Origin of the sequence: Microbacterium sp. SORGH_AS_0421, from assembly GCF_030818635.1 — a bacterium.
In the GTDB taxonomy this organism is placed as follows: domain Bacteria; phylum Actinomycetota; class Actinomycetes; order Actinomycetales; family Microbacteriaceae; genus Microbacterium.
Genome location: NZ_JAUTAO010000001.1, coordinates 1200022 through 1256539, shown reverse-complemented (window position 1 = coordinate 1256539; position 56518 = coordinate 1200022). Strand labels below are relative to the sequence as shown.

Below are 56518 nucleotides of genomic sequence, written 5' to 3'. Positions count from 1 at the left end.
GCTCGGGGTGTAACTCGCCGTCGCGACCCGCCCCAGCTGCGAAGCGCCGCCGGCTCCCCACGCCAGGACGGACCCCTCGGGTGTGATGGCGACAGCGTGTCCGCGTCCCGCCGCCAGCGTCCGGACGACGACATTGACGTGGGTCGGACTGTACCTGGCCGTCGCGTCCCCCACTCCGAGCTGACCGTTGTTGTTTTGTCCCCAGGCGTAGAACGTGCCGTCCGATGCGAGGGCGTAGCTGGAGTAGGAGCCGGAGCTCGTGTCGCCCAGATGGGTGATCGTCACGCCATCGGGAAATGCCACGTGGTAGGGGCTCGTCTGCGCGTTTGTGGTTCCGTTTCCCACCTCGCCTTCCCAGTTCCCTCCCCAGGACCAGACGGAACCGTCCTCGAGGAGAGCGAGGGTCGACACGAGGCTGCTCGCGATCTGCTTCGCTTTCCCCGGCAGAGGGACGCGAACCGGCACCGCCGAGTCCTGGGTGGTGCCGTTACCCAGTTGGCCGCTGCTGTTACGGCCCCACGCCCAGACCGACCCATCGACCGCGAGGGCAGCCGTATGAAATTGCCCGGCGGCGAACGCCGCGAACTGGAGATTCCTCGCGCTCGACGACGCGTCGGTATAGGTGCGATTCGTTCCCGAGTAGATCGTCGTCGCCGATTGTCCGGGCAACGTGCGCTGGACGCGATATGTCACGCCGGAGGTGACATTGTTCGTCGTCGCCCAGCTCTGAGAGGTAGCCGCCGACCACGAGATCACGTTGCTTCCGCTGCTGTTCTTTGTCACGGCGAGGTTCGCCGGCGCCGCCAGAGCAGCGCTGCTCAACTTGTTGCCGGAGAGCTCTCGCACGGCCGTGAAGTAGGCGCCGGTGTTCGTCGAGGTCCCCAGCCCCACGCTCACGAGAGCGACCAGCGCGAGCGCGACTTTCACTCGCAGCAGAGAGGTGAGGACAGACATGGGCCGGCCAACTTTCATGATCGATCAGGACGTTCCGTCACGCCCCCGGTGTTGCCGACCCCTCTCCCAGAGGCCAGCACGAACACACGACAGCGCTCCTCGCCCGCCCCCTGTGCCGCGGGGACGGAGTCGTAACCAAACGGTACGTAAGGGAGTTCGTAGGACAAGAACGGATAGTAAATGTATACATGCGGGAACGTGGCTCCGCCAAGCCCCGCGTCACGAGATCTCTCGCTAGCGTCCTTTCATGACAGACGACGCGATCCGTTTCTTCGGCGAGGTGTTGATGGGGGTGCTGGCCGACGAGTTCCGCGCGGGTGGAGGCGCCTCCGTCGGCGAGAGCACTCCCCTCCGTCGCAGCACGGATGCAGGACGCGGTGGATGCGGCTTGTCATCGCACCCGTAGGCCCCGGTCGACCGAGGGACTCACCACTCCCGCACGGTCGTCGACCAAGCGGCGCCGGCCGATCCACCCGGTGAGGCCGCGACCATCGGGCCACACCAGCAGAAGCGCCGCGGTCGTCGACGCCAGAAGGAAGGCCAGCAGCGACCACGGTGCGGGCAGCGCCGCGAGGATCGCATACGCCCCGGCCCCGGTCGCGAAACGCAAGGGGCGCGCCACCCACGCGGGCAGCACGCCGTTCGTGAAGCGCACCCGCGTGGCGAGGTCGCCGATCGAGCGGCCGGTCGCCAGCACCACCCCGAGCCAGAGCCCCGCCGAAGCGATCGTCCCCGCGAGCGAGGCGACCTGGTCGGTCGAGAACGACGACCTCCCACCGACGAGCAGCACGAGCACGGCCTGCACCACCACGGCCACGGCGACGCCGACCAGCCAGACGCCCACGACGTCGCACACCAGTCCCAGCAGACGGCGGTGACGCGTCACGGGGCGCGGGGTCTCGGCATCCGGAGCCCTCTCCACTCCCCGGTGCTGAGCCGGGACGACGAACGCGAGGAGCGATCCGATCAGAGCGCCGCTGGTGTTCGCGATGAGATCGTCGACGTCGAAGACACGGTAGGCGCAGGGGAACAGACCCCAGACGCCCGTCAGCTGCGTCGTCTCGATGATCCCCGAGGTCGCAAAGCCGACGAGACCCGCGATCAGAATGCCGCGACCCCCGAGCACCCGCAAGAAGAAGCCGAGCGGGGCGAACAGCAGCACGTTCAGCGCCACCTGAAGGACGACGGGGTCGGTCAGGTGCCGGCCCGAGGCGGCGACGGCCGCGCGGACCTCGTCGACGAACACGAAGGGGTGCAGGTTCACGCCCGCGCAGCGGTAGACCTCGGAGTCGGGCAGGGGGATGAGCGTGTACGTCCAGATCGCCCAGAAGTACACGGCCGCCCCCGCCCACAGGAGCGAGCGCCACACCGTGAGCCGGCCGCGACGCCGATAGCTGACCGCGACGAACGGCACGAAGGCGAGGATCGCGACCACGGCACCCGCGACGACAGCGAGAACGCCCGAGCCCACGATGTTGTCCACCCCGAGAGCCTAGGCAGAATCGCTCGGGCCCGTAGCCTGGGCGCATGACCCGCGCCGCCGCCCTTCGAGACGCGCTCGTCGCTCGTATCGACGACACCGGCTTCGCCGCGCACGGCGTGCACGTGCGCGTGGGCGACGACGTCGCGATGCACCGGTGGACGCCGGATGTGCGGGAGGAGATCCACTCCGTCGCGAAGGCCGTCGCGGTGCTGGCGGCCGGAATCGCCGCCGACGAGGGAATCGTGTCGCTCGACGACCCGGTTCGCTCGATGCTGCCCGCGGCGACCGAGGTGACGCTGCGCGACCTGCTCTCGATGTCGAGCGGCATCGATCTGCCGTGGTCCGAGACGATGATGACCGACTGGCCCGATCTCGCCGCGGAGTTCTTGTCTCGCCCCTCGAGCGGCCGGGTGTTCCAATACTCGAACGCCAGCACCTATACGGCGATGGCCGCGTTGTCGCAGCGGACCGGCGACATCGAGGACTTCCTGCGCCCGCGCCTGTTCGCCCCGATGGGATGGACCGATGTGTCGTGGCGCCGTTGCCCGAACGGTCGCGTCCTCGGCGGCGAGGGCCTCGAGCTGCGCACCGCCGAGCTGGCGCGTCTCGGTCTGCTCATCCGCGACGGCGGCGTCATCGACGGCCATCGGGTGGTCTCGGAGGGGATCGTGGATGCCATGCACTCGGGGTGGATCGATACCGACAGCCCCGGCGCCGGGTACCGTCGCTACGCCCTCGCCGGGTGGGACGGACCGGGCGACGCCTGGCGCCTGCACGGCGCCCACGGGCAGCTCGTCGTCTTCGCCGGCGACGCCGTCGTCACGGTGACCGCGCACGATCATGAGGGCGCTGACGCGGTCGCGGAATTCATCGGGAATAGGGCCGCGAAGTGAGCGTTTCTCGCATTGCGAGAATGCGCCGCTAGGTCACGGTCTGGCGACCATGCATTGAACAGCGTGCGCGTCAGATTGCGCATGGCCTCCAGTACGCGTAGTGTCGCGCGCCGTGACTGACGAAAGTCGCGTTGACGGCGAAGAGACGCCGATCGCGAAACGCATCCTGATCGGCGAGCCCCTCACCTCCGAGAAACTCGACGAGCAGCTCCTCCCGAAGAAGATGGCGCTGCCGATCTTCGCGTCCGACGCGCTGTCCTCCGTGGCCTACGCGCCACAGGAGCTGCTGATGATCCTGCTCATCGGAGGAACGACCCTGCTGACCCTGAGTCCGTGGGTCGCCGTCGCCGTCGTGACGCTGCTCGTCGTGGTCGTGCTGAGCTACCGGCAGCTCATCAAGGCCTACCCCTCGGGCGGCGGCGACTACGAGGTCGCGAGCAAGAACCTCGGCGAGGTGCCCGGGGTGATCGTCGCCGCCGCGCTGCTGGTCGACTACGTGCTCACGGTCGCCGTGTCGGTGGCATCCGGTGTCGACAACATCATCTCGGCGTTGCCGGAACTGAACCCGTTCCGGGTCGAGATCGCCGTCGGCTTCGTCATCCTCATCGTGATCGTGAACCTTCGCGGCGTGCGCGAGGCATCGAGCGTCTTCGCGATTCCGACCTACCTGTTCATCGGGTCGGTCGGCGTGATGATCGTCGTGGGCCTCGCGCGCACACTGCTCGGAGACGCGCCGCACGCCTCGAGCGCCGACTACGGCGTGCAGGCGGAATCGTTGACGCAAGCGGCGCTGATCCTGTTGGTGCTGCGCGCGTTCTCGAGCGGCTGCTCCGCCTTGACCGGCGTCGAGGCCGTGTCGAACGGCGTGCCCGCCTTCCGCATGCCGAAGATCCGCAACGCCCAGACGACGCTGACCCTGATGGGCGGCATCGCCATCGTGCTGTTCGCGGGCCTGACGATGCTGGCCCTCATCTCGGGCGTGCACTACGCCGAGAACCCCTGCCACCTCATCGGCTTCGACTGTGCGAACAACCCGCAACCGAGCCTCATGGCCCAGGTCGCCGCCGCGACCTTCGGCATGAACAGCATCCCGTTCTTCATCATCCAAGCCGCCACGGCGTGCGTGCTGCTGCTCGCCGCCAACACCGCCTTCAACGGCTTCCCGCTGCTCGGCGCGGTGCTCGCGCGCGACGGCTACGCCCCCAAGGCCCTCAACACCCGCGGTGACCGCCTGGTCTACTCCAACGGCATGATCATCCTGGGCATCGTCGCCATCGGCGTGCTCATCGTCTACCAGGCCAACCTCACGACGCTGATCCAGCTCTACATCATCGGTGTCTTCGTCTCGTTCTCGCTCGGCCAGATCGGCATGGTCAAACACTGGCGTCGCGTGCTGCGGGGGTTGAAGGAGCTCACTCCCGAGGCGGCGAAGCAGCAGTCCGCCGCGATCGAGCGTCGCTCCGCCGTCTCGGGCCTGTGGATCAACTCCGTCGGTGCGGCCATGACCGTGCTGGTGCTGCTGATCGTCACGATCACGAAGTTCACGCACGGCGCATGGCTGGTGTTCATCGCGATCCCGATCCTCGCGGTGCTGATGATCGGCGTGAACCGCTACTACCGCGACGTCGAGCACGAGATCCGCATGGACGAGACCGTGCACTTCGGCTCGTCAGGAGACGTGGCGATCGTGCTGGTGAACCGGCTGCAGAAGCCCGTGATGAAGGCGATCGACTACGCCCTGGCCGCCAACCACCAGAAGACGCTCGCGGTGCACGTCGCCATCACCGACGAAGACGCGGCCAAGCTGCAGAAGGAGTGGGCCGAGCACGACATGCCCATCCCTCTGGTCATCATCGACTCCCCGTACCGCACGTACACCTCGCCGGTGTCGACCTTCATCAAGAAGTACCGCGAGAACAACGGCTCGGCCGTGGTCACGGTGTACCTGCCGCAGTTCATCGTCGGCCACTGGTGGGAGTCGATCCTGCACAACCGCCGCTCGCGCCGCCTCGCGCACCAGCTCATGCTCGTGCACGGCGTCTCGATCACGCTCGTGCCGTGGCTGCTCGACTCGTCCGAGGTCATCTACGGACGCCGCTCGCGGCCCCTCCCGGGCCAGCAGCGCGGCGGTCAGCCGGTGGCCGAGGTCACGGCTCACCGCCCGAAGAAGACCCCGCCCGGCTCGGCATCCTGAGTCTGGCCCGACGCCCCCACCTTCGTGGTGGGGGCGTCGGTGTTCTCGCCGCCGGTTTAGTGTCCAGGACACGCCGCGGGGAGGGCGGTGCCTCCGGCGTGTTCTGGACACTCACCCCGGCTCCGGCCCGGTCGCGACGAATCGGTGGACGCCGACGGAAGTCTCCGACAGGGTGGATGCCATGCCAGTACTCGCCCTACTGACCCTCGTGGTGATGGTGGTCGCCCTCGTGGATGTCATCACCCGGCGCGAAGACCAGGTGAAGCACCTGCCGAAGTTCGCGTGGATCATCTTCATCGTGCTGCTGCCGCTGATCGGGTCGATCCTGTGGTTCGCCCTCGGCCGGGAGTACGAGACGCGAGCGACGCCGATGTCCTTCGGCGACCCGCGGCGCTGGCAGAAGGACACCGACCCCGCTCCCCCGCCGGCCGCTGCTCGCGAGACCCGCACCACCGAGCAGCAGATCGCCGACCTCGAGCGCGAGATGCGCCTCGCCGACCTCGAGGAGCAGGTGCGCCGCCGCCGCGCCGAGGGCGGCGCTCAGTCATAACGCTCACGCCGCGCTGCCCCCTCCCCGCGGCCCGCTCCCCGCGGCCCACCCCTGTTGAGTGTCCAAAACACCCGGACGGTTTTCAAAAGCGTCCGGGTGTTTTGGACACTCAACGTCGGGCATGGGGGGAGGGGGCGGGAGGGCGGGAGGGCGGGGCGGGTCAGTCGGTCGGACGACGGCGCATCCTCTTCACGTCGGTGCGGCGCTGCTTGGCCTGCAGGCGGCGCTCCCTCGATCCGCGGGTGGGCTTCGTCGCGCGTCGCGGCGGGGCGGGAGGGGCTACGGCCTCGGCCACGAGAGCGGCGAGGCGGGCGCGCGCCGCGTCGCGGTTGCGCAGCTGCGCCCGATGCTCGGATGCCGCGATCGTCAGCACCCCGCCGACGAGCCGGTCACCGAGTCGCTCGATGAGTCGCTCGCGCTGCACCCGTGACAGCACGCTCGACGCCACGGCATCCCACATCAATTCGACCCGCGAGTCGGCGGTGTTCACGCCCTGACCGCCCGGCCCCGAAGAGCGCGAGAACCGCCACGACAGCTCCGCGGCCGGGATCACCAGCCCCGCGCTGACGCGCACGTCGGATCCGTCGGAGGGGAGCATGCCTCCATCATGCGCGGTCGGCGGCGACGCCGATGGTCTCGAGACGGCATCCGGCTGACAACTCGGCACCAGCCGGCAACCGGGATGTCAGCGGGTTGCCGTCTCGGCGGCGGCGATCCCCCGTAAGCACCCCGTATGTGTCCGGCAGCGACCCGTAGGGAAAGCGTTAGGACGCCGGGATGCCGCGGGCTCGAGGAGTTGTATCGACACACGTGCCGCCCCGCGGTGCCCGCGGATCTCCGCGGTGTGTTCACCCGAATCTGGAGTCGTCGTGCTCGATGCCGTCTTCCTCGCCGCGACCGTCGCGCTCTTCGCGCTGGTCGCCCTCGTCGCGAAGGGGGTCGAGAAGCTGGGCCCCGAAGCCCGCCCCTCGACGTCCCGCACCACCGGACGAGGGGGCGAGCGCCCGTGATCTTCTTCTCGATCCTCGCCGCGGTCCTCGCGGTCGCCGCCGTCGTGTACCTCGTGGTCGCCCTCGTCCGACCGGAGAAGTTCTGACCCATGGATAGCGGAACCATCTGGTCGATCGTCCTGACCAGCCTCACTCTTCTCGTCGCCCTGGGCCTGGCCTACCGCCCCCTCGGTGACTACATCGCCCGCATCTACACCGGTCAGCGCGACCTCGCCGTCGAGCGGGGCACGTACCGCCTGATCGGCGTCGACCCGCGCAGCGCCCAGACCTGGCAGGCCTACCTGCGCTCGGTGCTGCTGTTCTCGTTCGTCGGCGTCGTGTTCGTGTACGCGATCATGCGGCTTCAGGCGGCGCTGCCGCTCTCGCTGGGCTTCGACGCCCCGAGCGAGGCGTTGTCGTTCAACACGGCCGTCTCCTTCGTCACGAACACGAACTGGCAGTCCTACGGCGGCGAGACCGCCCTCGGCTACACCGTGCAGTTCGCCGCCCTCACCGTTCAGAACTTCGTCAGCGCGGCCGTCGGCATCGCCATCGCGGTCGCTCTCGTTCGCGGTTTCGCGTACCGCCGCAGCGGTGTGATCGGGAACTTCTGGGTCGACCTCGTTCGCGGCACCTACCGTCTGCTCCTGCCGTTCTCGATCGTCGCGGCGGTCGTGCTGCTCGCCGGCGGCGTCATCCAGAACCTCTCGGGCTTCACCGATGCCACGACGGTGGCGGGCGCGGCCCAGTCGATCCCCGGCGGGCCGGTCGCCTCGCAGGAGGCGATCAAGCTCCTCGGCACCAACGGCGGCGGGATCTTCAACACGAACTCCGCGCACCCGTTCGAGAACCCCACCCCCTGGACGAACCTCTTCGAGATCTTCCTCATGCTGGTGATCCCGTTCTCGCTCCCCCGTGCCTTCGGCCGGATCGTGAACGACGACCGTCAGGGCTACACGATCCTCGGCGTCATGGGCGCGATCTTCGTGGCATCCGCGGCTCTTCTCACCTGGGCCGAGATGGCCGGGAACGGGACAGCCCCGATGCTCGCCGGCGGCGCCATGGAGGGCAAAGAGGTGCGCTTCGGCATCTTCGGTTCGACGCTCTTCGGCACGACCAGCACGCTCACCTCGACGGGTGCGGTCAACTCGATGCACGACAGCTACACCGCTCTCGGCGGCATGATGCCGATGATCAACATGATGCTCGGCGAGATCGCCCCCGGCGGTGTCGGATCGGGCCTGTACGGCATGCTGATCCTCGCCGTGATCGCGGTGTTCGTCGGCGGCCTGCTGATCGGCCGCACCCCCGAGTACCTGGGCAAGAAGATCGGGCCGAAAGAGATCAAACTCGCGAGCCTGTACATCCTGGTCACGCCCACGCTCGTGCTCGCCGGAACCGCTCTGAGCTTCGGGGTTCCCGGCATCCGGGACGACGTCGAGACGACCTCGATCCTCAACCCGGGCGTCCACGGTCTGAGCGAGGTGCTCTACGCCTTCACCTCGGCGGCGAACAACAACGGCTCCGCCTTCGCCGGGCTCACCGCCAACACCCCGTGGTTCAACACGGTGCTGGGTGTGGCGATGCTGCTCGGACGGTTCCTGCCGATCGTGTTCGTGCTGGCCCTGGCGGGTTCTCTCGCGGCTCAGGATGCCGTGCCCTCCACCGCCGGAACCCTGCCGACGCACCGCCCGCAGTTCGCGGGCCTGCTCGCCGGCGTCGTCGTGATCGTCACGGCCCTCACCTACTTCCCGGTCCTCACCCTCGGACCCCTCGCTGAAGGACTTACCCGCTGATGTCCACCCTCACCCACGCGCCGGTCCCCGCTGCCGACGAGGCGCCGGCCGCCCCGCGCCGCGCGTTCAGCGCCGCTCAGGTCGTCGCCGCACTCCCGGGCGCGGCCAAGAAGCTCAACCCGGCCGCGCAATGGCGCAACCCCGTGATGTTCCTCGTCTGGGTCGGTGCGGCCCTGACGACGCTCATCGCGATCGCCGAGCCGTTCCTCGGCGGCGACGACACCGGCCTCCCCTTCGGCTTCACGTGGGGTATCGCCGTGTGGCTCTGGCTCACGGTGTTCTTCGCGAACATCGCTGAATCGGTGGCCGAGGGCCGCGGCAAGGCGCAGGCAGCGACCCTGCGAAAGACCCGCACGACGACCTCGGCCCGCCGGGTGGTCGCGTACTCCCCCGGCGACCCCGCCGCCTCGAACGCGGCGGTCGAGGACGTCCCCTCGGGCGACCTCCGCGTCGGCGACATCGTGCTCGTCGAGACCGGCGAGCTCATCCCCGGCGACGGCGACATCGTCAACGGCATCGCGACGGTCGACGAGTCGGCGATCACGGGCGAGTCGGCTCCGGTCGTCCGCGAATCGGGCGGTGACCGCAGCGCCGTCACCGGCGGCACGCGCGTGCTCAGTGATCGCATCGTGGTGAAGATCACCTCGAAGCCCGGCGAGACCTTCGTCGACCGCATGATCGCCCTGGTCGAGGGCGCGTCACGCCAGCGCACGCCCAACGAGATCGCGCTGAACATCCTGCTCGCGAGCCTGTCGATCGTGTTCGTCGTCGTGGTCCTGGTGCTGAACCCGATCGCGTCGTACGCGGCATCGCCCGTCTCGATCCCCGTACTCGTCGCGCTGCTGGTCTGCCTCATCCCGACCACCATCGGTGCGCTCCTCAGCGCGATCGGCATCGCCGGAATGGATCGTCTCGTGCAGCGCAACGTCCTGGCGATGTCGGGCCGCGCGGTCGAGGCGACGGGCGACGTGACGACCCTGCTGCTGGACAAGACCGGCACGATCACCTACGGAAACCGCCGCGCCTCGGCGTTCGTTCCGATGCAGGGCGTCGGAGGCCCCGAGCTCGCCGAGTACGCCTCGCTGTCGTCGCAGGCCGACCCCACTCCCGAGGGCGTCTCGGTGGTCGAGCTCGCGGCGGCCCAGGGGATCGTCGCCGAGAGATGCCCCGGGGCGCGGAGCCCGTGCCCTTCACCGCTCAGACCCGCATGAGCGGCCTCGACCTGGAAGGCGGCACGCAGGTGCGCAAGGGCGCCGCGTCCGCCGTGGTGGCCTGGCTCGACGGCCAGCGCGCGACGGTGTCTGACGCCACCCGTGCTGAACTCCTGAAATTCACGAACGAGATCGCTGAATCCGGCGGAACTCCCCTGGTCGTGGCGACCCTTGCCCCCGAATCTTCAGGAGTTTCGCACGGGCGCGGCCGCGTGCTCGGCGTCATCCACCTCAAGGACGTCGTCAAGGACGGCCTTCGCGAGCGCTTCCAGGAGTTGCGCGCGATGGGCATCCGCACCGTGATGATCACGGGCGACAACCCGCTCACCGCCAAGGCAATCGCCGCCGAGGCCGGGGTCGACGACTTCCTCGCCGAGGCCACGCCCGAGGACAAGCTCGCGCTCATCCAGCGCGAGCAGGAGGGCGGCAACCTCGTCGCGATGACCGGCGACGGCACGAACGACGCTCCGGCACTCGCACAGGCCGACGTGGGCGTCGCGATGAACACGGGCACCTCGGCCGCGAAAGAGGCCGGCAACATGGTCGACCTCGATTCCGATCCGACCAAGCTCATCGACATCGTGCGCATCGGCAAGCAGTTGCTCATCACGCGCGGAGCGCTGACCACGTTCTCGCTCGCCAACGACATCGCAAAGTACTTCGCCATCATCCCGGCGATGTTCATGGGCGTGTTCCCGGGCCTGGCGGCGCTGAACATCATGGGGCTGCACTCCCCCGCCTCGGCCGTGACGAGCGCGATCATCTTCAACGCGATCGTCATCATCGTGCTGATCCCGCTGGCCCTGCGCGGTGTGAAGTACCGCGCGGCGAGCGCGTCGAGCATCCTCAGCCGCAACCTGCTCGTCTACGGGCTCGGCGGCGTCATCGTCCCCTTCATCGGCATCAAGCTCATCGACCTCGTCGTGAGCCTGCTCCCCGGTTTCTGAAAGGCACCCGTCATGCGCACCACCCTGCGTACCACCGCCGTCGCCGTCCGCGCGATGGTCGTCTTCACCCTCCTGCTCGGCGTCGCCTACATGCTGCTGATCACCGCGGTCGGACAGGTCGCCCTGCCGTTCCAGGCGAACGGATCGCTCATCAAGACCGCCGACGGGACCGTCACCGGCTCGCAGCTGATCGGGCAGTCGTTCCAGGATGCCGACGGCAACGCGCTCCCGCAGTACTTCCAGTCGCGACCGTCTGCCGCGAGCTACGACTCCTCGGCCTCGACCGGCTCGAACCTGGGCCCCGAGAACCCGGACCTGATCGCCTCGATCGAAGAGGGCCGTGCGGCGTTCGGCGAGCTGAACGGCGCGGGCTCGATCCCCGCCGACGCGGTGACCGCCTCAGGCTCGGGCCTCGACCCCGACATCTCGGTGGAGAACGCCAAACGCCAGGTCGCACGGGTCGCCGAAGCCCGCGGCATCCCCTCGTCCGAGGTCGCCGCCCTCGTGTCGGAGCACACGCTTCCTCGCGATCTCGGATACCTCGGCGACCCGCGCGTGAACGTCGTGGAGCTCAATCGTGCGCTCGACGCCCGCTGAGAGACGAGAATCGCTGTCATGACCCTGTCGCCCGTCGCCGCCGTCGCACCCTCCGTGCGGCGGCGGCGTCGTTCGCCGGAACCCCGGTCGAGCACGGGGGGCGTCGCGTGAAGCGCGGGCGCTTGCGCGTGCTGCTGGGCATGGCGCCCGGAGTCGGCAAGACGTACGAGATGCTCGAGGAAGGGCGCCGGCTGCGCTCGGAGGGCCACGACGTCGTCATCGCGATCGTCGAGACGCACGGCCGCGTCGCGACCGCGGCGCAAGCCGAAGGCCTCGAGGTGGTTCCGCGCCGTGCCGTGGCGCACCGCGGCGTCGCGCTCGATGAGATGGACCTGGATGCCGTGCTCGAACGGCTCCCGAGAATCGCGCTCGTCGACGAACTCGCGCACACCAACGTCCCCGGCTCTCGCAACGACAAGCGCTGGGTCGACGTCGAGGAGCTCCTCGACGCGGGCATCGACGTGATCACGACCGTGAACGTGCAGCACATCGAATCGCTCAACGACGTCGTCGAGAAGATCACCGGCGTGGTGCAGCGCGAGACGGTCCCGGATGCCGTGGTGCGCGCGGCCGATCAGATCGAGGTCGTCGACCTGGCACCGCAGTCCCTGCGCGATCGCCTCGCCGCGGGCTCGGTCTACCCCGCCGAGCGGATCGACGCCGCTCTGTCGAACTACTTCCGTCTCGGCAACCTCACGGCGCTGCGCGAACTCGCCCTGCTGTGGCTCGCCGACGAGGTCGACTCCGCCCTGCAGCGGTACCGCACCGAGCACGGCATCGAGGGCTCGTGGCAAGCGCGCGAACGCGTCGTGGTGGCCCTCACCGGGGGCCCCGAGGGCGAGACGCTGCTGCGCCGCGGCGCCCGGATCGCGGCACGCTCCGCCGGCGGCGAGCTGCTCGCCGTGCACGTGTCGACGCAGGACGGCCTGCGCGCGAGCGCCCCCGGCGCCCTCGCCGCGCAGCGCGCCCTAGTCGAGACCCTCGGCGGCACCTACCACCAGGTCGTCGGCGACGACGTGGCCACCGCCCTGGTCGATTTCGCGCGATCGGTCAACGCCTCTCAGCTGGTCATCGGGGTGAGCCGTCGCGGGCGTCTCGGCGCGGCCCTTACCGGACCGGGCATCGGGGCGACCGTGATCCGCGCCTCGGGCGACATCGACGTGCACATCGTGAACCACGCCCGCGCGGGCGGCCGGTTCGCCCTCCCCCGGCTCGCGGGCCCCGCGCTGAGCGCGAAGCGGCGCATCCTGGGTTTCGTCACCGCCCTCGTCGGCGGGCCCCTTCTGTCGCTGCTGATGATCGCGACCGGTTCCGACGAGTCGATCACCGCCGACGTGCTGGCCTATCAGCTGCTGGTCGTGGTCGTCGCGCTCGTCGGCGGCATCTGGCCGGCGGTGTTCGCGGCCGTGCTGTCGGGCGTCACGCTCGACTTCCTGTTCATCGCCCCCATCTACACGATCACCATCAGCGACCCCGCGCACGCGCTGTCGCTGACCCTGTACGTCGTCATCGCCGTGCTCGTCAGCGTCGTCGTCGACCAGGCCGCCCGCCGCGCGCGGGCCGCCCGACGCGCCGCGGCGGAGTCCGAGATGCTCGCCACGATCGCCGGCAGCGTGCTGCGGGGCGAAAGCGCCGTGCCCGCGCTGATCAGCCGCGCGCGCGAGGCGTTCGGCCTCGCCGGAGTCCGCCTGGTCGCCGCCGACGGCACGGTGCTCGCCACGGACGGCGAGCCCGTGCGCGACCGCGCGGTCGCGGTGCCCGTCGGCGACGGGCGCGCGACCCTCGAGCTGCACGGCGGCGACCTCGACGCCTCGGAACGACGCCTGCTCGACGTCGTCGTGGCGCAGCTCGCCGCCGCACTCGAGCGCACCGATCTCGCCGAGACCGCGGCCGAGGCCGGTGCCCTCGCCGAGACCGACCAAGTGCGCACCGCCCTGCTGTCGGCCGTCAGCCATGACCTCCGCCGTCCGCTCGCCGCCGCCGTCGCCTCACTCGGCGGCCTGCGCGCCGCCGGCGACCAGCTCTCCGACGACGACCGCCAGGTGCTGCTCGAGACCGCAGACGAAAGCCTGGCGACGCTGTCCGTGCTCGTCACCGACCTGCTCGACGTCAGCCGCGTGCAGGCCGGCGTGCTCGCCGTGTCTCTGACGGCGACCGACGCCGCGGGTGTCGTGCTCTCCGCCCTCGACGAGCTCGACCTCGGCCCCGACGACGTCGAGCTCGCGCTCGACCCCGACCTGCCGATGCTCCGCGCCGACCCCGTGCTGCTGCAGCGCGTGCTGGTCAACGTGCTCACCAACGCCCAGCGCTACTCGCCCGACGGCGAGCGCGTCCGCATCGCGACGAGCCGCCTCGGCGGCACCGCCGAGATCCGCGTGATCGACCACGGCCCCGGTATCGCCGCCGACCGCCGAGAGGACATGTTCTCGCCCTTCCAGCGCCTGGGCGACACCGACAACACCGCGGGCCTGGGCCTGGGTCTGGCCCTCTCGCGCGGCTTCGCCGAGGGCATGGGCGGCACGCTCACCCCGGAGGACACCCCCGGCGGCGGCCTCACCATGGTCGTGGCGCTGCCCGTGGCCGATGCGGAGGCCACGGCATCCGGAATCTCGAGGAGGATGCCGTGAAGGTACTCATCGCCGATGACGACCCGCAGCTCGTGCGAGCCCTGCGCATCACGCTGGCCGCGCACGGCTACGACGTGGTGGCGGCGGCCGATGGTGCCGCGGCCATCACCCTCGCCGCGGGGGCGCACCCCGACATCGTCCTTCTCGACCTCGGGATGCCGCACCTCGACGGCGTGCAGGTGATCCACGCCCTGCGCGGGTGGACGACGGCGCCCATCATCGTCGTCTCGGGTCGCACGGGCTCGGCCGACAAGGTCGAGGCGCTCGACGCCGGGGCAGACGACTTCGTCACCAAGCCGTTCCAGATCGACGAACTGCTGGCGCGTCTGCGCGTGCACGCGCGGCGCTCGGTGCCGTCGTCGGGCGATGCCGTCGTGCGCTTCGGCGACGTCGAGGTCGACCTGTCGGCCAAGGCCGTGCTGCGCGGAGGCGCACGCGTGCACCTGACGCCGACCGAGTGGCGCATGCTCGAGTTCCTCGCCCGCAACCCCGGTTCTCTCGTGACGAGACAGACGCTGCTGAAGGAGATCTGGGCGAGCGAGCAGGTCGCCGACTCGGGCTATCTGCGGCTGTACATGTCGCAACTGCGAAAGAAGCTCGAGGTCGATCCCTCGGCGCCCGTGCACCTGCTCACCGAGCAGGGGATGGGGTACCGGCTCGTCGTGTGAGCGGGACCGGGCGGGACGACCGCCGCGAGCGTGCGAAACTCCTGAGATTCGCGCCGCGGCGGCTTGTCCCCCGGTCGGAAAGACGCGCCGACACCGGAGCCCGGGCCGGCTGCCACAGGAGCCGGCCCCGAAACTCAAGAGTTACGCACGTCGGCCGCCTCGTCCTCGGCCTCCGCGGCGAGGAATTCCGCCTGCACTCGGGCGCAGCGGGAGGCGAAGACGATCGAGTGCAGCAGCATCAGCGGACCTCTCCGACGGTGTGGCACCCGGGGCAGGGGAAGGCGATGCGATCGCCCGCGCGGACGTCCCCGGGCAGCACGACCGTGCCGCACGGTTGCTCCCCGTGCGCGTCGACGACGGCGAACGGTTCGTCGTACGCGTGGGACACGCGGCCGATGAGCCGCGCCTCGCGCCAGACGGCCTCGAGCCCGGCGACGCAGGCATCGAGGCGCAGCGTATCGGGGCCGGCATCCGTCACGGTCGCGATCACCACGGTCGTCGACAGCGTCGCGGATGCCACCCCGCCCGACGCCGGGATCACCGCGGGGCCCGTGCAGACGCAGGGCGTGCCGCAGATGTCGGCGAAACGACCGACCGACACGGCTCGCACGGTGACGTCGTCGAGCGTGGGGGTCGAGCCGGCGGGCCAGGCGGCCGCGTCGAAGGGGGCCGGGATGCTGGAGCGGAGGGTGGGAAGCAGAGCCGTGAGGGTCATGGCATCCGGTCTACGCTCCCGGCGAGGGCGATCCCGGGGTGCTCACGGTTTCCGAACGGGCCGGTCCGGCTTCCTCACTCTTCGCGCACGACACCGCGTCTCATCGACTCGTCCATGAGGAGTCGGTGAGACGCCGTGTCGAACGATCGAACGGCTCAGACCGACGTCCCCGCGATCTCGCGGAGCGTGTCGAGGTGGCTCCTCCACGCCGCTCGCCCCTCCTTCGTCAGGGTGAGCGAGGTGCGGGGCATCTTGCCCGCGAACGACTTCCCCACAGCGATGTAGCCGGCGCCCTCGAGCGTCGAGACCTGCTTGCTCAGCGCGGAGTCGGTGACCTCGACGGCATCCCGAACCTCCTTGAAGCTCAGCGTGGTCGCCCGGTCGAGGGCCGCGAGGATCGAGAACCGCACGGAGTTCTGGAGCAGCTCGTCGAGCCGGTGCCGGGGATGCGGAGTCGACGTGGTCACGACCGAGCCTCGCGCGCCGCGCAGACCAGGGAGACGACGAGCACGAGGCCCGAGGCCAGCGCCGCGAGCAGCACGTCGCCGTGCGCCCAGATGACGACTGCCAGGGCGAGCGCGTACGACGCGAACCAGCTCGCGATGTAGGCGGTCCAGCGGCGGCCGCGGGCGAAGGCGGCGCGGCCCTGGATGCTGACGACGAAGAAGATGATGAGGGCGAATACGACGGCCAGCAAGCTCACGTAGGCGAGGCCGAACGTATCTCCGGTCGTGACGGCCATCGCGAAGGTGCCCATCGAGGTCGCCACCCCGAGCGCGAGGATGAAGCTGATGTACGGCCACCGCGTTGCGTTGTGTGCGGCGTGGCTGAGGCGGTCGGCGCGATCGAGCAGCAGTTGGGCTTCCGACGCGGTCATCGCGGGCGTGTGGTCCATGGCGATCCTTTCGTTGACTCGATCATGGCAACTACTTTCCGATTAGGCAAGTACTTTCTTCTTTTCTTTTTTGCGCGATCCGCCACCACCCCATGCGACGTAGCCTGGAGGGGTGACCCTCCCCTTCGACGTCGCCGCCGTGCGCGCCGACTTCCTGATCCTGCAGGCCGAGATCGACGGCCGATCCCTCGTGTACCTCGACTCCGGCGCGACGAGCCAGAAGCCGCGCGCCGTCCTCGACGCCGAGCGCGACTTCCTCGAAACCGCCAACTCGGCCGTGCATCGCGGCGCGCACACCCTCGCCGCCGAGGCCACCGAGCTGTTCGAGGACGCGCGCGTCACGGTCGCCGAGTTCGTGGGCGCCGAGCCCGAGCAGCTGGTCTGGACGAGCGGCGCCACCGCCGGCCTCAACCTCGTCGCGGGATCGCTGGGGTACGCCGGGCGCCTGCGCGAGGGCGACGAGATCGTCGTGACCGAGGCCGAGCATCACGCCAACCTCATCCCCTGGCAGGAACTCGCCGCCCGAACGGGTGCGCGTCTGCGGCACATCCCGGTGCTCGACGACGGCATGCTCGACCTGCACGCCGCGGCCGAACTCATCGGCGAGCGCACGAAGGTCGTCGCCTTCCCGCACGTGTCGAACGTGCTCGGCATCGTGAACCCCGTCGCGAAGCTCGTGACCCTGGCTCGCGGCGTCGGCGCACTGACGGTGCTCGACGCGTGCCAGTCGGCTCCCCACCTGCGCCTCGACCTGCCGGCATCCGGGGTCGATCTCGCCGTGTTCTCGGGGCACAAGATCTATGGGCCGTACGGCATCGGGGCGCTCTGGGGCCGTGACGAGGTGCTCGACAGCCTGCCGCCCTTCACCACCGGCGGGTCGATGATCACGACCGTCACCCTCGACAAGGCCGAGTACCTGCCCGCGCCGCAGCGCTTCGAGGCCGGCACGCAGCCGGTGTCGCAGGCCGTCGCCCTCGCCGCCGCCGTCCGCTGGCTCGGCCAGCACGACCTCGAGGCCGCACACGCCCACGAAGCGACGCTCGAGAAGCGCCTGCGCGAGGGTCTCCGCTCCATCGACGGCATCCGTCTTCTCGGAGACACGGATGCCGCGGAGCGCATCGCCCTGCAGGCCTTCGAGGTCGAGGGGGTCCACGCCCACGACGTGGGCCAGTTCCTCGACTCGCGCGGGGTCGCCGTCCGCGTGGGACATCACTGCGCTCAGCCGCTGCACCGCCGCTTCGGTATGACGGCGTCGGTCCGCGCGAGCGCGGCCATCCACACGACCGAGGACGAGATCGACACCTTGCTCGACGCCGTCTCGGGCGTGCGCGGCTTCTTCGGGGTGGGCGCATGAGCGGCCTCGAATCCCTGTACCAGGAGCTGATCCTCGACCACGCGAAGAACCGACGCGGGTTCGGTCTCGCCGAGCCCGGCGCTCACAGCGCCACCGTGCATCAGCGCAACCCCATCTGCGGCGACGAGATCACGCTGCGCGTCTCGGTCGAGGGTGATCGCATCGCCTCGGTGACCTGGGAGGGCGCGGGCTGCTCGATTTCGCAGGCCTCGGCGTCGATGCTCGTCGCCCTGCTGCAAGAAGACGGCGGAGACGAAGGGATGCCGCGAGCCGACGCCGAAGCGCTGATCGCGTCGTTCCGTGAGTCCCTGCGCTCGCGAGGCAAGATCCCCCTCGACGAGGAGACCTTCGCCGACGCCGCCGCCCTCTCGGGTGTCTCGAAGTTCACGGCCCGCGTGAAGTGCGCGATGCTCGCCTGGGTCGCGCTCGAAGAGGGGCTGCGGCAGGCCTGAGCGCGGCGCCGCGAGCGGCATCACCTCAGCGATCCACGCAAAGTCAGTCGGCATCCACTGATCCGAGCTGAGGTTGCGCGAATCCCGGAGGATACGCGGGCCTGACGCGCGCTACTCTTTCGGTCAGACCTCAACGAAGGCGGATGCCATGGCCACCGGATTCAGCGAAGAAGAACGCGCGGCGATGAAGCAGCGCGCCGAGGAGCTGAGGGCGATGAAGGGCCTGAAGGGCCTGGCGAAGCTGCAGAAGGAGAACGAAGCCTGCCTCGAGGCGATCGAGAAGCTGGAGGGCGTCGACCGCGCGGTCGCGGAGCGCCTGCACGTGATCGTGCTCGAAGAGGCGGGGCACCTGAACCCCAAGACCTTCTACGGCTTCCCCGCCTATGCCAAGGACGGGAAGGTCGTGGTGTTCTACCAGCCGGCCGCGAAGTTCAAGACGCGATACGGAACGGTCAGCTTCGACGACAGCGCTCAGCTCGACGACGGTCCGATGTGGCCGGTCTCGTTCGCCGTGGTCGAGGTGACGGACGAGGTCGAGGAGCGCATCCGCGAGGCCGTCCGGCGGGCGGCATCCTCGTCCTGACCGAACGACCATCGGCCGCATGATGCACCGGGCGGCTTCTCGCGCCATCCCTTGACGCGTCCGGCGTCCACGTCTTGGCTGAGGGCATCCTTCGCGTCTCTCACCGCCGAACCCGGTAGTGCCGCGTCGGACGGGGCCGCGGCCCCCGCACCGCGGGACACGATCAGGCCGGGACGACCCGGCCGGAGAGGACGAAGATGTCCGGCAACAAGGCAGTGGCATACAAAGAGCCCGGTGTCGTGGAAGTCATCGACACTCCCTACCCCGAGTTCGAACTGAAGGACGGACCGGGCGTCAACCCGGCGAATGTGGGCCGCAAGGTCCCCCACGGTGCAATCCTGCGCACCGTCTCCACCAACATCTGCGGCTCCGACCAGCACATGGTGCGCGGGCGCACCACGGCTCCGGCCGGCCTCGTGCTCGGTCACGAGATCACCGGTGAGGTGATCGAGGTCGGACCCGACGTCGAGTTCGTCAAGGTCGGCGACATCGTCTCGGTCCCCTTCAACATCGCGTGCGGCCGCTGCCGCAACTGCAAGGAGGGCAAGACCGGCATCTGCCTGAACGTGAACCCCGACCGCCCCGGCAGCGCCTACGGCTACGTCGACATGGGCGGCTGGGTCGGCGGTCAGGCCGAGTACGTGCTCGTGCCCTACGCCGACTGGAACCTGCTGGTGTTTCCCGACCGCGAGCAGGCGCTGGAGAAGATCCTCGACCTCACGATGCTGTCCGACATCTTCCCCACGGGCTTCCACGGCGCGTACACCGCGGGCGTCCGCCCCGGATCGACGGTGTACATCGCCGGCGCGGGACCGGTGGGCATCGCCGCCGCCGTCGGCGCGCAGCTGCTGGGCGCGGCCGCGGTGCTCGTCGGCGACCTCAACCCGGAGCGCCTGGCGCAGGTGCGCTCGCTCGGGTTCGAGAGCGTCGACGTGTCGAAGGGCGACCCCGGAGAACAGATCGAGCAGATCCTCGGAGTCCCCGAAGTGGATGCCGCGGTCGACGCGGTCGGCTTCGAGGCACGCGGCCACGGGTCCGACGCGGGCCACGAGGCCCCGGCGACGGTGCTCAACTCGCTGTTCACCGTGACCGCGGCGGGCGGCGGGGTCGGCATCCCGGGTCTGTACGTGACCGGCGACCCGGGCGGGGTCGACGAGGCCGCGAAGGTCGGTTCGCTGTCGCTGCGACTCGGCCTCGGCTGGGCGAAGTCGCTGTCGTTCACGACCGGTCAGTGCCCGGTGATGAAGTACAACCGGCAGCTGATGATGGCGATCCTGCACGACAAGGTAGAGATCGCTAAAGCCGTCAACGCCACGCCCATCAGCCTCGACGACGCCCCACAGGGCTACGCCGACTTCGACAAGGGCGCCCCGCGCAAGTACGTGCTGAACCCGAACGGGTACATCACGAGCTGATCACCCGCACCGGAGCGCGCAGAGCCGGCCCTTCCTCGCAGCCTTCCTCCTGGATCCTGCGAGATCCGCGCGGTTCTGCGAGCTTCGGTGCGCGGGAGACTCACCCCCGCACCACTAGGGCCTCTCTCGGGGCCACCCGCCGATCTGCAGGAGTCGCGCGCCGATCACCCGAGGACGACCCGCTCCATCCGCTGAAAGCTCTGCTCCATCCCGTCCACCATGCCCGTGGCCAGCACGGCGTCGCGGGTCTCGGCATCCGGATACTCGATCAGCAGGGTCACCAGGGTCGCGCCGTCCTCTTCGTACAGCGACAAGTCATTGATCGTCGCGGGGTAATCGGTGCCGGTCATGTGCTCCGTCTGCACCATGCGGCGGGGCTCGTCGAGGAGCAGGATCTCGCCGTCGAAGCCGAAGGGCTCTCCCTCGGCGCCGGGCTCGGGCTCCCACGCGATCCGGTACGTGCCGCCCTCACGCCGGTCGACCTCGCGGTGCGTCATGCGCCAGCCGTCGGGGCCGAGCATCCACTGTCGCATCAGGTCGGGGTCGACGTGCGCGCGCCAGACGAGCTCACGCGGCCCGTCGATCAGACGCGTGATGCGCACGTGCCGGTCGTCGAGGATCTCGAGCTGTGTGCCCTTGCCCTGAGCGAATGCGCGCAGATCCTGCACCACGGCGTCGAGCTGGTTCATCGCGAGCGTCGAGCCCTCGACCGCGCCCATCGCAGTGAGCTGCTCGAGCGCCTCTTCGGAGTCGAAGTACGTGACGTTCGTCAGCCGCGACCCGGTCGCGGTCTCGTCGAACGAGAAGGTCATGCGCATGGCGGGCATGCCGTCGATGGGGTCGCCGTTCTCGTCGACGAAGGAGTCGATCACCTCGAAGCCCCGCGGCGCATCGATGGCGAGGAACTCCCAGCTCCCTCGCGCGACCTCGCCGGTGGCGCTGGCCATGGCGTAGCGCGCCCGGCCACCCACCGCGCAGTCGAACGATGCGAAGGTCGCGGGCCACCCGGGAGGACCCCAGAACCGCTCGAGCTGACGCGGATCGGTGAACACCGCCCAGAGCCTCTCGACGCCGACCGCGAAGTCGGCGATCAGGGTCATGGTGAGCGCTGCAGCGTCGCTCTCGACAGATGTGACGGGCATGACGACTCCTTCGTCGGTTCAGATCTCGGTGGGTTCGGAGGGCGGAACGGATGCCGGCACCCCGGCGTCTTCGAGCAGGATCGCTTCGAGTCGGTCGACGCGGCCGCGCCAGAGGTCTTCGTACGAGCGCAGCAGTTCCTGCACCCGGGCGAGCGCGGTGGGGTCGGCGGACACGAGTCGCACCCTCCCCTCCGCACGCTTGGTGATGAGTCGCGCCTCGGCGAGCACGGCGACGTGCTTCGACACGGCGGCGAACGACATCGCGTACGCTGCGGCGAGCTGCGTCACTGATTGTTCGGAGACGAGGGTGCGCCGCACGATGTCGCGGCGCGTCGCATCGGCCAGGGCGTGGAAGACCCGGTCAATGTCGGCGGCGCTCTTATCTTCAACCATTTGGTTGCAAAATAGCGTGCCATTCCCGTGCTTGCAAGGGGGTCGTTCACACCACCACCTGCGCGGGATGAAACAGGCCAGCCGGCGAATGCGCGCGTGATCGCCGCCTCGTCGAGCTCCTGCCGGGCGCGCGCCGGTGGGCGCGCGAGGATCACCGCGATGGCGACCGCGCCCGGAATACCCGCGGCTCCCGTTGAGGCCAGCACCTCAGCCGGCGATGTGGAGGCCGACGCTCCTGCGACCGTCGGCGCCGGGTCGCTCGTTGCGACGAAGATGCACGAGTACGCGCAGCCGACCGTCGCGGCCGGCGGGGCGGCAGCGACGAACGCCGGGGCAGCCTGCACGGTGAAGTCGATCGGGTCGATCGGGCGCGGAGGCACCCTCGAACTCAGCCCCGCAGCGCCTGCAGCAAAGCCCCGACCGGGTGATCGCTCTCGATCGGGTGGCGCAGCGGGAGGTCTTCGACGCACTCGTACCGATTGCGTCGGCCCTCTTTCTCGCGCTTCAGATACCCGGCGTCGACGAGGTCGGCCAGGATGCCGTGCGCGGTGCGCTCCGTGATGCCGACGGCATCCGCGATCTCACGCACGCGGGCACCGGGGTCGCGGGCGACGTAGATGAACACATGGGCGTGGTTGGTCAGAAACGTCCATGTCGTCATCGCCACAGCATACTGACCTGCTGTACCGGAATCAAAGCACCGGTTATTTGTTACCTGTTTTTTGACACCAGCAATTTTTTGCAGGTAATGTGCTGCGCATGTCGCTTCTCGCCCCGCTCACGATCGCCGCGCTGCTCGCCGCGGTCGTCGCCGCCCTCCTCCCGGATGTCGCGCGTCGCCACACCCCGGGCTCCCTCGCCGCCTGGCCTGCAGCCGTCGCCGCGGCGTTCGCCGCGGCGGGCCTCGCGTCGGCCTTCGCCACCGACGTCGACATCGCCGGTGCCGCTCTGGCGCTGCTGGTCGTCGGCCTCACCGTGGTCGTGCAGGCCTACGCCAGCCGCAACCTGCGCGGCGACCCCCGATCGCGCACCTTCTTCGCGCTGTCGTCGCTCGCGGCCGTCGGGTCGACCACCGCCATCGCCGCGAACGACGTCGTGCTCCTCGCAGCCGGGTGGACCCTCGGCACGGTCAGCATGATCGCCCTCATCTCGACGGGCGGCGCCGGCCCGCAGACGCGCGTGGCGGTGGTGCGCAGCGCCGTGACGCTGCTGCTCGCAGACGCGGCCCTGTGGGCAGCCGTCGTCGTGGCGGTGGCGTCGACCGGCTCCGTCTCGCTCGCAGCCCTCGGTAGCCTCGACGACTCCTCGTCGGCGGTCGTGAGCGCACTGGTGGCGGTCGCGGCCGTGGCCCGCGCGGGCTCCTTCCCCCTGCACGGATGGCTCCCCGCGACCGCCGCGACGACCACCCCGGTCTCGGCGCTCCTGCACGCGGGCTTCGTGAACGCGGGCGCGCTGCTCCTGCTGCGCTATGCCGCTGTGCCCTCCGCCGTGGGGCCCTGGGTGGTGGCCGTCGCCGGCGCGATCACGATGATCGTGGCGACCCTCGCCATGCTCACGCGCCCCGACGTGAAGGGCCGCCTCGTGCAGTCCACCGCCGCGCAGATGGGGTTCCTGCTCTTGGCCTGCGGGCTCGGGGCCTTCGGAGTGGCCCTGGTCCACGCGATCGGTCACGCGCTCTACAAGGCGAGCCTGTTCCTCGGCGCCGGCTCCGCGGTCGAGCACGCGCTGAAGGGCCGGGCGATCGCGCTCCCGGTGGCATCCCGCGGCGGCGCTATCGTCGGCGGTGCAGTCGTGCTCCTGACCGGGGCGGCGGCGCTGGCGGCATCCGGTGCGATCACTCACAGCGCGGCGGTGCTCCTCCTCTTCGCCTGGGCCACCGCGGTGATCGCCGGGGCTCGGATCGGCGGGGGTTCATCGCCGGCCGCGACCCGCACGGCCCTCGTCGCCGGTCTGGCCGCCGCCACCGCCGCCTATCTCGCGGTGGTCTTCCCCGCCGCCGAAGCGCTCACCCCCGTCATCGCCGCCGCACCCGCACCCGCACCCGCAGTACTCGCCATCGCGGTCTTCGCGATCGCCGCCGCCTCGGGTCTCGTCGCGCGAAGCTCCGGTCCGCTCGCTGACCGCCTCTTCGCCTTCGCCTTCGCGTGGGGCCGACCACCCCTGCCCCCGGCCGCACCCCGCATCGACACGCCCTGGACCCCGGCGCCCGCCGACGGCCCCCTCGAGTACCGGAGATTCTGATGACCGCCCTCGCCTCCCCTCCCTCGCCCGCCGTCATCCGGGGCTGGATCGCCGCCGCCGGTCGCAGCATCTCGCCGCATTTCCCACTCGAGACCTTCATCGCCCGCAACCCCGTGGCCGGCTACGAGAGCCTCGACTGGGAGGAGGCGATGGGACGGATCGCCGGAGATCACGGCATCCTGTTGTCCCTTCCCGAGCAGCGCTTTCGCGACCTGCACGCGCAGGGACGGATCTCGCCCGCCGACCTCCATGCGGCCCTGCGGTTCACCGTGTCCGAGGCGGGATCGCCCCGCGTCCTGCGCATCGGCGGCCTGGCCACCACCGTCGGCGAAGTGCTCGGACATGATCTGCTCGTCACTCCTCCCATGAAGGCACCCTCCCCGCAGCCGACGCCGGCGGCGCGTCTGTCGCCACGCATCCACGCGCGAATCGACGACCTCACCGCGCGCTGGCTCGCCACCTCGCTCGGAACCGCGCCCTGGTCGCGGTCGATGAAGGGCGAGAGCATGTGGACGGCCTGGCGGCGCCTGGCCGCGCTCGACCCGACCCTGTCGCGGCGGGTGCGCAGCGGCATCCGGAACTGCTCCGACGACCCGGCCGGGGCCATCGGCGAAGCGCTCGCCCGGTGGAAGCTCGACGGGCCCGCGGCGGAGTCCTTCCTGCGGGCGCACGTGCTCGCGCTGCCGGGGTGGGCCGCCCTCGTCCGACACAGCGCCACGACCGGTATCGACCTGACCGCGCTCGTCGCCATCCGCACGACGCTTGAACGGTTGCTGCTGCCCTCCGACGCCTCCCTCCCGACCGGAGCTGTGAGCGAGGAGTCCGCGGTCGACGACACCGCCCGCATCGGCGCCGTCGCTCTCGCCCTCGGCGTCGACTCGAACGAACGCGAGGTGCGCACCGCCCTGCGACCCGTCCTCTCTCTCATCGAGCCCGTGACGCGGCTCGCCGTCTGGCAGGAGGCATTCGAGAGGGGCATCGCGCGCGAGCTCGCCCCCGCGACCGCGCCGGTGCTTCGCCCGAGCGCTCGGACCCAGCGGCCGCTCGCGCAGGCGGTCTTCTGCATCGACACGCGGTCCGAGAGTTTTCGGCGGCACCTCGAAGCCGCCGGCGAGGTCGAGACGCTCGGCTTCGCGGGCTTCTTCGCCGCCCCCATCTCGTTCCGTCCCGCCGACGGCTCCGCCGAGGTGGCCTCGTGCCCGGTGCTCCTCACGCCCCGCGTCGCGATCACCGAGTCGTCCGTGGAGCGCGACGCGATCGCGCGCTGGAGGCGGCAGCACTCGGCGAGCGTGGAACGGGATGCCACGATCGACGCGCTCAAAGAGTCCGCCGTCGCACCGTACGCCTTCGCCGAGACCGCCGGATGGGTGCTCGGCGCGGCGAGCGCGGCGCGGACGCTCGCTCCCGAGGCATGGCGGGCACTGGTGTCGCGGATGCGCCCTGCGAAGCCGTCGACGCACGTCGACGCGAACGTCGTCTTCACCCTCGAAGAGCGCGTGCTCTACGCCGAGACGGCGCTGCGGATGATGGGCCTCGTCGACGGCTTCGCGCCCATCGTTCTGCTGACGGGGCACGGCGCCTCGGTGACGAACAACCCCTTCGCCTCATCGCTGCAGTGCGGCGCGTGCGGCGGACACGAGGGCGAGCCCAACGCCCGGGCGGCGGCCATGATCTTCAACGACCCCGAGACGCGCGCCGCCCTCGCCGATCGCGGCGTCTCGATACCGGCCGACACGCTCTTCGTCGCGGCGCAGATGGACACCGTGACCGACGAGGTCACCGTGCTCGAGCCCTGGGCCATCCCGGCCACGCACGAGACCATCGTGCTGGAGCTGACCCGGCGGCTCGAGGCCGCACGCGCCGTCAACACGGCCGACCGCAGCGCCGGCCTGCCTGGCGCGGGCGGGCGGCACGGCGCGATTCGCGACACCGAGCGCCGGTCCGCGGACTGGGCCGAGGCGTACCCCGAGTGGGGCCTGGTCGGCAACGCCGCCTTCATCGTGGGGCCCCGCTCGATCACCGCGGGCGCCGACCTCGGTCGCCGCGCCTTCCTGCACAGCTATGACGCGGCCGCCGACCCCGACGGCGCGGGACTCGAGACGATCCTGACGGCGCCGATGATCGTGGCGCAGTGGATCAACGCCCAGTACTCGGCCTCGACGGTGGCTCCCGATCGCTTCGGCGCCGGGCCCAAGCCCTTGCACAACGTCGTCGGCACCGTCGGCGTGCTCTCCGGATACGGCGGCGACCTGCGCCTCGGGCTGCCCTGGCAGTCGGTGGGCGTCGGCCGCGCGTCCCGGCACGAACCGATCCGACTTCAGGTGTTCGTCGAGGCCCCGCTCGCTCGGGTGAACGACATCATCGACGCCTCCGAGGCCGTCCGCACCCTGGTCACCAACCGCTGGATCACCCTCCGCGTCCGCGAGCACGACAGCGCCCGCTGGATGCGGTGGGGTCGCTACGGCTGGCAGGCGGACGACCTCGACACCCACGACCACTCCGGCCTCCCCGCCGTCCACGAAGAAACCACCACGAAGGAGATCCGCTGATGAGCCTGTCCGAGCTGACCCCGATGACCAAGATCGAGGTGGTCGTCGCGAGCGACGACGTCGCCGAGGTGTCCGCCCTCATGCAGTCGTTGGGTGCCCGCGGCTACACCGCGATCACCGGTGTCGCCGGCGTGGGCCACCACGGCCCCCGCGGCGGCCGCCTGCTCTTCAACGACCACGACACCCTGACGCTGCTCGTCACCGTCGTGGCACCCGAGAAGGCAGACGCGATCGTCGCCGGCATCCGCCCCGTCCTCGACCACGCCTCTGGCGTGATGTTCGTCTCGCCGACCTCGGTCAGCCGCGCGGACTACTTCGCCTGATGTGCGCCGCGACGAGTCGAGCGGGGTCGCCGTACGTCGGCCACACGACCGCCATGGGTACCCTGCACGGGAAAGAGACCGCGTTCGCCCCCGCCTTCGCCCGGTGGCTCGGCGCGGGTGTCAGCCCGACGGTGCAGCTCGACACAGACTCCCTCGGCACGTTCACCCGAGACGTGCCGAGGGCGGGCACCCCCGAACAGGCGGCCACGTCTAAGGCGCGGGCCGCCGCTCTCGAGCTCGGTACCTCCACGGGGCTCGCGACCGAGGCGTCGTACGCCCCGGCACTCGGGGGCTTCGGCCCCATGGTGCACGAGGAGCTCGCCGTCTTCGTCGATATCGAACGCGGTATCCGCGTGCGCCACGGCCTCCGCCAGCACACGCACGTCGCCCCGGCACGTGTCGTGCGTACCGAGAGCGAGGTGCGGCGCTACCTCGCTCGCGCGGGCTTTCCCCATCAAGCCGTCGTCGCGCGCACCGACACCGGGATGCATAAAGGGATTCAGGATGCCGCGGTCATCGACGCTCTGCTGCGCCGCGGCCCCGTCGAGCTCGAGCCCGACCTGCGCGCGCACATGAACCCGACCCGGCGACGGGTTCTGCGTCGCCTGTCGTGGCTGCTCGCGGCCCGGCTGAACCGCCTGTGTCCGGGGTGCGGATGCCCGGGCTTCGGCACGGTGGGCGTCGTTCGCGGACTGCGGTGCGGCGCGTGCGGCAACGCCACCTCGCAGGTGCGCATCGACGTCGACGGCTGCCCGGCCTGCGATGAGCAGCGCGAGCGCCGACGGCCTCAGCGCGAGGCCGACCCGGCCACGTGCGATAGGTGCAATCCGTGAGGGGGGCTTTGGAGCCGGTGCGGGAGGTGCGGCGCGCGGTTGACTCACCATTTCACCCGACGGTGAGTTGTCGATTTTCGGTCTGCACGGGCCGGACGCACCGAAGGGCGCCTGGCACGCGATCACCGCCGGCCATTACGCGGCGACGCGCACGAATGGGCAGAGCGTTTTGAGCCGCCATCCTCGCCGAGCAATCAGGGGCTATCGAGCCGCCGCACCGTTCTCCGGGGAGAGCAAGACTCCGCGAGATCTGACCAGCCCACTACACCAAGCACTTGTTCGAGGTCGCCGGCCGCCGGCCGGACCCTCTCCCCGAAACGCAGAAATGTTCGTTTTGCGAAAAGAACTCGTCGAACGCTACGTTCGCAGTGCCGGGGGGACCGGTGAGGCTCGAACGTTCCGGGGGGAACTTTGATCAGCAAACACTGGACCTGCCGTGCGGCAACTGCGACCATCACGATGATGCTTGCCTTGCTACCGACCGCCGCGAACGCCGATGACGGAGACCCGCCCCCGACGTTGGACACGCTTCAGTCGGTCACAAGCACCGCGGCCGAAACCGGCACTGCCGCGCAAGAGATTTTGAACGATGTTGCGGACGCCAGCACGGTCGAGACCGCCATCGACGGCAGCTTGTCGATGGACAGCGGTGACACAACGACCGTCGTACCCGCCACGTCAGACGAACCGATCAAGATCGGCGACGTCGAGATCGAAATGCCGAGCCCTGGTGGCCCGATAGAGGGGGAGCGCGTAGCCGACGCTGTCGTCAGCTTCGAGAGCGACAACGGCTTCACCACCGTGCCGGTTCTGAAGGACGACGGTTCCGTTCAGATCACAACCATCATTAGCGACAAATCGGCACCGTCCAGCTACGCCTATCACCTGACTCTGCCCGCCACCGCGAGGCTCACTCTCGACGCATCGGGCTTTGTCAGCGCGACGATTGGCGACGAGCTTGCGCTCGGCGTCGCGCCGGCGTGGGCGGTCGACGCGGAAGGACGAGCGGTACCCACGCACTACGAGATTGACGGGTCGACGCTGCGTCAGGTGGTCGATCACAGCTCCAGCTCGTTCGCTTACCCGATCGTGGCCGACCCATGGGCTGGGCAACGGCTGTTCGACAGTGTCTGGATTTCCGGATACACGCGGGGCATCGCAAACGTCTCCTTGGTCACATCTCCCTGGGGCCGCATGATCCAGGCTGGGGTCCAGGGTTGGGGCCAGGGGCAGCTGATCCTCAACGGTGCTGGATGGGCCGAAGCCGTCAGTAAGGCGAAAGTCTTGGGCGGCAGGTCGACCTACTATCAGCAGTACCAGTGTCACGTTCTCGGCGCGTACACGCCCGCTAGTGGCGGACCTTCATGGGATCTCGAGGGCTATAGGGCGAACAGACTGAACTGGCGTATCGACGGCGGCGCCTTCCCCTACAAGTGCAACTGGCCGTGAATCGAGTCAGGTCACAGCGCGCCGCGCTGATTGCTACGGGTGTGACTGCTGGCGTAGCGATCACCGCGATGCTGGCCGTTCTCCTCGTCATGATGGCAACCCGGGACACCCGACAAGACATTAACCTCGGCGACTTCGCTCACTCCAGCTCGCAATTTCGCGCGCTGAACGGCTACGAGGAGGCGACCGAGAAGCTCTGCCGTGACGTTGCTGGGTGCGTTCAGGGCTACAGCGCGACGTATGCGTCGTACCGGAAGTTCAGCAGCATTGACGATGCGGTAGCGTTCGCCGCCACGTCGTCTGGCTCCTACCGGTCGAACTGGATCGTGATCGAGTACGTCGGGCATTCCCTCAGCGAAGGCGACAGAGCCGATGTGCAGGAATACTTCGACAGCACCGCTACGTCCGAGTAAGGCGCTTCCAACTTTCGTTGTGGGCAGCATGCCCGGAACTAGCCGACGGGCCGGGCGGAACGGCATCACGGCTCGCCTATACCGCTCCGCGACTCGCCGCACAATGTCCCCCATTCGGGGGACCTGGCCCCGGTTATGCTGGCCCCGTATCGAGCCGCGTTCGACGAAGGCGCCGCGTCGATGTGTGACACCTCCTCATCTGCGAGCGACCCGAAGGCGAGGCACCGTGCGAACCGATCTGAATCAGAGGCCGTTCGGGCAGCCGGTCTGGACGAGTGCCGTGGCGGTGTTCCTTCTGTGGACTTCCGTGTTCGTCCTTGGCCTGTCGGGTCTTGCGATGCTCACCGTTCACGGCGATACCGGCGCCCTGCTCCTCATCGCCGCGCTCATCGCGGCGGCTCCGGCTGCCGCGTTGAGTCAGCAGCGCAGTTCGATCTGAGCAACGCAACGGCCCCTGCGAGACGACCGCAAGATGCCGGCCGCACCATCACGCGGCCGGTCGCCTCACAGGTGCCGCAGGTTCCCCTCTTCGTCCGCGGTGACGAGCACCAGGAAGTCGACGACGAGCTGTGCGACCGCGCCCGTCTCGTCGATCCCCCAGTACACCGGGTACTGACCGTCGCCGTACCCGGACTCCGCGACGATGCCCACGTCGGACGGCCCGAGACCGACCTCCTGGACGCTCGGCGAGGGCGCGTACATGTACTCGGTGAAGGCCGCGGCCTTGGCCCGCCGGCTCATGGTCGCGTACGCGGGAAGATCGACGATGCACGCGCAGCCCGCGTCGACGCCGAAGAAGTGCCCCGGGCCGGACGGCAGATCGGCGGGATGCCAGGTCACCGGCATCCGATCGCTGAAACGCACCCGCAGGGCGGCGTTGCGGCCGAAACCGGTCACTCTTTCGACCGGGTACGCCCCCGGGGCCACGCTGCGGGCCAGGGGTCGCGCGTCGTCGTTGTCGTATCCGAAGTCGAGCACGGCGAGCACACCCGACGTCGTCACCAGGGTTCCCGCGGGCGAGACGCGTACCTCCGACTCCTCTCCGCTGCGCCGGTGCACGACCGAGCGCTCGGTGAAGTTGCGCACCTCGTCGAGGGTTCGCTGTTCGTCGGGCACCTCGTCGAGAGAGGTGTCCGGTGCCGCCTCGGCGGCGAGCGCCCGGGCCTGTGCCGCATCGGCGAAGGGAGTGCGGGGGTCGTCGAAGTGCTGTTCGATGGCGCTGATCTTCCACCCGCGCCCTTCGCGCTCGAGAACGTACTCGTGCTTCTGCCGCGTCGGCGAGTCGATCATCTCGGTCAGGACGAACGCGCGATCGCCCTCGACCTCGGAACGCACGATCCGTTCCACCGCGACCCCGTAGCCCGGCGGCGTACCGAACGAGGAGTCCAAGCGAACGTGCTCCCCCACCACGTGATCACGCGTCAGCGGGACGACGAGTTCTCGCCACTCGGAGAATGCGTTGCGCCGTGTGGACCGATCCTCGAAGGCTGGCGCTGCACGCCGCCACTGCGCGTCGTAATCCTCGAGGAAGCGCTGCACGCGCTTGTCTGCCGCTTTCGCCCCGCGATCGCCCCACATGCCGCCAGCCTAGGTCGCCGCCAGCTCCTCGAGAGGCCCGTCCGGCAGCACGACCCACCCCTCGCGCTGAGCGACGGGGAGCATTGCGGATGCCGGGCGCTCGAACGACCCGAGGGCTCCGGCGCGCGTGGCCAGAGCCGCGATGAGGGCGTCGAACGCGTCGGCCTTCGCGATCGCCAGGGAAGAGAATCCGCCGACGTCGAGCCACGGTGCCCGCTCGGTCAGGGCGTCGAGTAGGGTCGCCCGGCGGGTGGCATCCACTCGATATCCACTCGTGTCGAAGCCCCAGAGGCGCAGCGAACCGCCGGGATAGACCTCGAACAGCCGCCCCTCGGCCGCGCGATCGACCGGGAATCCGGCCTCGGCCAACCGCCGCAGCAGGCCCGCGCCGCGCAGCGCTGTCACGCCCAGGCGGTCGGTCGAGACGCTCAGCGGCCAGCGCCCGATGCGCTCGCGCACCACGTGGTCGGTGTGGCGGTAGACGAGCGTGCGCCGCCAGTCCGCACCTCCGTCGACCGGGCCGAGCGTCGGGGCCTCGTCGGTGTGGTGCGCCTGCACGAAGTCGACGAAGGCGTCGGGCCAGCCGAGCGGGCAGTCCACCCCGAGCCACACGTCGCCGGAGCGGACGGATGCCACGATGTCGGCATCCTGGATCCCGATCTCGAGCCGCGTGAGCCGGGCCGCGCCATCGGCCCAGTGCATCTCGGCGAGGGCCGTGCCGGGGGCTCCGGCGGCGAGGTCGACTCCGACGGTTCTCATCCCCTCGAGCCTAGGCGCGGTCGCCCGCGGCGAGGCCCGTCAAGACCTCGCCGAAAGGCCTCGCGACCTGGGAGGATCGAGACATGGCAGACGACGACCTCCCCGATTCGCTGGAACCGGCCGTCGACATCCCGCCGCGCGACGAGCCGCCCGCCCCTCCTGCGCCGAAAGGTGACCTGCGGGTCGTCTCCGTCGTCGCGATCGTCACCGGCGTCGTCGTCATCGCCTGGTACCTCTTCGTCGCCACGGCGAGCGCGATCGCCGACGTCGACAACCTGATGTGGATCCAGATCGGCATGTGGGTGCTGGCCCTGATCTCGTTCGTGTGCGGCATCTTCAGCCTGAATGCGCGCATGGCGCGCGAGCTCGCCGCGGCGGGGTTCATCGCGGGAGTGGCGGCAGGTCTTCTCTCTGTGACGATCGGGCTGTTCAGCGGGCTCGAACTGTTGGGCTGACGACGCTCGGAATAGCGCCGAGACGAGCGGGGTTGCCGCTCTCATGACCTCGCGTGCCGCGCTCGAGAGCGCTCTGTCGAACATCGACGTGCACCCCGGTCGTGCGTGGCGGCGGTCGTTGTCGATGGGCGAGAGCACGACGCTGGCGCAGGGCGAATCCGCGATCGTCTACGTGCGCTCCGGCGAGCTCACCGGCCTCAGCGCCGCGCGAGCGGGATGCTCGGTCAACGCGCCCTCCGGGGCGGCGACCGCGGTGGAGGGCGGACGTACGCTGCTCACGGGAGACGCCTTCATCTCGCTCGGATGCCACTCGCTCGAGCTGGCTTCGCAGTCCGGCGCCGAGGTGACCGTCGTTCCGCTCGAGGTGGTTCCGACGGTGCACACCCGCGCCCTACCGCCGGTCGTCTTCGTCAGCGGCTTCGCGCGCGCAGAACCCGCGGCTGCCGGCCTCGCCGCCCACCTGGGCATTCCCGCCCCCGGTGCCGCGCTCGACCGCCAGGGCGACGAGACCATCTGCAAGCTCATGGTGACCACGGTGCTGTTGTCGGCGCTGCGTGCGTGGGCCCGCGTCAGAGCACGAGACCTCGTGGCCGCCGCGCACCGCCGACCCGTTCCTCGCCCGTGTCGCGGCCGCCATCGACGACGACCCCGGAAAGGAGTGGACGATCGATCAGCTCGCGGCCCTCGGCGCGATGTCGCGGTCGGTGTTCGCCGCCCGTTTCCGGGAGGTGTTCGGCACCTCACCCGCCTCGTATGTCACGGCGGTGCGGATGCGCCGAGCTGAAGACCTCCTCGACGCGGGGACGCCCGTCTCGGAAACCTCGCGGGCTTTGGGCTACGCCTCAGACGAGGGGTTCCGCCGCGCCTTCCGCCGCCACACCGGCGTGGCCCCGTCGGCCTGGCGCAGCGGTCGGCGCTCGCTGACGCCCTGAGGCCCCGCCGCATCTTCGGCGGGGCCGTCGCCGTCATCGCGCGCGAGGGCGCCGCCGCAGCGAGAGGCCGAACAGCACGGCACCGATCACGAGCAGCAGGATGCCGATGGCATCCACCGTCACGATCCCCGCGGCGTCCACGAGCAGGCCGCCGAGGCCGGCCGCGATCGTGATCGCAAGCTGGAAGCCGGTGACGACGAGGCTCCCGCCCGCCTCGAGACGGTCGGGCATGCGGTGACCGACCCAGGTGTTCACGATGATGAGCCACGACGAGAAGAAGAAGCCCCAGACGAGCACGGCGGCCGCGACCACCGCCATCGCCGAGGGGAGCAGGACGACAGCCGCGACAGCGAGCGCGATCACCAGGGGGCCGACGACGGCCAGACGCGCGAAGGCGCGATCGACGACGATGCCGACGAGGATGTTGCCCACGAAACCGCCGACCCCGAACAGGGCGAGAAGCAGCACGACGGTGCCCGCGTCGACGTTCGGAATGCGCTCGAGCGACAGACGCACGTACGTGTAGGCGAGGAAGTGGCCGAGCACGACGAGCACGTGACCGACCATGCCGCCCGCCACACCCCGGCGACGAAGGGTGCCGACCAGGATGCCGAGGCTCGACGCCGCGGCCGGCGGAACGGGCGGCAGCACGGCGCGCACCGCGATGCCGACCGCCGCGGTCGCCACGGCGACGAGGAGGAACGCCAGCCGCCAGTCGAGCGCCTCACTCAGCGCGACGCCGAGGGGAACGCCCGCCACCGTCGCCAGCGACAGACCGGCAGAGCCGAACATGACGGCGCGACCGATGCGTTCGGGGCTCGACAGGCGTGCCGCGACCGTGATCGACATCGACCAGAACGCGCTGATCGCGGCCCCCAGCAGGAACCGGGCGATGAGGATGGCCACCAGGCTCGGCACGATCGCGACGACGAGGCTCGACAGCGCGGCCGCAGCCGCCGCCAGCACGAGCAGCGTGCGGCGGTCGAGCCGGGGAAGCAGCAGCCCGACGGTCGGGGCGACGAGAAGCCCCGCGAGGGCGGTGACCGTGACGGTCTGACCGGCTTGGCCCGGGGTGATGCCGAGCGAGGCGGCCATCTCGGTGAGCACGCCGTTGGGGAGGAACTCCGCGGTGACGAGCAGGAAGCTCAGCAGCATCACGACGATGAGGCCGCCGTACCGCATCGAGGGCGGGGCGGAGAGCGAGGTCGGAACGGGAGCGGTCGAGGTCATGCTTCGATGCTGGTTCGGGGCCACCGTCTGCGCCCGACCAATCGTCCGCGGCATCCGACCATTCGTCCGGGAGTCGCGTCTCGTGCCGAGGGCGGTCCTGCGAAGTCGAGTCGCGACAGGCCGGGTGCCCGCAGCGGAGTGCGGCGCATCGATCGTGCGACCCGTGGACCGGGGTTCAGCCCGCGAGCACCGGCCCCACGTACCGCGCCGTGGGCCGGATGATCTTCGGGTCCCGCGCCTGCTCGAGCACGTGCGCGGTCCAGCCGATCGTGCGGGCGAGAGCGAAGGTGGGCGTGAACATCGCCCGCGGGATGCCGCACTGCTCCATCACCACGGCCGCGTAGAACTCGACGTTGGCGTGCAGCGGGCGCTCGGGCCGACGCTGCGCGAGCTGACGCTCGGCCTCTTCTTGGAACGCCAGCGCCTGGGTCATGCGGTCGCCGCCGAGGCCGCGCGCGACCTCGCGCAACAGCTCGGAGCGCGGGTCGGCCGTGCGGTACACCGCGTGCCCGAAGCCCATCAGCCGGCGTCCCGCGTCGAGCTCCCCCGCGATCCAGGCGGCGGGGTCGTCGTCCGCGCGGTCGAGACTGTCGAGGGCGCGGGCCGGGGCTCCGCCGTGCAGCGGCCCCGAGAGCGCGCCGAGCGCGCCGGAGAGACAGGATGCCATGTCGGCCCCCGTCGACGCGATGACCCGGGCCGTGAACGTCGAGGCGTTGAAGCCGTGGTCCATCGCCGCGACCAGGTAGGCCGACAGCGCCCGGACGTGGGCGTCGTCGGGAGCCGCCCCGGTCACGCGCTCGAGGTAGTCGGCCACGACGCCCCGACCGCTCGAGGACCCGGGCGCGAGGACGAGCGGGGCCATCGCGGCGAAGGCGATCGCCTCGTCGAGTCGCGCGTCGGGATCGAGGTCGTACAGGGCGGCGGAGGAGCGGGCGGATGCCGCGAGCGTCCACACCGCCCGGAGCGCCGCGAGCGGCTGATCGGTGCGGGCCGTGACCGCGGCGATCAGCCCGGGCAGGGCGGGGTCGGCCTGCGCGGCCGAGACGCGCGCGGCGAAGGTGGCTCGGGTCGTGGCATCCGGCAGCTCTCCCGCCACCAGCAGCTGCCAGACGTCTTCGAAGGAACGAGTGCGGGCCAGCTCCACCGCCGAGAAGCCGCGGTAATGGTAGACGCCGGCCTCACCGTCGACGTCGCTGATGGTCGTCTCGGCCGCGACGACGCCGTTCAGTCCGCGGGGCACATCGATCAGGTCGCTCATGCGCTCAGTGTGCGAACATGACGATCTCAGCGTCAACGTTGATCGGATCAAGATGACCGCACCCCTCCCCCGTCTTTCCGCGGCCCAGGTCGCCGCGCGCCTCGGCGTGAAAGCCGAGACCGTGTACGCGTATGTCTCGCGCGGACTCTTCTCCGCCGCGAGCGCGAGGCCCGCGGCTCGACGTTCGACGCGCTCGAGGTGGAGGCCTTCGCCTCGGGCCGCCGACGCACGGCGACGCGGACGCCGACGCACCCCACGACCGGCATGCCCCTCGGCATCGTGCAGACCGACATCGCCGACATCGAGGACGACGAACTGCTCTACCGCGGACGCCGCGCCCGCGACCTGATGAACCAGCCCTTCGCCGAGGTCGTGGCCTGGCTGTGGGACGCGGAGCGCGTGGACGCGCCCGACCCCGCGATCGGCAGCGCCCGCGCGATGGTCGAGGCCCTCCCCCTGCACGCCGGGTCGATGGACCGGCTGCGCGCCGCGGTGACCGGCTTCGCCGCCGACGACCCGCTGCGCTACGACGCCTCGGCGGACACCGCCCACCGCATCGGCTGGTCGCTCATCACCGGGCTGCCCGTCGCCCTCGGCGGCCACCCGCACGCCGATGTCGCGCGCTCGCTGGTGAGCGCGTGGGGCCCGCCGACCGATGCGGCGACCATCGCCGCCGTCAACGCCGCACTCGTCCTGCTGATCGACCACGACCTGGCGGTGTCGACCTTCGCCGCGCGGGTCGCGGCTTCGGCCCGTGCCGACGGCTACGCCGCTGTCAGTGCCGCCCTCGGCGCTGCCGATTCTCCGCTGCACATCTCGGCCGCGACCCGCACCGCCCGCTTGCTCACCCGCGTGCGGCGTGGCCAGGAACCCGAGAGGACGCTGACCGACTCACTGCAAGAGGGCAACGGCATCCCGGGCTTCGGTCATCCGCTCTACGCCGGGGGCGACGATCGGGCCACGGCCCTGTTCCCGCTCCTGGCCGCACTGCCCGACGGGGAAGGGACGATGGATGCCGTGCGGCGACTGTCCGACGTCGTCGCCGACCGCGCGGGGTTGCGGCCCAACGTGGATCTGGCGCTGGCGGCGCTGGCATCCGGAGCCCGGCTCCCCGAGGACGCGGCGAGCACGATCTTCGTGCTGGGGCGGGTGGCCGGGTGGATCGCGCACATCGCCGCGGAGTACGCCGAGCCGGCCATGCGGCTGCGGCCCCGCGGGGAGTACGTGGGGCCGTGATCGCTCGCCTCAGCCCGTTTCACCCACCGAACGAAAGTCGATAGATGATGCGTCAGCGGTTGTCCCACCCGTGCGCCATATGCGCCACCGCCGCCACGGCGGCCTCGGTGTCGGCGGGTGAGCCGCCCGCTCGACCGGCGACGAGACCGGCGACGAATGCGCTGAGCGGCGCCGCCGGCCGGGCGACGCCGTTGGCGACGTCGCGCGCGAGATCGAGGATCAGAGAGATGGGGATGTCGCCCTCGGCTAGGCCGAAGCGCTCCGCGAGAGCGGCGCTCCAGTCGTTCAGCGCTTCGGGGGGCAGCGTGCGGGACTCGGTCATGGTTCCTCCTCGGGCCGTGGGGAGATCGTCCCACGAGTACAGCCGATGAAGGTGGCATCCGGGTGCCAGGCGATCCGATCGCGCCGAGCGCCCCGTCGCTATCCGACGACGCGGGCTCCCGTGCGGGGCGCCTCGATGCCGCGGCTCGTCACCTGGCGATGCGCGCGCAACACGAGGAGGAGCCCGATCGCCCAGAAGGGCACCTGCACGAGCTCCGCCAGACGGAACGCGGCGAGCGAGAACTCTCCCCCACCGGCCTGCAGGGTGAGGACGGCGCCGATCGCCAGGATCACGAGGATGCTCGAGAGGAAACCCGCGCCGTTCACCACCCCTGTCGCCGTGCTCAGCCGCTCGGGCGGGTTGTGGTCGCGCACGATGTCGAACGCGATCATCGACGCGGGCCCCCCGACGCACATGGCGATAGCGAGCACGACGAGAAGGGGCAGCGGCGCCCGGGCGGGAAACACCAGAACCGCCGCCCACGACGCCGCTTGCGCGGCGACGAGAGCGATCACGAGGGCGGTCCGAGCACGGGGGAACCTCCCGGAGACGGCACCCACGAGCGGCCCGAAGACGATACCGCCGACGACGTAGACCGTGAACAGTCCGCCCGCGGACGCGGCATCCAGGCCCTGACCGGCCACGAGGAAGGGGAAGCCCCAGAGGATCGCGAAGGCGTTGCCCGAGAACGAGGTGACGAAGTGCACCCAGAACGCCAGACGGGTGCCCGCCGCACGCCAGGCCGCGCGCACGGACCGGCCGACCGGCTCCCGTGCGACGGCGATCGACCCGCGCTCGTGGACGACGACCACGACCAGCACGCCCACCAGAGCCGTGACCCCGGCCACCGCGAGGAAGGCCGACGTCCACCCGGACAGACCGACGAGGGCCGCGAGCGGAACGACGCTGATGATCTGACCGAACTGCCCCAGAAGTCCGGTCACTTGCACGGCCGTCGGCGCGAGGCGTCGGGGGAAGCGCATTCCGATGACCCTCAGCAGGCCGGGGAAGATCGCGGCCTCGCCGGCGCCCATGAGCAGACGCGCGGCGATCGCCAGGCCCACGCCCGGGGCGATCGCGAGAAGCACCTGCGCCGCGGCCATCACGAACATGCCGACCGTGAGCACGGTGCGCGCGCCGAACCGGTCGAGGAGCAGCCCGACCGGCAGCTGCAGCGCGCCGTAGACGGCGAGCTGCACGACGGCCAGAAGCGACAGCGTCGCCGCGGTGATCGCGAACCGATCCGCCGCCTCGAGCCCGAGGGCCGACAGGGAGGTGCGATTCACGATGGAGACCACGTACGCGACGACCCCGACGAGCCACACGGCGAGCACGCCGATGCGCTGTCGCCAGGGGGCCGCCGGGGTCGCGCTCCGGGTCATCCGCGGGTCAGCCGCAGCGTCACGACCTGGAACGGCCGCAGCTCGAGCTGGATCTCGTCGCCCTCGTGCGCGAGCTGACGCGAACGCGCCATGTCGGCACCGAGCGGGCGCTCGAGCAGGTCGACCTCGGAGACGGATGTCACGGCGAACCCGGGCACCAGCGTCGTGGCCGCGCGACGACCCAGCGCCTCGTACGCACGCACGATCACATCGCCCGATCGGTCGTCGGCGAGCTTGACGGCTTCGATCCGGATGCCCTCGTTGGTCGAGCGCACGACGCTCCACGGCTGGACGGTGCCCTCCACGACGGGGCGGCGCAGCGGCAGGTTCTGCTCGTAACCGGATGCCACGACCGCGGCGATGTCGGCCCCGGGGTGCACCGCGTAGGCGAACGTGTGGTGGCCGGCATCCTGGATCGGGTCGGGCGAATTCGCCGCACGCACGAGGCTCAGGCGCACCTCGGTCTCGACCTCGCCCGAAGCCCCCACGGTGCGGGTGATGTCGTGGCCATAGGTCGCATCGTTGGTCACCCCGATGCCGTATCCGGGCTCTTCGACGTGCACCCAGCGGTGCGCCATGACCTCGAACTTCGCGTCTTCCCACGAGGTGTTCGTGTGCGTCGCGCGGCGCACGTGCCCGTACTGGATCTCGGCGCTGTGGTGATGCGCGTGCACAACGAACGGCAGCGACGCCTTCAGCAGCTTCTCGCGCTCGTTCCAGTCGAGGTCGACGGCGAAGTGCACGCGCACGTCGTCGGCCTGCACGGCGATCGTCTGCGTCAGTCGCGACGTGCCGAACGAGCGGGTCACGACGACCCGGGCCCGCAGGTCGCCGTCGACGAGCAGCTCGACCGCGTCAGCGGCATCCAGATCGTCGAAGGTGTAGCGGTAGTGCGCGTCGATGTCCCACGCGTCCCACGCGTTCGGCAGGTCCTGGTGCAGCTGCAGCAGGTTGGCGACGCGGCCGGCGGGCACGAGCTCGCGGTTCTCGGCGAGGTCGACGATCGAGGTGACGAGGCCGCGGGCGTCGACGGTCACCCGGACGAGACCGTTGTCGAGCACGATGTCCTCGCCGTCGCGGTGCGCGGTCACCGGGTGCGCCGGAACGACGGGAACGAGGGATGCCACGCCCAGCGCCGGCGCCTCCACCAGTGCGAGCGGGGTGCCCTCGGCATCCAGGGTCAGAGACCGACGCGCGTGGTCCGCCGAGTTGACGACCGCGGCCGACAGGCCCGCGGCCGCGAGCGCCTCGGCGATCGAGCGCTCCAGCTCGGCGAGCGCGGCGGCGTAGTCCTCTTCGTTCTGCTCGTGCACCCACTGGATCGACGAGCCGGGCAGGATGTCGTGGAACTGCTGCAGCAGCACGCCCTGCCACAGGCGGTCGAGCGCCTCGTAGGGGTACTCGGCGCCCGTGAGCGCCGCAGCGGTCCACCAGAGCTCCGCCTCGCGCAGGCGGTTCTCGGCCTCGCGGTTGCCGCGCTTCTCGCGGGCGTGCGAGGTGAAGGTGCCGCGGTGCAGCTCCAGGTACAGCTCGCCCACCCACACGGGGGCGTCGGGGTACTCGGCCTGGGCTGCGGCGAAGAAGTCGTCGGGGTGCTCGATCTCGACGCGGGGCGAGCCCTCGAGCGAGGCGACGCGGCGCTGGCGCTCCATCATCTCGCGGATGGGTCCGCCGCCGCCGTCGCCGTAGCCGAACGGCACGAGCGAGGTCGTCGCCCTCCCCTTGTCGCGGAACTGGCGCACGGCGTGGTGCAGCTCCTCGCCCTCGAGCGTGGAGTTGTAGGTGTCGATCGGCGGGAAGTGCGTGAAGATGCGCGAGCCGTCGATGCCCTCCCACCAGAAGGTGTGGTGGGGGAACTTGTTCGTCTGGCTCCACGAGATCTTCTGCGTGAGGAACCAGTCGAGCCCCGCAAGCTTCGCGATCTGCGGGAACGCGGCGGTGTAGCCGAACGAGTCGGGCAGCCAGATGCCGTGCGTCTCGACGCCCAGCTCGTCGCGGAAGAAGCGCATGCCCTGCGTGATCTGGCGCACCATCGCCTCGCCGCTCGGCAGGTTGCCGTCGGGCTCGACCCACTGCGAGCCCACGACGATCCACTGGCCCGCGGCGATCGCGGCCTTGATGCCCTCCCACACGTGCGGGTAGCGCTCCTTCACCCAGGCGTACTGCTGTGCCGACGACGCGGCGAAACGGAAGTCGGGGTACTGCTCGGCGAGGGCGAGCACGTTCGAGAACGTGCGGGCGGTCTTGCGCTTGGTCTCGCGGATGGGCCAGAGCCACGCGGTGTCGATGTGCGCGTGACCGATGCCCGAGAGGCGGTGGGCCGAGGCGGATGCCGGGCGCGAGAGCACGTCGACCAGCTCGGCGCGGGCGGCCGCGGCGGTGCCGACGATGTCGTCGAGGCGCAGCACGTTCAGCGCCCGCTCGAGCGCGCGCATGACCTCGTGGCGGCGGGGCTCGGTCTCGGGCAGCTCCTTCATGAGCTGGTAGAGCACCTCGACGTCGAACTGCAGCCCCCACACCTCGGGCTCGAACACGGCCAGCTCGGCGGTACGGAACGTGTAGATGGGCGCCTCGGGCGCGGTCTTCTTCGAGCCGTACGGCGTCGGGACGAAGTCGTTCTTCAAGATGTCGGGGTTGGCCGCGGCCTCGACGAAGAAGTGCACCGGCTCACCGCCCGCGGCCTCGTCGGCCAAACGGACGTAGTGGTTGCGGGGGTGGATGCCCTTCACCTGCACGCCGTCGGGGGTGTGCACGAGCGCCTCGGCCTGGTTGCCTGGCCAGTCGCCCTGGAAGCCCGGGTCGAGCAGCAGCTCGACCGTGCGACCGGCCCAGTCGGTGGGGATCTCGCCGGTGACCTCGAACCACCACGTCGACCACGCGCGGCCCCAGCTGTCGCCGACGGCGAAGGGCGAGTAGTCGGCGGCGAGCGCCTCGGATGCCGGGACCGGCTCGTCGGGGACCATCCAGGCCTGCAACGCGACGGGCACGCGGGCCGAGTAGACGGCGGGCACGATGCGCTCGGTGAGAACGCGGTGGATGCGCTCTTCGACGAGCGTGAGGTTCTGGTGCACGGTGGTCTCCGATTCGAAGGCTGCGCGAGGTTCGGGGCTGCGCGGTTCGGGTTTCGTTCTGCGGGGCTGTGACGTGGTGCGGGGGTGCGGCGCCGTGGGGGGCGGAACCGCACCCCCGGGTCAGCGGAGGTACGACAGGTCGGCGAAGCTGGAGCCGGCGTCGTCCAGGAGGGCACGGGCCACCCGCACCGAGTCGATGAGCGGGTGGTGGGCGAGAGCGCGCAGCGCGGCGGCGCGCGAACCCGTGAGCGCGGCCTCGATGGTCTGCCGCTCGACGTACTTCACCGTGGTGACGAGACCGAGGCCGAAAGCAGGCACGGCCGCGCTCTCGATGGGCCGCGGGCCGTCGGCGCCGACGATGCACGGGACTTCCACCACGGCCTGGTCGTCGAGACCGGCGAGCACACCGCCGCCCGGCACGTTGAGGATCAGACGGGCCGACTGGTCGTAGGCGATCGCGCGCATCAGCGCGATCGCGACGTTCTCGTAGCCGCCCGAGACGAGGTCTTCCTCGTCACGGTCGCCCATGCCGGCGGAGTCGCGGTTGGTCGCCATGTAGGTGACCTCGCGCTCGTGGCGGCAGGCCTCCCACGCCGCGTGCGGGTGCGGGGCAGTCGCCGCGGCATCCCAGAACCCGGCCTGCTGGTCGAGCAGGTACCGCCCGCGGGTGGTCGCCGCGTACTGGTCGGCCTGCAGCACGTCGCGGCGGTACGAGTAGTAGTGCAGGTACTCGTTGGGCAGCGCGCCGAGCGTGCGGATCCAGTCGGCGCCGAACAGCGCACCCTCTTCGAACGACTCGATGCGCTCGGGAGAGGCCAGCAGCTCGGGCAGCAGGTCGACGCCGTCGCGGCGCAGGGCGGTGAGCCAGCCGAGGTGATTGAGACCCGCGTACTCGATCTCGACGTCAGCGGAGTCCCGGATGCCGAGAGCCCCGAGCGCGCGACGGGCCAGGCCGATCGGTGAGTCGCAGATACCGATCACGCGCTTGCCGAGCACACGACCCATGGCCTCGGTGACGACGCCGGCGGGGTTGGTGAAGTTGATGACCCACGCATCGGGGGCGACCCGCTGGATGAGCTCGGCGAGCCGCATGGCCACCGGCAGCGTGCGCAGCGCGTAAGAGATGCCGCCGAAGCCGACGGTCTCCTGACCGATGACCCCGTGCGAGAGGCCGATGCGCTCATCGGCCGCCCGACCTTCCATGCCGCCGACGCGGATGGCCGAGAACACGAAGTCGGCGCCGCGCAGGCCCTCCTCGGCATCCGTGTGCACGCTCACGCGCGGTGCGTCGGAGAAGTCGCGGGCCTGATCTTCGAGGATGCGGGCCATCGTGCGCAGCCGGGTGCCGTCGGTGTCGATGAGGGCGACCTCGTCGACGCGTCCGGGGTCGCGGTCCAGGAGGAGGGCGCGGTAGACCAGAGGGGTGCGGAATCCTCCGCCACCGATCATGGCAAGCTTCATGCGGTCACAATCTCGACATTCCGTCGGCCCAGGGACTCGACGATCGGGCCCTCGAGCGGCGCATCGGTGATGAGCCGCCGCAGGGCGAGGGGCAGGGCGATACGCCCGGCGCCGCTGCCGGGGAACTTGCTGTGGTCGGCGAGGACGGTCGCCGCGTCGCACGCGGCGAGCATGGCCTGCTTGATCGGGACCTGGGCGAGCGTGGTGTCGCGCAGGTCGCCCTCGGGAGACATACCGCTGACGCCGAGGAACGCGTGGTCGGCACGGATCAGACGCAGCGACTCGGTCGTGAGGTGGCCGGCGACGCTGCGGTAGACCGGATCGTAATCGCCCGGGAGCATCACGAGGTGCGTTTCGCGTTCGTCGCGCAGCACGTCGTAGATCGCCAGGTTGTTCGTGATGACGGTGACCGCGCGGCCGCGCAAGAGACGGGCGAGCTGCAGCGTCGTCGTTCCGACGTCGAGGATGACGGCCTGACCGTCACGGATGGTCGCGGCCGCAGCCCGCGCGATGCGCTCTTTGCCCTCGCGGTTGACGGGCTCGACGGTCGCGAACGGGGCGTCGCCCTCGCTCATCACCGCACCGCCGTGGGTGCGCCGGAGGAGCCCCGCGTCGTCGAGGCGCTGCAGATCGCGGCGGATCGTGGCGATGCTCGAGCCGGTGGCCTCGGCGAGCTCCGCGACCGTGGCCGCTCGGGCGGAACGAAGGTGCTGGAGGATCTCGCGATCTCTGACGTCTTTCATGGTTCGATCACCATAGCGCTCAAAATCGCTCAGTAACAAAATGTTTACACGCAAAAATTTGCGCGTTCATGATTGCTCGGTGCTATAAACGGTGCAACGCCCCCGGTCGTCACCGAAGAGAGGAGGGGCCGATGACAGTTGCATCCGGTCCCACCCCTCGCCTTCTGACGGCGGGGCAGCTCTTTCTCGATCTGGTCTTCGCCGACCTCGCCTCAGCCCCGCGCCTCGGTGAGGAGCACTGGACACCGGCTTTCGGCTGGGGTCCCGGTGGCATCGCGAACTACGCGATCGCCGCCGCCCGTCTCGGCGTCGACACCATGCTCTGCGCCGACGCCGGCGCCGACCCGATGTCTCGACTCGTGCGCGACCGTCTGGCCGACGAGGGCATCATCGACGGCGTCCGCGCGCGCACCGATTGGAACCTGCCCGTCACCGCCGCGATGAACTACGACGGCGACCGCGCTCTGGTCACGGGCGGTCGTCCCGCCGCCCCCCTGGCATCCCTCCTGCAGGATGCCCCCGTCACTCCCGTGGCAGCCCTGCACATCGACGACTCGGTATCGGAGTGGGTACGTGAGCGCGCTACGGCCGGCACCAAAGTGTTCGCCGACATCGGCTGGGATGCCGACGAGCGGTGGGATGCCACGGCCCTCGACGTGCTCGACGGCTGCCACGCGTTCCTCCCGAACGAGGCCGAGGCCCGCGCCTACACCCGCGCCCACGACGCCCGCACGGCCGCCCGCGCCCTCGCCGAGCGCGTCCCCCTCGCCGTCGTCACCCGCGGCGGCCACGGTGCCATCGCCGTCGACGCGGCGGCGGGCGACGAGGTCGAGATCGACGCCGTCGCCATCGACTTCGTCGATGCCACGGGCGCCGGCGACGTCTTCGGTGGGGCCCTCGCCGCCGCCGAGCTCACGGCCTGGTCACTGCGCGAGCGCGTGGAGTTCGCCACGCTCGTCGCCGCCATCACCGTGTCGCGCCCGGGCGGCGCGGCCGCTGCTCCCCGACTCGACGAGCTGCTCCCCTGGCTCGACGCTCACCCGGCGGCCGCCGACCCGGCGCGCTTCGCCTTCCTTCGCGCCGCGCTGCACGACGGCGCATCGCCCTTCGACGCCCCGCCCTCACACCGCACCCGAATCAAGGAGTGACCCACCCATGATGACCCTCACCCCGCGCCACCGACGCGCGCTCGGCACCGTCGCCGTCGCCGCCGTCGCCGCCGTGTCCCTCTCGGCCTGCTCTGGCGGCGCCGGCGGCTCGTCCGACGGCCCGATGACCCTCTGGACCTGGCCCGGCGGCCTCGGCGAGAGCGTCGTCGACTCGGCCAAGGCCCAGTTCCCCGACGCCAAGCTCGAGGTCACGACTATCGGCGACGACGTGAAGCAGAAGCTCGTGACCGTGTTCACCGGCCGCAGCGGCATCCCCTCGATCACCGGGATCAAGGGCGAGGACATGCCCTACTTCCTGCAGCAGGCCGACCTCTTCACCGATCTCAAGACGCTCGGTATCGACGACAAGCTCGCCGACTTCCCCGCTTGGAAGCTCGCCGAGGCCACGACTCCCGACGGCAAGCTCATCGGCCTGCCCACCGACATCGGTCCCACCGCGTTGTACTACCGCACCGACGTGCTTGCCGCGGCGGGCCTTCCCACCGACCCGGCCGCCGTCGCCGCCGCCACCAAGACCTGGGACGACTACTTCGCCTTCGGTAAGAAGCTCAAGGCCGCCACCGGCGCGTACCTCGAGGTCTCGATGGAAGACGTGTTCACGAAGGTCATGGGTCAGGGCGAGACGAAGATGGTCTCGCAGGACGGCGAGTTCCTCGGCGACAGTGCCCAGGTCAAGAAGGCCTGGGACACCGCGATCGAGGCGAACGAGCTCGGCCTGGTCGCCGGCATCCAGGACGGCAGCCCCGACTGGGCCGCCGCGGTCAACAACGGCTCGCTCCCGACCCTGCTCGGCGCCGCCTGGTACCAGGGCGACATGAAGAGCAACGCCCCCGACACCTCGGGCAAGTGGAATGTCACCGCGATGCCGGGCGGCCCGGCCAACATCGGCGGCTCGTTCCTGACCATTCCCGCCGCCACCGGCAACAAGGACGAAGCGATCAAGATCATCGACTACCTCCTCGACGCCGAGAACCAGGCCACCACGTACACCGAAGTGGGCAACTTCCCGTCCTCGACCGCGGCACTGAGCCAGCCTGCCCTGCAGCAGCCCGACCCGTTCTTCGGCGACCAGGTGACCACCGACGTCTTCAAGACGGCCTCCGAGAACATGCCGATCAGCTACACCAGCCCGATCGACAACGAGCTGCAGGCCCCCTTCATCACCGAGCTGACGAATGTGCAGTCGCAGGGCAAGGACCCGAAGCAGGCCTGGAACGACGCTCTGACCGCCGCCCAGCAGGTTTGGGAGCGCTCTAAGTGACATCCGCCACGCGCGTCATGACGGCCTCGGGGGTGCGCCCCAGCGCGCGCCCCCGAGGCCGGGGCCTGATCCGGCACTGGCCGATGTACGTGGCCATCGCCCCCTTCTTCCTGCTCTTCCTGGGCTTCGGCCTCTTCCCCACCGCCTACTCGCTCGTCCTGTCGTTCCAGGACTGGAACGGGCTGGGGGCTGCGAAGTGGACGGGCATCGACAACTACACCCGCCTTTTCACCGACCCCACGTTCTGGCTGTCGGTGCGCAACACCTTCGTCATCTTCGTCCTGTCGACGTTCCCGATGCTCATCATCGCGGTCGCCGTCGCCGCCATGCTGAACAATGCCGTGCGCTTCAGCACGGCCTTCCGCATCGCCTACTTCGTGCCGAACATCACCTCGGTCGTGGCGATGGCGGTGCTGTTCGGCTCGATCTTCGGCGAGAACTTCGGCCTCGCCAACTCCTTCCTGCACGCCCTCGGGCTTCCCGGGGTGCAATGGCTGTCGACGCCCTTCGGCATCCAGTTGACGATCTCGATCCTCATCACGTATCAGTGGACCGGGTACAACGCGATCATCTTCCTCGCCGGCATGCAGTCCATCGGGGGAGAGGTCTACGAGGCCGCCAAGCTCGACGGCGCCGGCCCCATCCGCAGCTTCTTCTCGATAACGCTGCCGCTTCTGCGCCCGACGATCATCTTCGTGCTCGTCGTCTCGACCGTGACCGGCATGCAGAGCTTCACCGAGGCCCAGGTGCTGACGGCCAGCTCGAGCACCACCAACCCGAACAGCGGCGGTGCGGGCCAGGGCGGTCTGACGATGGTCCTGTACTTCTACCAGCAGGCCTTCAGCTACAACCGCTTCGGGTATGGCGCCGCGATCGCGTGGGGCGTGTTCCTCATCGTCGTGATCTTCACCATCATCAGCTGGCGCTTCACCGCCGGCAAGAAGGAAGACAAGGCCCGCGCATGACCGTCACCACGCCTCCGCCCGCGACGATCACCGAGCACATCACGACCGCTGGCGTGCCGCTTCGCCGTCGTCGCAAGGTGACCCCGAGCCGTGTGCTCCTCTACGGCGTGCTCAGCGCCGGCGCGTTCATCTCGCTCTTCCCGCTGTACTGGCTCGTGGTCATGGCCAGCAACTCCACGAGCGACATCTACACCACGCCGCCGACGTTCGTCCCCGGGCCCCGCCTGTTCGACAACATCGGGGCGGTGTTCACCCGGATCGACTTCGCGGGCTCGCTCCTGAACACGGTGATCGTGGCGTGCAGCGTGACGTTCCTCGTGCTGGTGTTCGACTCGCTCGCCGCCTTCGCGTTCGCCAAGTTCGAGTTTCCGCTGCGCCGCACGCTGTTCACGATCACGCTCGTGACGTTCATGCTGCCGATGCAGCTCGCCGTCATCCCGCAGTTCATCACCATGACCAACCTCGGCTGGGTCGGTCAGCTGCAGGCGCTGATCGTGCCCGCGGCCGCCAACGCGTTCGGCATCTTCTGGCTGCGCCAGTACATGGTGTCGTCGATCCCCGACGAGCTGATGGATGCCTCGGTGCTCGACGGCGCGGGCTTCTTCCGTCAGTGGTTCACCGTGTGCCTGCCGCTGATCCGCCCGGGCCTGGGCTTCCTCGGCATCTTCACGTTCATCGCCGCGTGGAACGATTACCTGTGGCCGCTCGTCGTGCTGACCGACCCCAACCAGGTGACGCTGCAGGTCGCGATGGCCCAGCTGAACACCGCGTTCGGCCAGGACTACGGCATGGTCATGGCGGGAGCCCTGCTCGCGGTGCTGCCACTGCTCATCGTGTTCCTCATCGGTGCCCGCCAGTTCATCGGCGACATCGCCAAGGGCGCGATCAAGTGAGCGTGACCCTTCGTCCCGACCTGGTCCCCGTCTCCCCGGCCACGCGCGTGGTCACGTGCGCGGCCGACGAGATCGGCGAGGTCGCGGCGGACATCGTGGCGACCATCGCCTCCGACGGTGTGCTCGGCGTGGCCACCGGGTCGTCGCCGCTCGCGCTCTACGCCGCGCTCGTCCGTCGCCGCGCCGAGGGGCTCCGCACCGAGGGGTTGCGCCTGTTCGCCCTCGACGAGTACGTGGGGCTGAGCACCGACGACCCCCGCTCGTACGCCGCGTACGTGCGGTCCGTGATCGCCGAGCCGCTCGGCATCCCGGCCGAGAACGTGCGGGTGCCCCGCGGCTCGACCGACGCCGACGGCGCTGCCTATGAGCGCGCGATCGCCGAGGCCGGCGGCGTCGACGTGCAGGTCGTGGGCATCGGCCGCAACGGCCACATCGGCTTCAACGAGCCGGGTTCCAATGCCGAGACCCGTACGCGCGTGGTCGAGCTCGACGAGAGCACGCGTCGCGCCAACGCCGAGCACTTCGACGGCGACCTCACCCAGGTGCCGACGCACGCTCTCACCCAGGGCGTCGCGACGATCCTCTCGGCGCGGCGTATCGTGCTCGTGGCCGCGGGCTCTGCGAAGGCCGCCGCCCTGCGATCCGCCCTCGCCGGCCCCGTCACCGCCGACAACCCCGCCTCGTTCCTGCAACGGCATCCCGACGTCACCGTCGTGGCCGACCCCGACGCCCTCCGAGAAAACCGATGACCCACCTCGGCGACACCGCCCCCGGATCCGACAGCCGCCTGCCCCCGCGCGCCTGGCTGCGATCCGACGCCCCGGTCCAGAGCCTCGACGGCGACTGGGCCTTCCTGCTGCACGACGCCGACCCGGGCGACGACCTCGACGGTACGCCCCCGTTCGCGGCCGTCGACGCCGACGTCGCGGCGTGGGATCGCCTTCCCGTGCCCTCGCACTGGGGTCTGCACGGTCACGGCCACCCGACGTACACGAACATCCGGTACCCATTCCCGCTCGATCCCCCGCACGTGCCCGACGCGAACCCCACGGGCGATCACCGCCGCACTTTCGAGTGGCATCCCTCGTTCTGCCCCGGCGGCCGCACCTTGCTGCGCTTCGAGGGCGTCGAGTCACTCGCGACCGTATGGGTGAACGGCACCGAGATCGGCTGGTTCACCGGCAGCCGGCTCATGACCGAGTTCGACGTGACCGACCATCTCGTCGACGGCGATAACGTGCTCGCCGTCCGCGTGCACCAGTGGTCGGCCGCCAGCTACCTCGAAGACCAGGACCAGTGGTGGCTCCCCGGTATCTTCCGCAGCGTCTCGCTGCAGGGCCGACCCGCGAACGGCCTCGACGATGTCTTCGTGCGCGGCGACCGCGACCCCGCGACCGGCGCCGGAACCCTCGATGTGCGCCCCCGCGGCGGCTGGCCCGTGAGCGTGCGGGTGCCCGAGCTCGGCATCGATGAGACGTGGGCCTCGGAGGACGCGGTGGCCCCCCTCCCGATCCCCGCGGTCGACGCGTGGACGGCCGAGACTCCCCGCCTGTACGACGTCGAGGTGTCGACGGATACCGAGACGGTGCGCCTGCGCGTCGGCTTTCGCCGCGTCGAGATCGTCGGCGACCGGCTGCTCGCCGACGGTCGCCCGCTGATCTTCCGCGGCGTGAACCGTCATGAGACCGATCCCGATCGCGGCCGCGTGTTCGATGAGGACTACGTGCGCGGCGAGCTCGCGCTCATGCGCCGGCACAACATCACCGCGATCCGCACCGCGCATCAGCCCCCGCATCCGCGGGTGCTGGAGCTGGCCGACGAGCTGGGCTTCTGGGTCGTGCTGGAGTGCGACCTCGAGACCCATGGCTTCTGGGACGTCGAGTGGACGGGCAACCCCGCCGACGACCCCGCCTGGCGCGCGGCGTGCCTCGACCGCGTGCGCCGCACCGTCGAGCGCGACAAGAACCACGCGAGCGTCGTGATGTGGTCGCTCGGCAACGAATCGGGCACCGGGCGCAACCTCGCCGAGATGGCCGGGTGGATCCGCGAGCGCGACGACTCGCGCCCCATCCACTACGAGGGCGACTACGGCGGGGCGTACACCGACGTGTACTCGCGCATGTATCCGACTCTGGAGGAGATCGCCTCGGTCTGCGGAGAGCAGACCATGCCCGTGCACGAGATCGGCCCCGCCGAGGGCGCCCGCCAGCGGGCGAAGCCCTTCGTGCTGTGTGAGTTCGCGCACGCCATGGGCAACGGCCCCGGTTCGCTCGCCGACTACGAGTCGCTCGTGGAGCTGTACCCGCGCCTGCACGGCGGGTTCGTGTGGGAGTGGCGCGACCACGGCATCCGCACCCGCACCGCCGACGGCGTCGAGTTCTTCGCCTACGGCGGGGACTTCGGCGAGCCCGTGCACGACGGCGTCTATCTGATGGACGGCCTCGTGCTCTCGGACGGCACGCCCTCTCCCGGCCTCGGCGAGCTCGCCGCGGTGTGGGCCCCGGTCACGCTCGAGCACCTCGGCGAGCGCTCCTGGCGCGTACGGAACCGGCAGCACACGCTCGACACCGGGCACCTCGAGTTGCGGTGGCGCGTCGAGGACGACGGCATCCGGGTCGCCTCGGGCTCCCTCGACCTGCCGACGCTGGCCCCCGGCGCCGAGAGCATCATCGAAGTGCCCGAGATTCCGGATGCCACGACAGAGCGCTGGATGACCCTCGAGGTCGCGCTGCGCGAGGAATGCGCATGGGCCCCGGCGGGGCACGTCGTCTCGCGCGCGCAGGCGCAGATGCTTGCCGCTCCCCTGCGCCTGGCACAGGCGTCGACCGGCGGCTGGCGCGGCGACGCGCTCGGCGACGCGGTCTTCGACCGCCGCGGCGGCCTCGTGCGCTGGCGCGACCTGGAGGTGTCGGGGCCACTCCCCGAACTGTGGCGCGCCCCCACCGAGAACGACCAGCTCGACGGTCAGGGCTCGTACGAGACCGCCGACCCGGCGCTCACCGACGGTCGCGGCGATGAGAGCACCCCGGCATCGTCGGTGCGGTGGCTCGAACGCGGCCTCGACCGTCTGCAGCATCGCGTGTTGTCGGTCGAGCGCACTGATCAGGGTCTCGTGCAGCGCGTGCGGTCGATGGCCGCGCATAGCGCGCAAGGCATCGAGACGACGTTCGCGTGGCGCCTCGACGGCGACGGGCTGCGGCTGCACACCGACATCCGCCCGTTCGGCCCGTGGGACTGCACCTGGCCGCGCGTCGGCGCACGCATCGGCCTGCCGGGCGCCCTCGCCGACGAGCGGGTGCGCTGGTTCGGCACGGGACCGACGGAGTCGTACAGCGATAGCGCCGAGGCCGCGTACGTCGGCCGCTTCGAGGCCGCCGTCGACGAGCTCGGCGTCGCGTACGGCCGCCCGCAGGAGACCGGGCACCGCCCCGGCCTGCGCGCGCTCGATCTCGGTCCCCTGCGCCTGCGCGCGGTCGCGTCGGGTTCGACCGGCCTGCCCGGGTTCCAGCTCGACCGCCACACCGCCCAGGAGCGCACCGGCGTCGCGCACGCGCACGAACTGCCGCCGTCGAGGGGGCTCTGGTTGTACCTCGACGCCGCCCAGCACGGTCTCGGCTCGCGGGCGTGCGGCCCCGATGTGCTGCCGCGCCACGCGCTGTGGCCGCGGGCGGTGTCGTGGACGGTGGTACTCGAGTAGCCCGACAGGGGCGCCGTGGTGCGCGTTTCTCGTCCCCGGCAGTGCACCAGCGGGTGGCCGACGGCATGCCGTCGGGGGTGACGACGACCGGTCGGGGCCCGGGCCACGCTCGACAGCGCAGCCCGGGCCGGTCGGCGTTACGCCGCGAGCGCCTTCGACAGGAAGGCGACGGCCTGAGCGATCGCCGCCTGCGCCGCATACGTGTCGTGCAGCGCGTTGACCATCACGAAGTCGTGCACGATGCCCTGGTAACGGACGGCGGTGGTGGGCACGCCCGCCTGACGGAGCTTGGCGGCATAAGCCTCGCCCTCGTCGCGGAGCACATCGGCCTCGGCCGTGATGACGAGCGCCTGCGGAAGTCCCGCGAGCTGATCGAGCGTGGCGCGCAGCGGCGACGCCGTGATCTGGGCGCGGTCGTTGTCGCTGGTCGTGTACTGATCCCAGAACCACTTCATGCCGTCACGCGAGAGGAAGTAGCCCTCCGCGAAGCGCTGGTACGACTCGGTGTCGAAGGCCGCGTCAGTCACCGGGTAGAACAGCACCTGCGCGGCGAGGTCGACGCCGCCGCGCTCCTTCGCGAGCAGGGTGAGCGCCGCGGACATGTTGCCGCCCACCGAGTCGCCCGCGACGGCGATGCGCGCCGCGTCGAGGCCCTTCGACTCCCCCTCGGCGACGATCCACTGGGCGGTCGCCCACACCTGCTCGATCGCGTGGGGGTACCGCACCTCGGGCGAGCGGTCGTATTCGGGGAAGACGACTGCGGCTCCGGTTCCCACCGCGAGGTCGCGCACGAGACGGTCGTGCGTGTGCGCGTCGCCGAAGACCCAGCCCGCGCCGTGGATGTAGATCACGACGGGCAGCACTCCGATCGCGCCCTTCGGGCGGACGATGCGGACTTTCACCGAGCCGCTCGGGCCACCCGGCACCTCGATCCACTCCTCGTCGATCTCGGGCTTGAAGATGGGGTCGTCCTGAACGCCGTCGACGGCGGCGCGTCCCTCGGCCGGCGGCAGCTGGTACAGGAAGGGCGGTTCGCTGGTGGCATCCACGAACTGCTGTGCGGCGGGTTCGAGGGCGATCTCGTGCGGGTTTCCGGACATGGTCGGGGCTCCTTCTTGACGACGGTTCTGCGAAGCGGGTTTGCGAGAACGATCGTTCTCACTCTCTGCTCCGACCGTAGAGAACGACCGTTCTCATGTCAAGTAGACTGCACGCATGACCGAGACCCGCGACCGCATCGTCGATGCCGCCGACGCCCTGTACTACACACGCGGCATCGGCCAGGTGGGGATGGATAGCGTTCGAGACACCGCCGGGGTTTCCCTCCGAGCCCTTTACAAGGAGTTCCCCGCCAAAGACGACCTGATCGTCGCGGTCCTCGACAAACGCCACGGCATGTGGACCGACGGGGTGACCGACGCCGTCGAGCGCATCGACGACCCCCGCGAACGGCTGCTGGCCGTCTACGACTACCTCGCGCATTGGTTCGACGAGGCGGACTTCCGAGGCTGCGGCTTCATCAACGCCTTCGGCGAACTGGGAGCCGCCAACCCGGGCGTCGCCCGCGCGGTGCGCGCGCACAAGGCCGATTTTCAGCGCTATGTCGGGCAATTGGTCGAGGCGGCGGGCGCTCCGGCCTTCCTCGCACCCCAGCTCGCCATCCTCGCCGAGGGCGCCCAGACCACCGCGGCGATCGCTGGAACATCCGAGGCCGCCGGTGCCGCGCGCGCGGCCGCGTCGACGCTCATCGACGCCGCCTTCGCACACGGCGGCCGCTGACGACGGCGGCTGTCAGGTCGACGAGAACCCGTCCGGTGCGACCTTCCGCAGGTCTTCCCAGGTGTCGATGTCGCGCGTCAGCGCGGGGTCGGCCCGCACCGACTCCACCCTCAGCCCGCCCAGGAGCGCCCGCATGGACGCGTCGCGCCCGCCCTCCGAGACACCGGATGCCGCCGCCCGCAGCGCGGCCGTCCGGTACCGGCCGATGAGCCACTGGTGCCGACCGTCGTCGAGACACGCGCCGTCCGCATTGTCGGGGACCGGACCGGAGAGAAGCGCCACCGCCGGACCGGCCGTCGGAAGATCGCAGGCGAGGACGAAGACCTCCTCGGCATCCACGTCACCGAGAGCGGCGACGATCGCGGCGACGGGGCCGCCGAACGGCGGATCTTCTCGCGTCCAGGTCACCTCGAGCACATCGTCGAGAACCGGGGCGACGACGACGACGCGTCGAGCACCGGCCGCTCGGACCGCGTCCACCGCCGTATGCAGCAACGTCCGCCCGCCCACGCGCAGCATCGGCTTCGTCGCCCCGTCCAGTCGTGAAGCCCGTCCCCCGGCCAAGAGGATGGCGTCGACGCTCACCATCGCGTGACCGTGACCAGCTCGCCCGCGACGAGGTCGCGCTCGCTCGGCGGGATGACCGCGAGCCCGTCGGCATCACCGAGGCCGCGCGTTCCGTGCGCGGTCGGCATGGCCGTCCATCGCGCGGCGTCGGAGCGGTCGAGGCGCACCGGCACGTACTGCACACGGCCCGGCCGCGCCCGGCGCCCCTCGGCGAGCGCGACACGCAGCGTCTCACGACCGAGATCGGCGTCGCCCTCGAGGGCGCGCAGTGCCGGGCGCACGAACAGCTCGAACGACACCGCGGCGCTCACGGGATTACCGGGCAGACCGAACAGCAGCGTGCCCGAGGGGGTGCGTCCGAAGCCCTGGGGCTTTCCCGGCTGCATGCGCACGCGGTCGAAGCGCATGAGGTCGCCGAGGGTGTTCTTCACGACCTCGTACGCGCCGGCGCTCACTCCCCCCGAGAACACCACGATGTCGGCTCCGGCCGCTTCGGCTGCGGCGATGGCCTGACGCGGCCCGTCGCCCTCGTCACCGACGCTCGTGCGCAGGACGATCTCGGCACCCGATTCCTCGGCGAGGCCTGCCAGCAGCACGCTGTTCGACTCGGGGATCTGACCGCGGCGGAGCGGGTCGCCCGCGGGTCGCAACTCCGAGCCCGTCGACACGATCGCGATCTTCGGCGCACGCGAGACCGAGACCGTCCCCACTCCCGCGGCAGCGATCGCGCCGAGTCGGGCGGCGTTCAGGCGCACCCCCTCGGAGACGACCAGTTCCCCCGCCCGCACGTCCGAGCCGCGGCGACGGATGTGCGCCCCGGGTCCGCGCGGAGCGGCGAGCACCGTGACCGCGTCCAGCCCCCCGGCGAGCCCGCGCGCGGTGTCCTCGAACGGAACGACCGCCGTGGCGTCGGTCGGTACGGCCGCTCCCGTCATGATGCGCGCGGCCTCGCCGGCATCCAATCGCGGATCCAGCTCGGTGCCCGCGGGCAGATCGGCGACCACGCGCAGAGTGGCGGACTCGGTGAGGTCGCGCACCGCGAATCCGTCCATCGCCGAGCTGTCGAAGCCCGGCACGTCGACGTTCGCGAACACGGGATGCCGCAGCACTCTGCCGCGGGCAGCGGCCACCGCCCGCGCTTCGGGCGCGAGCGGAACGACCTGCTCGAGAACCGCGACGAGGTGCTCGGCGACGTCGATCACGCGGCCGACCCGCAGAGGGAGAAAAGCATGCCCTCAGCGTAGGCGCGGGTCAGAGGTCGAAGCGGTGGGGGATCGCTTCGTCGCCGTCGCGGTAGGGCACGAATCCCATCGCGGCGTAGTACGCCAGCGCGGGTGCGTTGTCGGCACCGATGGTCGCGTCGATGTGGCGAAGACCCGCGGCTTCGGCGGCGGCGCGCGAACGGGCGAAGAGACTTCGGCCGATTCCGCTGCGCCCCACCTCGGGGTCGATGTGGGTGCCGATGATGCCCCATCCCTGCTCGACCCCGTAGGGGTTGCCGGGCCAGGCGCGCTTCAGGGACTGGAAGCCGACCACCGCCCCGTCGCGGTCGGCCACGGTGCAGGCGATCGAGTGCTCGGCGTCGAAGTACCGCTCCTCGACCAACGCCGCGTCGGACTCCCCCGACCGCAAGCCAGCGCGGTAGATCGCGTTCTGCACCTCGACCATCGCGTCGATGTCGGACGGGCGCGCCTCGCGGAACTCGATCATGCGGCCATCCTCTCAGCCCCCTCCGACACCGGCGGGCTCTGCAACCCCAGCCGGCGAGGGATCCCACCCGGATACCGTGGCCCCATGGACGAGGTGACCTACGACGAGGTCGGCGCGACCGCGGGCGACATGCCGCCGGGCTACCACCACGTTCGCGCGCGGCGCGTGATCGGCAGGGGCCCGGACGACTTCGCAGCGGCCGCCGACGCCCTGCTCGCCGGCGAAGCGCAGCGACGGGCGGGGGCCCGGGTCGAGGTGTCCGAGACGCCGATGCGGCTGGGCTCGCACGTGACGATGCGCCTGGGGCTCGGCATCCTGAGCGTGCGCATTCCGTGCCTGGTGGTCTGGGCCGAGCGGACCGAAACCACGGCGGGCTTCGCCTAC

The 56518-nt window shown here is 70.4% G+C and carries 55 protein-coding genes and 1 pseudogene (2 of these 56 running past the window's edge); 34 read left to right on the top strand and 22 right to left on the bottom strand.

The features are described 5' to 3' along the window. On the bottom strand, nt 1-954 hold the 5' portion of the coding sequence (locus QE416_RS05960; RefSeq protein WP_307314368.1) for a hypothetical protein. Its footprint begins 615 nt before the window's first position; only the first 954 of its 1569 coding nucleotides appear in the window; its start codon is at nt 952-954; its stop codon lies beyond the left edge, outside the window. Between the two features lie 247 nt (nt 955-1201). Here QE416_RS05960 and QE416_RS05955 point away from each other — a divergent pair, with 247 nt between their 5' ends. Continuing rightward, nucleotides 1202-1360: a hypothetical protein gene (locus tag QE416_RS05955; protein ID WP_307314367.1), complete on the top strand. Its 159-nt coding sequence runs from the start codon at nt 1202-1204 to the stop codon at nt 1358-1360. Here the strand turns inward: QE416_RS05955 and QE416_RS05950 are convergent. After that, nucleotides 1346-2437 carry a VanZ family protein gene (locus QE416_RS05950; RefSeq protein WP_307314366.1) on the bottom strand — a complete coding sequence of 364 codons (1092 nt, stop codon included), beginning with the start codon at nt 2435-2437 and terminating at the stop codon, nt 1346-1348. The genes QE416_RS05955 and QE416_RS05950 overlap by 15 nt on opposite strands. A 44-nt stretch (nt 2438-2481) precedes the next feature. On the opposite strand from QE416_RS05950, the gene QE416_RS05945 reads away from it, so the two are divergent. From QE416_RS05945 to QE416_RS05935, 3 genes are all read left to right on the top strand, one after another. Continuing rightward, on the top strand, nt 2482-3330 hold the full coding sequence (locus tag QE416_RS05945) for a serine hydrolase (protein WP_307314364.1): 849 nt from the start codon (nt 2482-2484) through the stop codon (nt 3328-3330). A gap of 100 nt (nt 3331-3430) precedes the next feature. Further along, nucleotides 3431-5524, top strand: coding sequence for an APC family permease (locus tag QE416_RS05940; RefSeq protein ID WP_267789016.1), 2094 nt, complete (start codon nt 3431-3433; stop codon nt 5522-5524). A gap of 181 nt (nt 5525-5705) precedes the next feature. Further along, on the top strand, nt 5706-6074 hold the full coding sequence (locus tag QE416_RS05935) for a PLD nuclease N-terminal domain-containing protein (RefSeq protein ID WP_267789015.1): 369 nt from the start codon (nt 5706-5708) through the stop codon (nt 6072-6074). A 160-nt stretch (nt 6075-6234) separates the two neighbouring features. On the opposite strand, the gene arfB is transcribed toward QE416_RS05935, so the two are convergent. Continuing rightward, nucleotides 6235-6672, bottom strand: coding sequence for an alternative ribosome rescue aminoacyl-tRNA hydrolase ArfB (arfB, locus tag QE416_RS05930; protein ID WP_307314362.1), 438 nt, complete (start codon nt 6670-6672; stop codon nt 6235-6237). 271 nt (nt 6673-6943) lie between these two features. On the opposite strand from arfB, the gene QE416_RS05925 reads away from it, so the two are divergent. The 7 genes and pseudogenes from QE416_RS05925 (at nt 6944) to QE416_RS05895 (ending at nt 14909) form a co-directional block, all read left to right on the top strand. Next, on the top strand, nt 6944-7084 hold the full coding sequence (locus QE416_RS05925) for a hypothetical protein (RefSeq protein ID WP_267789013.1): 141 nt from the start codon (nt 6944-6946) through the stop codon (nt 7082-7084). Beyond that, entirely contained in the window at nt 7081-7170 is a 90-nt protein-coding gene (kdpF, locus tag QE416_RS05920) for a K(+)-transporting ATPase subunit F (protein WP_074696280.1), read from the top strand. Before QE416_RS05925 ends, kdpF begins: the two co-directional genes overlap by 4 nt. 3 nt (nt 7171-7173) lie before the next feature. Then, nucleotides 7174-8859, top strand: a complete 1686-nt coding sequence (gene kdpA, locus QE416_RS05915) for a potassium-transporting ATPase subunit KdpA (protein ID WP_307314360.1) — start codon at nt 7174-7176, stop codon at nt 8857-8859. Beyond that, nucleotides 8859-11017 (top strand): annotated as a pseudogene (gene kdpB / locus QE416_RS05910) (potassium-transporting ATPase subunit KdpB). Before kdpA ends, kdpB begins: the two are co-directional and overlap by 1 nt. Nucleotides 11018-11029: 12 nt before the next feature. Next, complete coding sequence (gene kdpC / locus QE416_RS05905) at nt 11030-11614, top strand: potassium-transporting ATPase subunit KdpC (protein WP_307314358.1); 585 nt, start codon at nt 11030-11032, stop codon at nt 11612-11614. A 107-nt stretch (nt 11615-11721) separates the two neighbouring features. Continuing rightward, the gene (locus tag QE416_RS05900) at nt 11722-14241 is read left to right on the top strand and encodes an ATP-binding protein (RefSeq protein WP_307314357.1); all 2520 of its coding nucleotides are present in this window, start codon (nt 11722-11724) and stop codon (nt 14239-14241) included. Then, on the top strand, nt 14238-14909 hold the full coding sequence (locus QE416_RS05895) for a response regulator (RefSeq protein ID WP_210076970.1): 672 nt from the start codon (nt 14238-14240) through the stop codon (nt 14907-14909). Before QE416_RS05900 ends, QE416_RS05895 begins: the two co-directional genes overlap by 4 nt. Nucleotides 14910-15147: 238 nt before the next feature. Here QE416_RS05895 and QE416_RS05890 read toward each other — a convergent pair whose 3' ends face one another. The 3 genes from QE416_RS05890 to QE416_RS05880 all read right to left on the bottom strand — a co-directional run bounded on the left by QE416_RS05890 (nt 15148) and on the right by QE416_RS05880 (nt 16519). Next, nucleotides 15148-15624, bottom strand: coding sequence for a hypothetical protein (locus QE416_RS05890; protein WP_307314355.1), 477 nt, complete (start codon nt 15622-15624; stop codon nt 15148-15150). Nucleotides 15625-15779: 155 nt separating this feature from the next. Beyond that, entirely contained in the window at nt 15780-16091 is a 312-nt protein-coding gene (locus QE416_RS05885) for a transcriptional regulator (protein WP_103211037.1), read from the bottom strand. Next, nucleotides 16088-16519, bottom strand: coding sequence for a chemotaxis protein CheY (locus tag QE416_RS05880; protein ID WP_103211035.1), 432 nt, complete (start codon nt 16517-16519; stop codon nt 16088-16090). Before QE416_RS05880 ends, QE416_RS05885 begins: the two co-directional genes overlap by 4 nt. 112 nt (nt 16520-16631) lie before the next feature. Here QE416_RS05880 and QE416_RS05875 point away from each other — a divergent pair, with 112 nt between their 5' ends. The 4 genes from QE416_RS05875 (at nt 16632) to fdhA (ending at nt 20323) form a co-directional block, all read left to right on the top strand. Continuing rightward, the gene (locus QE416_RS05875) at nt 16632-17873 is read left to right on the top strand and encodes an aminotransferase class V-fold PLP-dependent enzyme (protein ID WP_307314353.1); all 1242 of its coding nucleotides are present in this window, start codon (nt 16632-16634) and stop codon (nt 17871-17873) included. Further along, on the top strand, nt 17870-18325 hold the full coding sequence (gene sufU / locus QE416_RS05870; protein ID WP_267788996.1) for a Fe-S cluster assembly sulfur transfer protein SufU: 456 nt from the start codon (nt 17870-17872) through the stop codon (nt 18323-18325). Before QE416_RS05875 ends, sufU begins: the two co-directional genes overlap by 4 nt. A gap of 148 nt (nt 18326-18473) precedes the next feature. Continuing rightward, entirely contained in the window at nt 18474-18908 is a 435-nt protein-coding gene (locus QE416_RS05865; protein WP_307314349.1) for a hypothetical protein, read from the top strand. Nucleotides 18909-19105: 197 nt separating this feature from the next. Then, nucleotides 19106-20323 (top strand): formaldehyde dehydrogenase, glutathione-independent, encoded by a 1218-nt coding sequence (gene fdhA, locus QE416_RS05860; protein ID WP_307314348.1) that lies wholly within the window; start codon nt 19106-19108, stop codon nt 20321-20323. A gap of 164 nt (nt 20324-20487) precedes the next feature. On the opposite strand, the gene QE416_RS05855 is transcribed toward fdhA, so the two are convergent. The 3 genes from QE416_RS05855 to QE416_RS05845 all read right to left on the bottom strand — a co-directional run bounded on the left by QE416_RS05855 (nt 20488) and on the right by QE416_RS05845 (nt 22519). Beyond that, a complete protein-coding gene (locus QE416_RS05855; protein WP_141376918.1) occupies nt 20488-21465 on the bottom strand; it encodes an SRPBCC family protein in 978 nt (325 codons plus the stop codon). An 18-nt stretch (nt 21466-21483) separates the two neighbouring features. Then, nucleotides 21484-21858 carry a helix-turn-helix transcriptional regulator gene (locus tag QE416_RS05850; protein WP_267788992.1) on the bottom strand — a complete coding sequence of 125 codons (375 nt, stop codon included), beginning with the start codon at nt 21856-21858 and terminating at the stop codon, nt 21484-21486. A 388-nt stretch (nt 21859-22246) separates the two neighbouring features. Continuing rightward, nucleotides 22247-22519: a winged helix-turn-helix domain-containing protein gene (locus QE416_RS05845; RefSeq protein WP_115916228.1), complete on the bottom strand. Its 273-nt coding sequence runs from the start codon at nt 22517-22519 to the stop codon at nt 22247-22249. A 98-nt stretch (nt 22520-22617) separates the two neighbouring features. Here QE416_RS05845 and QE416_RS05840 point away from each other — a divergent pair, with 98 nt between their 5' ends. The 7 genes from QE416_RS05840 to QE416_RS05810 all read left to right on the top strand — a co-directional run bounded on the left by QE416_RS05840 (nt 22618) and on the right by QE416_RS05810 (nt 30105). Beyond that, nucleotides 22618-24099 (top strand): proton-conducting transporter membrane subunit, encoded by a 1482-nt coding sequence (locus QE416_RS05840; protein ID WP_307314342.1) that lies wholly within the window; start codon nt 22618-22620, stop codon nt 24097-24099. Further along, nucleotides 24099-26648 carry a DUF2309 domain-containing protein gene (locus tag QE416_RS05835; RefSeq protein WP_307314340.1) on the top strand — a complete coding sequence of 850 codons (2550 nt, stop codon included), beginning with the start codon at nt 24099-24101 and terminating at the stop codon, nt 26646-26648. Before QE416_RS05840 ends, QE416_RS05835 begins: the two co-directional genes overlap by 1 nt. Beyond that, nucleotides 26648-26971, top strand: a complete 324-nt coding sequence (locus tag QE416_RS05830) for a P-II family nitrogen regulator (RefSeq protein WP_210075779.1) — start codon at nt 26648-26650, stop codon at nt 26969-26971. Before QE416_RS05835 ends, QE416_RS05830 begins: the two co-directional genes overlap by 1 nt. A gap of 53 nt (nt 26972-27024) precedes the next feature. Beyond that, complete coding sequence (locus QE416_RS05825; RefSeq protein ID WP_307314337.1) at nt 27025-27804, top strand: DUF6671 family protein; 780 nt, start codon at nt 27025-27027, stop codon at nt 27802-27804. A gap of 411 nt (nt 27805-28215) precedes the next feature. Continuing rightward, a complete protein-coding gene (locus tag QE416_RS05820; RefSeq protein WP_307314335.1) occupies nt 28216-29253 on the top strand; it encodes a hypothetical protein in 1038 nt (345 codons plus the stop codon). Further along, complete coding sequence (locus QE416_RS05815) at nt 29238-29666, top strand: hypothetical protein (RefSeq protein WP_267788984.1); 429 nt, start codon at nt 29238-29240, stop codon at nt 29664-29666. The genes QE416_RS05820 and QE416_RS05815 overlap by 16 nt, the downstream gene beginning before the upstream one ends. Before the next feature lie 226 nt (nt 29667-29892). Continuing rightward, entirely contained in the window at nt 29893-30105 is a 213-nt protein-coding gene (locus QE416_RS05810) for a hypothetical protein (protein WP_307314333.1), read from the top strand. A gap of 65 nt (nt 30106-30170) precedes the next feature. Here the strand turns inward: QE416_RS05810 and QE416_RS05805 are convergent, their stop codons facing one another. Then, a complete protein-coding gene (locus QE416_RS05805) occupies nt 30171-31244 on the bottom strand; it encodes a DUF4241 domain-containing protein (protein ID WP_267788980.1) in 1074 nt (357 codons plus the stop codon). Between the two features lie 9 nt (nt 31245-31253). After that, nucleotides 31254-32003, bottom strand: a complete 750-nt coding sequence (locus QE416_RS05800) for a DUF429 domain-containing protein (RefSeq protein ID WP_307314330.1) — start codon at nt 32001-32003, stop codon at nt 31254-31256. Between the two features lie 83 nt (nt 32004-32086). Here QE416_RS05800 and QE416_RS05795 point away from each other — a divergent pair, with 83 nt between their 5' ends. From QE416_RS05795 to QE416_RS16470, 3 genes are read left to right on the top strand one after another with little or no spacing between them, the layout of a single operon-like run. Further along, complete coding sequence (locus QE416_RS05795) at nt 32087-32458, top strand: hypothetical protein (protein ID WP_267788977.1); 372 nt, start codon at nt 32087-32089, stop codon at nt 32456-32458. Between the two features lie 43 nt (nt 32459-32501). After that, a complete protein-coding gene (locus tag QE416_RS05790; protein ID WP_307314323.1) occupies nt 32502-33242 on the top strand; it encodes a hypothetical protein in 741 nt (246 codons plus the stop codon). Further along, the gene (locus QE416_RS16470) at nt 33151-33390 is read left to right on the top strand and encodes a helix-turn-helix transcriptional regulator (RefSeq protein WP_373458876.1); all 240 of its coding nucleotides are present in this window, start codon (nt 33151-33153) and stop codon (nt 33388-33390) included. The genes QE416_RS05790 and QE416_RS16470 overlap by 92 nt, the downstream gene beginning before the upstream one ends. A 33-nt stretch (nt 33391-33423) precedes the next feature. Here QE416_RS16470 and QE416_RS05785 read toward each other — a convergent pair whose 3' ends face one another. Further along, nucleotides 33424-34620 carry an MFS transporter gene (locus QE416_RS05785; RefSeq protein ID WP_307314321.1) on the bottom strand — a complete coding sequence of 399 codons (1197 nt, stop codon included), beginning with the start codon at nt 34618-34620 and terminating at the stop codon, nt 33424-33426. 175 nt (nt 34621-34795) lie between these two features. Then, nucleotides 34796-35878, bottom strand: a complete 1083-nt coding sequence (locus tag QE416_RS05780) for a citrate synthase (protein ID WP_307314317.1) — start codon at nt 35876-35878, stop codon at nt 34796-34798. Nucleotides 35879-36076: 198 nt separating this feature from the next. Between QE416_RS05780 and QE416_RS05775 the strand changes: the two genes are divergently transcribed. Continuing rightward, a complete protein-coding gene (locus QE416_RS05775; RefSeq protein WP_307314315.1) occupies nt 36077-37114 on the top strand; it encodes a citrate/2-methylcitrate synthase in 1038 nt (345 codons plus the stop codon). A gap of 52 nt (nt 37115-37166) precedes the next feature. Here the strand turns inward: QE416_RS05775 and QE416_RS05770 are convergent, their stop codons facing one another. The 5 genes from QE416_RS05770 to QE416_RS05750 form a co-directional block, all read right to left on the bottom strand. After that, on the bottom strand, nt 37167-37436 hold the full coding sequence (locus QE416_RS05770) for a DUF6457 domain-containing protein (protein WP_307314313.1): 270 nt from the start codon (nt 37434-37436) through the stop codon (nt 37167-37169). 98 nt (nt 37437-37534) lie between these two features. Next, a complete protein-coding gene (locus QE416_RS05765; RefSeq protein WP_307314312.1) occupies nt 37535-38818 on the bottom strand; it encodes a nitrate/nitrite transporter in 1284 nt (427 codons plus the stop codon). Next, entirely contained in the window at nt 38815-41889 is a 3075-nt protein-coding gene (locus tag QE416_RS05760) for a glycoside hydrolase family 38 C-terminal domain-containing protein (RefSeq protein ID WP_307314311.1), read from the bottom strand. Before QE416_RS05760 ends, QE416_RS05765 begins: the two co-directional genes overlap by 4 nt. Nucleotides 41890-42009: 120 nt before the next feature. Further along, nucleotides 42010-43350, bottom strand: coding sequence for a 6-phospho-beta-glucosidase (locus QE416_RS05755; protein ID WP_307314309.1), 1341 nt, complete (start codon nt 43348-43350; stop codon nt 42010-42012). Next, on the bottom strand, nt 43347-44093 hold the full coding sequence (locus QE416_RS05750; protein ID WP_210075753.1) for a DeoR/GlpR family DNA-binding transcription regulator: 747 nt from the start codon (nt 44091-44093) through the stop codon (nt 43347-43349). Before QE416_RS05750 ends, QE416_RS05755 begins: the two co-directional genes overlap by 4 nt. Nucleotides 44094-44224: 131 nt before the next feature. Between QE416_RS05750 and QE416_RS05745 the strand changes: the two genes are divergently transcribed. From QE416_RS05745 to QE416_RS05720, 6 genes are read left to right on the top strand one after another with little or no spacing between them, the layout of a single operon-like run. Then, a complete protein-coding gene (locus tag QE416_RS05745; RefSeq protein ID WP_267788963.1) occupies nt 44225-45241 on the top strand; it encodes a carbohydrate kinase family protein in 1017 nt (338 codons plus the stop codon). A 7-nt stretch (nt 45242-45248) separates the two neighbouring features. Next, complete coding sequence (locus tag QE416_RS05740; protein ID WP_307314304.1) at nt 45249-46523, top strand: extracellular solute-binding protein; 1275 nt, start codon at nt 45249-45251, stop codon at nt 46521-46523. Continuing rightward, on the top strand, nt 46520-47488 hold the full coding sequence (locus QE416_RS05735; protein ID WP_267788961.1) for a carbohydrate ABC transporter permease: 969 nt from the start codon (nt 46520-46522) through the stop codon (nt 47486-47488). Before QE416_RS05740 ends, QE416_RS05735 begins: the two co-directional genes overlap by 4 nt. Then, nucleotides 47485-48381, top strand: coding sequence for a carbohydrate ABC transporter permease (locus QE416_RS05730; RefSeq protein WP_307314302.1), 897 nt, complete (start codon nt 47485-47487; stop codon nt 48379-48381). The genes QE416_RS05735 and QE416_RS05730 overlap by 4 nt, the downstream gene beginning before the upstream one ends. 2 nt (nt 48382-48383) lie before the next feature. Next, complete coding sequence (locus tag QE416_RS05725) at nt 48384-49130, top strand: glucosamine-6-phosphate deaminase (RefSeq protein ID WP_307314299.1); 747 nt, start codon at nt 48384-48386, stop codon at nt 49128-49130. After that, complete coding sequence (locus QE416_RS05720; protein ID WP_307314297.1) at nt 49127-52078, top strand: glycoside hydrolase family 2 TIM barrel-domain containing protein; 2952 nt, start codon at nt 49127-49129, stop codon at nt 52076-52078. The genes QE416_RS05725 and QE416_RS05720 overlap by 4 nt, the downstream gene beginning before the upstream one ends. A 137-nt stretch (nt 52079-52215) precedes the next feature. Here the strand turns inward: QE416_RS05720 and QE416_RS05715 are convergent, their stop codons facing one another. Next, nucleotides 52216-53178 (bottom strand): alpha/beta hydrolase, encoded by a 963-nt coding sequence (locus tag QE416_RS05715; RefSeq protein ID WP_307314295.1) that lies wholly within the window; start codon nt 53176-53178, stop codon nt 52216-52218. 115 nt (nt 53179-53293) lie between these two features. On the opposite strand from QE416_RS05715, the gene QE416_RS05710 reads away from it, so the two are divergent. Next, a complete protein-coding gene (locus QE416_RS05710; RefSeq protein WP_267788956.1) occupies nt 53294-53857 on the top strand; it encodes a TetR/AcrR family transcriptional regulator in 564 nt (187 codons plus the stop codon). A 12-nt stretch (nt 53858-53869) separates the two neighbouring features. Here the strand turns inward: QE416_RS05710 and QE416_RS05705 are convergent, their stop codons facing one another. The 3 genes from QE416_RS05705 to QE416_RS05695 are packed head-to-tail and all read right to left on the bottom strand — an operon-like array spanning nt 53870 to nt 56134. Further along, nucleotides 53870-54445: a molybdenum cofactor guanylyltransferase gene (locus QE416_RS05705; protein WP_307314292.1), complete on the bottom strand. Its 576-nt coding sequence runs from the start codon at nt 54443-54445 to the stop codon at nt 53870-53872. Then, nucleotides 54439-55626, bottom strand: coding sequence for a gephyrin-like molybdotransferase Glp (gene glp / locus QE416_RS05700; RefSeq protein ID WP_307314291.1), 1188 nt, complete (start codon nt 55624-55626; stop codon nt 54439-54441). The genes QE416_RS05705 and glp overlap by 7 nt, the downstream gene beginning before the upstream one ends. A gap of 49 nt (nt 55627-55675) precedes the next feature. After that, on the bottom strand, nt 55676-56134 hold the full coding sequence (locus QE416_RS05695) for a GNAT family N-acetyltransferase (protein WP_267788952.1): 459 nt from the start codon (nt 56132-56134) through the stop codon (nt 55676-55678). A gap of 84 nt (nt 56135-56218) precedes the next feature. Here QE416_RS05695 and QE416_RS05690 point away from each other — a divergent pair, with 84 nt between their 5' ends. After that, nucleotides 56219-56518, top strand: the 5' portion of a protein-coding gene (locus tag QE416_RS05690) for a DUF1990 family protein (RefSeq protein ID WP_267788951.1). The gene runs 195 nt beyond the window's last position; only the first 300 of its 495 coding nucleotides appear in the window; its start codon is at nt 56219-56221; its stop codon lies off the right edge, out of view.

Coding starts and splice junctions, on each gene's coding strand:
- QE416_RS05955 (WP_307314367.1), top strand. CDS start 1,202: ATGACAGACGACGCGATCCGTTTCTTCGGCGAGGTGTTGATGGGGGTG.
- QE416_RS05945 (WP_307314364.1), top strand. CDS start 2,482: ATGACCCGCGCCGCCGCCCTTCGAGACGCGCTCGTCGCTCGTATCGAC.
- QE416_RS05935 (WP_267789015.1), top strand. CDS start 5,706: ATGCCAGTACTCGCCCTACTGACCCTCGTGGTGATGGTGGTCGCCCTC.
- arfB (WP_307314362.1), bottom strand. CDS start 6,672: ATGCTCCCCTCCGACGGATCCGACGTGCGCGTCAGCGCGGGGCTGGTG.
- kdpA (WP_307314360.1), top strand. CDS start 7,174: ATGGATAGCGGAACCATCTGGTCGATCGTCCTGACCAGCCTCACTCTT.
- kdpC (WP_307314358.1), top strand. CDS start 11,030: ATGCGCACCACCCTGCGTACCACCGCCGTCGCCGTCCGCGCGATGGTC.
- QE416_RS05890 (WP_307314355.1), bottom strand. CDS start 15,624: ATGACCCTCACGGCTCTGCTTCCCACCCTCCGCTCCAGCATCCCGGCC.
- QE416_RS05880 (WP_103211035.1), bottom strand. CDS start 16,519: ATGGACCACACGCCCGCGATGACCGCGTCGGAAGCCCAACTGCTGCTC.
- sufU (WP_267788996.1), top strand. CDS start 17,870: ATGAGCGGCCTCGAATCCCTGTACCAGGAGCTGATCCTCGACCACGCG.
- QE416_RS05865 (WP_307314349.1), top strand. CDS start 18,474: ATGGCCACCGGATTCAGCGAAGAAGAACGCGCGGCGATGAAGCAGCGC.
- fdhA (WP_307314348.1), top strand. CDS start 19,106: ATGTCCGGCAACAAGGCAGTGGCATACAAAGAGCCCGGTGTCGTGGAA.
- QE416_RS05855 (WP_141376918.1), bottom strand. CDS start 21,465: ATGCCCGTCACATCTGTCGAGAGCGACGCTGCAGCGCTCACCATGACC.
- QE416_RS05850 (WP_267788992.1), bottom strand. CDS start 21,858: ATGGTTGAAGATAAGAGCGCCGCCGACATTGACCGGGTCTTCCACGCC.
- QE416_RS05845 (WP_115916228.1), bottom strand. CDS start 22,519: ATGACGACATGGACGTTTCTGACCAACCACGCCCATGTGTTCATCTAC.
- QE416_RS05840 (WP_307314342.1), top strand. CDS start 22,618: ATGTCGCTTCTCGCCCCGCTCACGATCGCCGCGCTGCTCGCCGCGGTC.
- QE416_RS05835 (WP_307314340.1), top strand. CDS start 24,099: ATGACCGCCCTCGCCTCCCCTCCCTCGCCCGCCGTCATCCGGGGCTGG.
- QE416_RS05830 (WP_210075779.1), top strand. CDS start 26,648: ATGAGCCTGTCCGAGCTGACCCCGATGACCAAGATCGAGGTGGTCGTC.
- QE416_RS05825 (WP_307314337.1), top strand. CDS start 27,025: ATGGGTACCCTGCACGGGAAAGAGACCGCGTTCGCCCCCGCCTTCGCC.
- QE416_RS05805 (WP_267788980.1), bottom strand. CDS start 31,244: ATGTGGGGCGATCGCGGGGCGAAAGCGGCAGACAAGCGCGTGCAGCGC.
- QE416_RS05800 (WP_307314330.1), bottom strand. CDS start 32,003: ATGAGAACCGTCGGAGTCGACCTCGCCGCCGGAGCCCCCGGCACGGCC.
- QE416_RS05795 (WP_267788977.1), top strand. CDS start 32,087: ATGGCAGACGACGACCTCCCCGATTCGCTGGAACCGGCCGTCGACATC.
- QE416_RS05790 (WP_307314323.1), top strand. CDS start 32,502: ATGACCTCGCGTGCCGCGCTCGAGAGCGCTCTGTCGAACATCGACGTG.
- QE416_RS16470 (WP_373458876.1), top strand. CDS start 33,151: ATGTCGCGGTCGGTGTTCGCCGCCCGTTTCCGGGAGGTGTTCGGCACC.
- QE416_RS05785 (WP_307314321.1), bottom strand. CDS start 34,620: ATGACCTCGACCGCTCCCGTTCCGACCTCGCTCTCCGCCCCGCCCTCG.
- QE416_RS05780 (WP_307314317.1), bottom strand. CDS start 35,878: ATGAGCGACCTGATCGATGTGCCCCGCGGACTGAACGGCGTCGTCGCG.
- QE416_RS05770 (WP_307314313.1), bottom strand. CDS start 37,436: ATGACCGAGTCCCGCACGCTGCCCCCCGAAGCGCTGAACGACTGGAGC.
- QE416_RS05765 (WP_307314312.1), bottom strand. CDS start 38,818: ATGACCCGGAGCGCGACCCCGGCGGCCCCCTGGCGACAGCGCATCGGC.
- QE416_RS05755 (WP_307314309.1), bottom strand. CDS start 43,350: ATGAAGCTTGCCATGATCGGTGGCGGAGGATTCCGCACCCCTCTGGTC.
- QE416_RS05750 (WP_210075753.1), bottom strand. CDS start 44,093: ATGAAAGACGTCAGAGATCGCGAGATCCTCCAGCACCTTCGTTCCGCC.
- QE416_RS05745 (WP_267788963.1), top strand. CDS start 44,225: ATGACAGTTGCATCCGGTCCCACCCCTCGCCTTCTGACGGCGGGGCAG.
- QE416_RS05740 (WP_307314304.1), top strand. CDS start 45,249: ATGATGACCCTCACCCCGCGCCACCGACGCGCGCTCGGCACCGTCGCC.
- QE416_RS05730 (WP_307314302.1), top strand. CDS start 47,485: ATGACCGTCACCACGCCTCCGCCCGCGACGATCACCGAGCACATCACG.
- QE416_RS05720 (WP_307314297.1), top strand. CDS start 49,127: ATGACCCACCTCGGCGACACCGCCCCCGGATCCGACAGCCGCCTGCCC.
- QE416_RS05715 (WP_307314295.1), bottom strand. CDS start 53,178: ATGTCCGGAAACCCGCACGAGATCGCCCTCGAACCCGCCGCACAGCAG.
- QE416_RS05710 (WP_267788956.1), top strand. CDS start 53,294: ATGACCGAGACCCGCGACCGCATCGTCGATGCCGCCGACGCCCTGTAC.
- QE416_RS05705 (WP_307314292.1), bottom strand. CDS start 54,445: ATGGTGAGCGTCGACGCCATCCTCTTGGCCGGGGGACGGGCTTCACGA.
- QE416_RS05695 (WP_267788952.1), bottom strand. CDS start 56,134: ATGATCGAGTTCCGCGAGGCGCGCCCGTCCGACATCGACGCGATGGTC.